50 protein-coding genes and 5 pseudogenes (1 of these 55 cut by a window edge) are annotated in these 56,699 nt (G+C 69.9%); 40 read left to right on the top strand and 15 right to left on the bottom strand.

What is annotated here, in order from left to right; translation table 11 throughout:
• Positions 1-3 precede the first annotated feature (3 nt).
• Complete coding sequence (locus tag DY157_RS05450) at positions 4-903, bottom strand: aldose-1-epimerase (protein WP_115727576.1); 900 nt, start codon at positions 901-903, stop codon at positions 4-6.
• Between the two features lie 140 nt (positions 904-1,043).
• Here DY157_RS05450 and DY157_RS05445 point away from each other — a divergent pair, with 140 nt between their 5' ends.
• From DY157_RS05445 to DY157_RS05415, 7 genes and pseudogenes are all read left to right on the top strand, one after another.
• A complete protein-coding gene (locus tag DY157_RS05445; RefSeq protein WP_115727575.1) occupies positions 1,044-2,390 on the top strand; it encodes a C1 family peptidase in 1,347 nt (448 codons plus the stop codon).
• 59 nt (positions 2,391-2,449) lie between these two features.
• The gene (gene add / locus DY157_RS05440) at positions 2,450-3,466 is read left to right on the top strand and encodes an adenosine deaminase (protein WP_115727574.1); all 1,017 of its coding nucleotides are present in this window, start codon (positions 2,450-2,452) and stop codon (positions 3,464-3,466) included.
• A 377-nt stretch (positions 3,467-3,843) separates the two neighbouring features.
• Positions 3,844-5,173, top strand: a pseudogene (locus DY157_RS05435) (IS256 family transposase).
• 93 nt (positions 5,174-5,266) lie between these two features.
• A pseudogene (locus DY157_RS05430) lies at positions 5,267-5,605 on the top strand (transposase); the annotation flags it as partial.
• Positions 5,602-6,096 carry a gamma-glutamyl-gamma-aminobutyrate hydrolase family protein gene (locus DY157_RS05425; protein ID WP_115727573.1) on the top strand — a complete coding sequence of 165 codons (495 nt, stop codon included), beginning with the start codon at positions 5,602-5,604 and terminating at the stop codon, positions 6,094-6,096. The pseudogene DY157_RS05430 and the gene DY157_RS05425, both read left to right, overlap by 4 nt.
• Positions 6,097-6,166: 70 nt before the next feature.
• Positions 6,167-6,781 (top strand): sugar O-acetyltransferase, encoded by a 615-nt coding sequence (locus DY157_RS05420; RefSeq protein WP_115727572.1) that lies wholly within the window; start codon positions 6,167-6,169, stop codon positions 6,779-6,781.
• Complete coding sequence (locus tag DY157_RS05415; RefSeq protein ID WP_235827074.1) at positions 6,781-7,383, top strand: peptide deformylase; 603 nt, start codon at positions 6,781-6,783, stop codon at positions 7,381-7,383. The genes DY157_RS05420 and DY157_RS05415 overlap by 1 nt, the downstream gene beginning before the upstream one ends.
• A gap of 140 nt (positions 7,384-7,523) precedes the next feature.
• Here the strand turns inward: DY157_RS05415 and DY157_RS05410 are convergent, their stop codons facing one another.
• The 4 genes from DY157_RS05410 to grcA2 all read right to left on the bottom strand — a co-directional run bounded on the left by DY157_RS05410 (position 7,524) and on the right by grcA2 (position 10,663).
• Complete coding sequence (locus DY157_RS05410) at positions 7,524-7,709, bottom strand: hypothetical protein (RefSeq protein ID WP_160159459.1); 186 nt, start codon at positions 7,707-7,709, stop codon at positions 7,524-7,526.
• Positions 7,710-7,749: 40 nt separating this feature from the next.
• Positions 7,750-9,207: an NAD(P)/FAD-dependent oxidoreductase gene (locus DY157_RS05405; protein WP_115727569.1), complete on the bottom strand. Its 1,458-nt coding sequence runs from the start codon at positions 9,205-9,207 to the stop codon at positions 7,750-7,752.
• A 174-nt stretch (positions 9,208-9,381) separates the two neighbouring features.
• A complete protein-coding gene (gene pflA, locus DY157_RS05400) occupies positions 9,382-10,308 on the bottom strand; it encodes a pyruvate formate-lyase-activating protein (protein ID WP_115727568.1) in 927 nt (308 codons plus the stop codon).
• 103 nt (positions 10,309-10,411) lie between these two features.
• Positions 10,412-10,663, bottom strand: a complete 252-nt coding sequence (gene grcA2, locus DY157_RS05395) for an autonomous glycyl radical cofactor GrcA2 (protein ID WP_115727567.1) — start codon at positions 10,661-10,663, stop codon at positions 10,412-10,414.
• Positions 10,664-10,703: 40 nt separating this feature from the next.
• Here grcA2 and DY157_RS05390 point away from each other — a divergent pair.
• Positions 10,704-11,000 (top strand): annotated as a pseudogene (locus DY157_RS05390) (glycine radical domain-containing protein); the annotation flags it as partial.
• 41 nt (positions 11,001-11,041) lie between these two features.
• On the opposite strand, the gene pflB reads toward DY157_RS05390, so the two are convergent.
• On the bottom strand, positions 11,042-13,165 hold the full coding sequence (pflB, locus tag DY157_RS05385) for a formate C-acetyltransferase (RefSeq protein ID WP_115727566.1): 2,124 nt from the start codon (positions 13,163-13,165) through the stop codon (positions 11,042-11,044).
• 338 nt (positions 13,166-13,503) lie between these two features.
• Here pflB and DY157_RS05380 point away from each other — a divergent pair, with 338 nt between their 5' ends.
• The 25 genes and pseudogenes from DY157_RS05380 to DY157_RS05255 all read left to right on the top strand — a co-directional run bounded on the left by DY157_RS05380 (position 13,504) and on the right by DY157_RS05255 (position 37,410).
• A complete protein-coding gene (locus DY157_RS05380; protein ID WP_115727565.1) occupies positions 13,504-14,811 on the top strand; it encodes a homoserine dehydrogenase in 1,308 nt (435 codons plus the stop codon).
• Positions 14,812-14,813: 2 nt separating this feature from the next.
• Complete coding sequence (gene thrB / locus DY157_RS05375; protein WP_115727946.1) at positions 14,814-15,776, top strand: homoserine kinase; 963 nt, start codon at positions 14,814-14,816, stop codon at positions 15,774-15,776.
• A gap of 842 nt (positions 15,777-16,618) precedes the next feature.
• A pseudogene (gene rho, locus DY157_RS05365) lies at positions 16,619-17,953 on the top strand (transcription termination factor Rho); the annotation flags it as partial.
• A gap of 422 nt (positions 17,954-18,375) precedes the next feature.
• Positions 18,376-18,597 (top strand): 50S ribosomal protein L31, encoded by a 222-nt coding sequence (gene rpmE / locus DY157_RS05360; protein WP_115727564.1) that lies wholly within the window; start codon positions 18,376-18,378, stop codon positions 18,595-18,597.
• 93 nt (positions 18,598-18,690) lie between these two features.
• On the top strand, positions 18,691-19,794 hold the full coding sequence (prfA, locus tag DY157_RS05355) for a peptide chain release factor 1 (RefSeq protein ID WP_115727563.1): 1,104 nt from the start codon (positions 18,691-18,693) through the stop codon (positions 19,792-19,794).
• The gene (locus DY157_RS05350; protein WP_115727562.1) at positions 19,791-20,672 is read left to right on the top strand and encodes a N5-glutamine methyltransferase family protein; all 882 of its coding nucleotides are present in this window, start codon (positions 19,791-19,793) and stop codon (positions 20,670-20,672) included. Before prfA ends, DY157_RS05350 begins: the two co-directional genes overlap by 4 nt.
• Positions 20,669-21,310: an L-threonylcarbamoyladenylate synthase gene (locus tag DY157_RS05345; RefSeq protein WP_115727561.1), complete on the top strand. Its 642-nt coding sequence runs from the start codon at positions 20,669-20,671 to the stop codon at positions 21,308-21,310. Before DY157_RS05350 ends, DY157_RS05345 begins: the two co-directional genes overlap by 4 nt.
• Before the next feature lie 30 nt (positions 21,311-21,340).
• Positions 21,341-22,462 carry a glycosyltransferase family 4 protein gene (locus tag DY157_RS05340; RefSeq protein ID WP_115727560.1) on the top strand — a complete coding sequence of 374 codons (1,122 nt, stop codon included), beginning with the start codon at positions 21,341-21,343 and terminating at the stop codon, positions 22,460-22,462.
• Between the two features lie 28 nt (positions 22,463-22,490).
• Complete coding sequence (locus DY157_RS05335; RefSeq protein WP_160159458.1) at positions 22,491-22,889, top strand: hypothetical protein; 399 nt, start codon at positions 22,491-22,493, stop codon at positions 22,887-22,889.
• Positions 22,890-23,009: 120 nt separating this feature from the next.
• Positions 23,010-23,891 (top strand): F0F1 ATP synthase subunit A, encoded by an 882-nt coding sequence (gene atpB / locus DY157_RS05330; protein WP_115727558.1) that lies wholly within the window; start codon positions 23,010-23,012, stop codon positions 23,889-23,891.
• A 52-nt stretch (positions 23,892-23,943) separates the two neighbouring features.
• Positions 23,944-24,147 (top strand): ATP synthase F0 subunit C, encoded by a 204-nt coding sequence (atpE, locus tag DY157_RS05325; RefSeq protein ID WP_115727557.1) that lies wholly within the window; start codon positions 23,944-23,946, stop codon positions 24,145-24,147.
• Between the two features lie 5 nt (positions 24,148-24,152).
• Complete coding sequence (gene atpF / locus DY157_RS05320) at positions 24,153-24,716, top strand: F0F1 ATP synthase subunit B (RefSeq protein WP_115727944.1); 564 nt, start codon at positions 24,153-24,155, stop codon at positions 24,714-24,716.
• Positions 24,713-25,531, top strand: coding sequence for a F0F1 ATP synthase subunit delta (locus DY157_RS05315; protein WP_115727556.1), 819 nt, complete (start codon positions 24,713-24,715; stop codon positions 25,529-25,531). Before atpF ends, DY157_RS05315 begins: the two co-directional genes overlap by 4 nt.
• Before the next feature lie 45 nt (positions 25,532-25,576).
• The gene (gene atpA, locus DY157_RS05310) at positions 25,577-27,211 is read left to right on the top strand and encodes a F0F1 ATP synthase subunit alpha (protein WP_115727555.1); all 1,635 of its coding nucleotides are present in this window, start codon (positions 25,577-25,579) and stop codon (positions 27,209-27,211) included.
• Positions 27,212-27,214: 3 nt separating this feature from the next.
• Positions 27,215-28,144, top strand: coding sequence for a F0F1 ATP synthase subunit gamma (locus tag DY157_RS05305; protein WP_115727554.1), 930 nt, complete (start codon positions 27,215-27,217; stop codon positions 28,142-28,144).
• Between the two features lie 23 nt (positions 28,145-28,167).
• Positions 28,168-29,616 carry a F0F1 ATP synthase subunit beta gene (atpD, locus tag DY157_RS05300; protein ID WP_115727553.1) on the top strand — a complete coding sequence of 483 codons (1,449 nt, stop codon included), beginning with the start codon at positions 28,168-28,170 and terminating at the stop codon, positions 29,614-29,616.
• Positions 29,616-29,879 carry a F0F1 ATP synthase subunit epsilon gene (locus tag DY157_RS05295; RefSeq protein WP_115727552.1) on the top strand — a complete coding sequence of 88 codons (264 nt, stop codon included), beginning with the start codon at positions 29,616-29,618 and terminating at the stop codon, positions 29,877-29,879. The genes atpD and DY157_RS05295 overlap by 1 nt, the downstream gene beginning before the upstream one ends.
• A gap of 66 nt (positions 29,880-29,945) precedes the next feature.
• Positions 29,946-30,356, top strand: coding sequence for a DUF2550 family protein (locus DY157_RS05290; protein ID WP_115727943.1), 411 nt, complete (start codon positions 29,946-29,948; stop codon positions 30,354-30,356).
• Positions 30,357-30,377: 21 nt separating this feature from the next.
• Positions 30,378-31,076: an endonuclease NucS gene (gene nucS, locus DY157_RS05285; protein ID WP_115727551.1), complete on the top strand. Its 699-nt coding sequence runs from the start codon at positions 30,378-30,380 to the stop codon at positions 31,074-31,076.
• The gene (locus DY157_RS05280) at positions 31,076-32,299 is read left to right on the top strand and encodes a DNA glycosylase AlkZ-like family protein (protein WP_115727550.1); all 1,224 of its coding nucleotides are present in this window, start codon (positions 31,076-31,078) and stop codon (positions 32,297-32,299) included. Before nucS ends, DY157_RS05280 begins: the two co-directional genes overlap by 1 nt.
• An 89-nt stretch (positions 32,300-32,388) precedes the next feature.
• On the top strand, positions 32,389-33,600 hold the full coding sequence (locus DY157_RS05275; RefSeq protein WP_115727549.1) for an N-acetylglucosamine-6-phosphate deacetylase: 1,212 nt from the start codon (positions 32,389-32,391) through the stop codon (positions 33,598-33,600).
• 53 nt (positions 33,601-33,653) lie between these two features.
• On the top strand, positions 33,654-33,896 hold the full coding sequence (locus DY157_RS05270) for a hypothetical protein (RefSeq protein WP_115727548.1): 243 nt from the start codon (positions 33,654-33,656) through the stop codon (positions 33,894-33,896).
• A 148-nt stretch (positions 33,897-34,044) separates the two neighbouring features.
• Positions 34,045-35,493 (top strand): hypothetical protein, encoded by a 1,449-nt coding sequence (locus DY157_RS05265; RefSeq protein ID WP_115727547.1) that lies wholly within the window; start codon positions 34,045-34,047, stop codon positions 35,491-35,493.
• A complete protein-coding gene (locus DY157_RS05260) occupies positions 35,490-36,494 on the top strand; it encodes a hypothetical protein (protein ID WP_115727546.1) in 1,005 nt (334 codons plus the stop codon). Before DY157_RS05265 ends, DY157_RS05260 begins: the two co-directional genes overlap by 4 nt.
• A 49-nt stretch (positions 36,495-36,543) precedes the next feature.
• Positions 36,544-37,410, top strand: a complete 867-nt coding sequence (locus DY157_RS05255) for a tetratricopeptide repeat protein (RefSeq protein ID WP_115727942.1) — start codon at positions 36,544-36,546, stop codon at positions 37,408-37,410.
• Positions 37,411-37,452: 42 nt separating this feature from the next.
• Here the strand turns inward: DY157_RS05255 and DY157_RS05250 are convergent, their stop codons facing one another.
• The 3 genes and pseudogenes from DY157_RS05250 to DY157_RS05240 all read right to left on the bottom strand — a co-directional run bounded on the left by DY157_RS05250 (position 37,453) and on the right by DY157_RS05240 (position 41,657).
• A complete protein-coding gene (locus DY157_RS05250) occupies positions 37,453-38,823 on the bottom strand; it encodes a phosphotransferase (RefSeq protein WP_407923463.1) in 1,371 nt (456 codons plus the stop codon).
• 65 nt (positions 38,824-38,888) lie between these two features.
• Positions 38,889-40,603, bottom strand: a pseudogene (gene treS / locus DY157_RS05245) (maltose alpha-D-glucosyltransferase).
• Between the two features lie 55 nt (positions 40,604-40,658).
• Entirely contained in the window at positions 40,659-41,657 is a 999-nt protein-coding gene (locus DY157_RS05240; protein ID WP_160159457.1) for a LacI family DNA-binding transcriptional regulator, read from the bottom strand.
• Positions 41,658-41,843: 186 nt separating this feature from the next.
• On the opposite strand from DY157_RS05240, the gene DY157_RS11355 reads away from it, so the two are divergent.
• Entirely contained in the window at positions 41,844-42,035 is a 192-nt protein-coding gene (locus DY157_RS11355; RefSeq protein WP_218938049.1) for a hypothetical protein, read from the top strand.
• 38 nt (positions 42,036-42,073) lie between these two features.
• On the opposite strand, the gene DY157_RS11350 is transcribed toward DY157_RS11355, so the two are convergent.
• The gene (locus tag DY157_RS11350) at positions 42,074-42,211 is read right to left on the bottom strand and encodes a hypothetical protein (RefSeq protein WP_160159455.1); all 138 of its coding nucleotides are present in this window, start codon (positions 42,209-42,211) and stop codon (positions 42,074-42,076) included.
• 110 nt (positions 42,212-42,321) lie between these two features.
• Here DY157_RS11350 and DY157_RS05235 point away from each other — a divergent pair, with 110 nt between their 5' ends.
• From DY157_RS05235 to DY157_RS05225, 3 genes are all read left to right on the top strand, one after another.
• A complete protein-coding gene (locus tag DY157_RS05235; protein ID WP_115727543.1) occupies positions 42,322-42,780 on the top strand; it encodes a hypothetical protein in 459 nt (152 codons plus the stop codon).
• 63 nt (positions 42,781-42,843) lie between these two features.
• Positions 42,844-44,694, top strand: a complete 1,851-nt coding sequence (locus DY157_RS05230; RefSeq protein WP_115727542.1) for an ABC transporter permease — start codon at positions 42,844-42,846, stop codon at positions 44,692-44,694.
• Positions 44,691-45,686: an alpha/beta hydrolase gene (locus tag DY157_RS05225; protein ID WP_115727541.1), complete on the top strand. Its 996-nt coding sequence runs from the start codon at positions 44,691-44,693 to the stop codon at positions 45,684-45,686. Before DY157_RS05230 ends, DY157_RS05225 begins: the two co-directional genes overlap by 4 nt.
• Before the next feature lie 139 nt (positions 45,687-45,825).
• On the opposite strand, the gene glgB is transcribed toward DY157_RS05225, so the two are convergent.
• From glgB to glgX, 5 genes are all read right to left on the bottom strand, one after another.
• On the bottom strand, positions 45,826-48,021 hold the full coding sequence (glgB, locus tag DY157_RS05220; protein WP_115727540.1) for a 1,4-alpha-glucan branching protein GlgB: 2,196 nt from the start codon (positions 48,019-48,021) through the stop codon (positions 45,826-45,828).
• Between the two features lie 94 nt (positions 48,022-48,115).
• Complete coding sequence (locus tag DY157_RS05215) at positions 48,116-50,164, bottom strand: alpha-1,4-glucan--maltose-1-phosphate maltosyltransferase (RefSeq protein WP_115727539.1); 2,049 nt, start codon at positions 50,162-50,164, stop codon at positions 48,116-48,118.
• A gap of 80 nt (positions 50,165-50,244) precedes the next feature.
• Positions 50,245-50,988 carry a VIT1/CCC1 transporter family protein gene (locus DY157_RS05210; protein WP_115727538.1) on the bottom strand — a complete coding sequence of 248 codons (744 nt, stop codon included), beginning with the start codon at positions 50,986-50,988 and terminating at the stop codon, positions 50,245-50,247.
• 128 nt (positions 50,989-51,116) lie between these two features.
• The gene (gene trpS / locus DY157_RS05205) at positions 51,117-52,217 is read right to left on the bottom strand and encodes a tryptophan--tRNA ligase (protein WP_115727537.1); all 1,101 of its coding nucleotides are present in this window, start codon (positions 52,215-52,217) and stop codon (positions 51,117-51,119) included.
• A gap of 61 nt (positions 52,218-52,278) precedes the next feature.
• Positions 52,279-54,570 carry a glycogen debranching protein GlgX gene (gene glgX, locus DY157_RS05200; protein WP_115727536.1) on the bottom strand — a complete coding sequence of 764 codons (2,292 nt, stop codon included), beginning with the start codon at positions 54,568-54,570 and terminating at the stop codon, positions 52,279-52,281.
• Positions 54,571-54,760: 190 nt separating this feature from the next.
• On the opposite strand from glgX, the gene DY157_RS05195 reads away from it, so the two are divergent.
• The 3 genes in view from DY157_RS05195 to DY157_RS05185 are tightly spaced (at most 1 nt apart) and all read left to right on the top strand, a layout consistent with a single transcriptional unit that may run on beyond the window.
• Complete coding sequence (locus DY157_RS05195; protein ID WP_115727535.1) at positions 54,761-55,552, top strand: electron transfer flavoprotein subunit beta/FixA family protein; 792 nt, start codon at positions 54,761-54,763, stop codon at positions 55,550-55,552.
• A 1-nt stretch (position 55,553) separates the two neighbouring features.
• On the top strand, positions 55,554-56,540 hold the full coding sequence (locus DY157_RS05190) for an electron transfer flavoprotein subunit alpha/FixB family protein (RefSeq protein ID WP_115727534.1): 987 nt from the start codon (positions 55,554-55,556) through the stop codon (positions 56,538-56,540).
• A protein-coding gene (locus tag DY157_RS05185; protein ID WP_115727533.1) for a cysteine desulfurase family protein crosses the window boundary here: on the top strand, positions 56,537-56,699 show its 5' portion. It continues 1,127 nt past the right edge of the window; the window shows 163 of its 1,290 coding nt (coding positions 1-163); the start codon lies at positions 56,537-56,539; the stop codon falls past the right edge of the window. Before DY157_RS05190 ends, DY157_RS05185 begins: the two co-directional genes overlap by 4 nt.

The raw sequence follows: 56,699 nt of genomic DNA, 5'->3' as shown, positions 1-56,699 counted from the left end.
GAATCAGTCGATCGACGCGGCGATCGTGAAGGTGAGCGTGTGCGACTCGCCGGGCGCGAGGACGACGACGTCCGTGCCCGAGTTGAAGGCGTTCGGCGGGCAGGTCATCGGCTCGACGGCGACGCCGATCCGGTCGAGCGAATCGGCCGTGTAGACCTGGACCCAGCGGGCGTCGGAGGCGATGCCGACCCTCAGGCCCGACTCGGGGTCGCGGATCGATACCGTCCACTCGCCCTCGGGAAGATCGGTGTAGGCGTGGTCGATCTGCTGTCCGGCGAGAGCGTGCGCCTCGCGGTAGTCGCGATCGAGCTCGGCGGCGGGACGCAGGGCGACCGGAGCGAGATTCTCGTCCACATCGACGATCGAGGCCGCGGGGACGGAGAGCTCGTAGGCGTCGTTGCGCGCCCGACCGATCGTGAGGTAGGGGTGCGAGGAGACGCCGTAGGGGGCGGGCTCGGCGCCGACGTTCTTCGCGTGGAGCGTCACCGACAGGCCGCGGGTCTGGTCGAGCGCGTAGGTCACCCACGCCTCGAGCGCCCACGGGTACCCGTACCGCGGGGCGATGAAGGCGCCGAGGGTCGCGGAGTCGGAATCGGCGTGGACGACGTCCCAATCGACCCAGGTCATGAGCCCGTGGAGCGCCGCTCCCGTCGACGACTCGTTGACGGGGACCTCGTAGGTCGTCCCCTCCCAGGTGTAGACGCCGTCGGCGATGCGGTTCGGCCAGGGCATGAGGGTCTTTCCAAGGTAGCCCTCGGGGAGCTCGTCGACGGAGTGGGGGAGGACGATGTCGCGACCGGCGTACGCGAGACCGGCGAGCCCGGCGCCGACGGTGACGATCCTCGCCTCGTAGTCGCCCGACCTCAGGACGATCTCGGTTCCCGATGCGCTGCGCGTGGCCATGATGCCTCCTCGACGACGAATGATCCGCCCCTCATCCTACGGCCGAACGCCCACGTCGAGGCCCCATCGGGGCCGCGAGTACCATCGGAGCGGGCGCCCCGGCGCGGGGCGCGACCCGAGACGAAAGGAAATGATCGCCCATGACCGACTTCTCGAAGGATTCCGTCCTCGATCCCGCGCGGCTCGCGGAGCTTCGGAGCCTCGCCGACGACGCGGCCGCGCGCGTCGCCCGCAACGCCGCGACGAGCGCCGGCATCGACGCCGCCGCACTCGACCGCGCGAAGGTCGTCGCCACTCCGCTCGTCGTCTCCCACCGCCTCGACGACTGGAAGGCGACCGCTCAGAAGAAGTCCGGCCGCTGCTGGCTCTTCTCCTCCCTCAACCTCCTCCGCTCGACGACGCGCAAGGTCCTCGGGGTGAAGGACTTCGAGTTCTCCCAGAACTTCGTCCTCTTCTACGACAAGCTCGAGCGGGCGAACTGGTTCCTCACCGACGTCGTCGCGACCGCCTCCGAGCCCCTCGACGGCCGCCTCGTCCAGTTCCTCCTCGCGGACGTCCTCGGCGACGGCGGCCAGTGGGACATGGCGGTCTCCCTCTACGCCAAGCACGGCCTCGTCCCCAAGGAGGCGATGCCGGAGACCGAGGCCTCCTCGAACACCCACCGGATGAACACGCGCCTCCAGGTCCTCCTGCGACGCTCCGCCCTCGAGCTGCGCGACCTCGTCGAGAAGGGCGCGTCGGCGGCGGAGATCGCCGCGAAGAAGGACGAGGTCGTGGCCGCCGTCCACCGGATCCTCGTCATCAGCCTCGGCGAGCCGCCCGCCTCCTTCGACTGGGAGTGGCGCGACGACGAGGGCGGCTTCCACCGCGGCGGCGCGCTCACCCCCCGCGAGTTCTACGACCGCTACGTCGGCGTCGACCTCGCCGACTACGTGTGCCTCGTCGACGATCCGCGCCCCGAGCACCCCAAGGGTGCGGCCCTCACGGTCGAGCACCTCGGCAACGTCGTCGGGGGCCGCGAGATCCGCTACGTCAACGCCGAGAGGGAGACGATCAAGAAGCTCGCGTCCGCTTCGATCGCCGCCGGCGAGCCCGTGTGGTTCGGCGCCGACGTCCTCCAGCAGTCCGATCGCGACTCGGGCCTGCTCGTCGAGGGGCTTCACGACTACTCGGGACTCTTCGGCGTCGACCTGTCGACGACGAAGGAGCAGCGCCTGCGCACCGGCGAGTCCGCGATGAACCACGCGATGCTCTTCACCGGCGTCGACCTCGCCGAGGACGGATCGACCCGCCGGTGGCGCGTCGAGAACTCCTGGGGCGAGGAGCCCGGCGACAAGGGCTTCTTCACGATGGACGACGCGTGGTTCGACGAGTACGTCTTCGAAGTCGTCGTCCGCGCCGACGCCCTCCCCGAGGAGCTGCGTCCCGCCCTCACGGCGGATCCGATCCGCCTGCCGGCCTGGGATCCGATGGGCACCCTCGCCTGAGCGGTCCATGAGAGGATCGGGGAACGGCGCAACGGCGCGCCGTTCCCCGAGGAGGACTCATGACCGTGCACCCCACCCGTCAGTTCGTCGAAGGACTTCCGAAGGCCGAGCTCCACGTGCACCTCGAGGGCACGCTCGAACCGGAGCTCAAGCTCGCGCTCGCCCGCAAGAACGGCGTCGACATCGGGCAGACGACGATTGAGGAGGTCCGGGCCGCCTACGAATACGACGACCTCACGTCGTTCCTCGCGGTCTACTATCCGGCGATGGAGGTGCTGCGCGACGCCTCCGACTTCGAGGCGCTCGCGAGCGCCTACCTCGAGCGGGCAGAGCGCGACGGCGTGCGGCGCGCCGAGTGCTTCTTCGACCCGCAGGCCCACACGAGCAGGGGAGTGCCGCTCGCCGAGGTCATCGAGGGACTGTCCGCCGCGGTCGAGAAGTTCCGCGCGCGCGGCATGTCCGTCGACCTCATCCTCTGCATCCTGCGCGATCATCCGCTCGAGTCGGGGCTCGCGACCCTCGAGGAGGCGCTCGCCTTCCGCGACCGGTTCATCGGCGTCGGACTCGACTCCGACGAGCGGGGGAACCCGCCCGAGAAGTTCGCTCGCGTCTTCGAGCTCGCGCGCCGAAACGGCCTGCGCCTCACCATGCACTGCGACCCCGATCAGCCCGACTCGATCGATCACATCCGCACGTGCCTCACGGAGCTCGGCACCGACCGCCTCGACCACGCCGTCAACATCGTCGAGGACCCCGCCCTCGTCGACCTCGTCGTCGAGCGCGGCATCGGGCTCACGTGCTGCCCGCTCTCCAACCTCCTCATCAGCCCGTCGATGAAGGAGGAAGAGATCGTCTCCCTCATGCGCGCGGGCGCCCGCGCGACGATCAACTCCGACGACCCCGCCTACTTCGGGGGCTACGTCGCCGACAACTACCTCGCGCTCGCCGAACGCGCCGGTCTCGACGAGTCCGACCTCGGACGCTTCGCCCGCAACTCGCTCGAGGCGAGCTGGGCGCCCGACGACGTGAAGGCGGCCCTTCTCGCCGAACTCGACGACTACCTCGCCGGGAGCTGATCGGGCGTTCGGCCGAGGACGAAGAAGGGCGGGGCGGGTGAGCACCCGCCCCCTCCCGTTACCTTGTTGGTGGTCGCTGGCGGGGAAGTGTTGGCGGCTGGGCCAGCGGTGGTCGGCATGATGTCTTGCCCCTGTCTACTCAATGATCCGGGGGTGTTGTCACCGACCATCCGCGCGGCTGGTGGTGACCGCTGATCAGGGGAACGCCCCGAAGACGTGACTGTCGAGGTCTTTCGTAACGTGGGTGCGGGGCGACCAGCTCAAGGGACGCTGGCCGTCCACCCCTACGACAGACGGGATGACAGCATGGTCACCGACGACATCGACGGAGCCTGTTCAATGGTTTGTGTAAGCCCTCCTTTGGAAGGACTGTTGCATTGAGTGTTGATTCTGGTTTGTCGGGCCGTGTGGTCGCGAGTGAGTTGGTGTCGTCGGGGGCTTTGGACGAGGTGTTCGCCAAGGTTGATTCGGGCGAGATCGAGCTGACGGGTTCTGATGGCCTGCTTCCCGCATTGTTGAAAGAAGCTCTTGAGCGGGGGTTGCGCGCCGAGCTGACCGACCACTTGGGCTACGAGAAGGGCGAGCCTGCGCCGGTAGCGCGCGGCAACGCCCGAAACGGCACCTCGACCAGGGTGATCGACTCGCAGGTCGGCAGCTTTGAGATCGAGGTCCCCCGCGACCGTGCCGGCACGTTCACGCCTCGCCTGGTGCGCAAGGGCCAGCGGCGCATGGACGGCCTGGACGGCATGATTATCAGCTTGTACGCCGGTGGGATGACGGTGCGCGAGATCCGCCACCACTTGGAGTCCACGCTGGGGGTGGAGCTGTCGGCCGGGACGATCAGCACGATTACCGACGCCGTGTGCGATGCCGTCCTGGAGTGGCAGCAGCGCCCCCTGGACGAGTTCTATCCGATCATCTACCTGGATGCGATCCGCGTGAAGATCCGCGACCAGGGGAGGGTGTCGAACCGGGCGGCCCACTTGGCGGTCGGGGTCGACATGGACGGCGTCAAGCACGTGCTGGGGATCTGGATCCAGTCCGAAGAGGGAGCTTCCTTCTGGGCGCACGTGTGCGCCGAGCTCGCCAACCGGGGAGTCAGGGACGTCCTGTTCGTGTGCTGCGACGGGCTGGCAGGCCTTCCTGAGGCGGTGGAGGCGACCTGGCCCGACTCGATGGTCCAGACCTGCGTCGTCCACCTGATCCGCTCCTCGATGAGGTTCGTCGCCTACCAGGATCGCAAGGAAGGTCGCCGCCGCCCTCAAACCCGTCTACACCGCGGTCAACGAGGACGCCGCCTTGGACGCCCTCGCCGAGTTCGCCGCCGGATGGGCGGACAAGTACCCTGACGCCCTGAGCACCTGGCAGCGCGCCTGGGAACGGTTCACGCCCTTCCTCGCCTTCCCGCCCATGCTCCGGCGCGTCTTGTACACGACCAACGCCATCGAATCCTTGAACTACCAGCTGCGCAAAGTCATCAAGAACCGGGGCCACTTCCCCTCCGACGCGGCGGCCGTGAAGCTGCTGTGGCTGGCGATCTGCAACATCGAAGACCGCAGAGCCGCCGAACGCGCCACAACCCCCACCAGCAAACCCTCCCGGCGCGCGACCAACCGGCTCGTCGAAGGCCGCCTCACCACCAACTGGAAACAAGCCCTCGCCCAACTCGCCGCCGCCTACCCCGACCGCATCACCCCCTACCTCTAACCCCCACTTACACAAAACAATTGACAAGCTCCATCGACGTGTTCATCGGCATCGACGTGGGCAAGTCCGACCACTGGGCGACCGCCTTGACCCGAGACCCTCGGGCGCACCTTCGAAACCGGAGCCCACCTGGCCTCCTACGCAGGCCTCACACCAGTCACCCGCAGATCAGGATCCTCCATCCGAGGCGAATACGTTTCCCACGCAGGCAACAAACGACTCAAACGAGCAATGTTCCTGTCCGCCTTCGCATCCCTACGCTCAGACCCCACCTCAAGGGCCTACTACGACCGCAAGATCACCCAAGGCAAACGCCACAACCAAGCCCTCATCGCCCTCGCCCACCGACGCATCCTCACACTCCACGCCATGATCCGAGACGGAGCCCTCTACAACCCCAACCCGACAACACACCTGCCAACAGCCGCTTGACACACCACATAGGGGCACGTTACGCGGCCCGCACCTCCACCCCGCTCCTCGGCATCTGCCGCGGCATGCAGATCCTCTCCGTCGCCTTCGGCGGCACCCTCGAGCAGCACATCGACTCCGGCGCCCACACGAACCCCGGGATCCTCGCCGACCATCGCTTCGTCCGCCACGCCGTCTCCGTCGACCCCTTCTCCCGTCTCGCCTCCGCCCTCGGCGACGAGGTCGTCCGGCCCGTCTCGTCCGCCCACCACCAGCGGATCGACCGCGTCGGCGAGGGCCTGCGCATCGTCGCCCGCGCCGCCGACTCGACGATCGAGGCGATCGAGGGGGAGAGCGCCCCCGTCCTCGGCGTCCAGTGGCACCCGGAGGACCCCTCCGCCGACATCGAGCCGCTGCGCCGACTCCTCGCCGCCCTCGAGCCCGGCTCCGTCGATCGCTCCGCCCCGGTCCTTTCCGCGCAGTCCGCTCGCCGCCACGCCCTCGTCGCCTGACCCGCACGGGCTCGGGCAGCCCGCGCGAGGCCGCCGACGCCCCACGACGCCCCTCGACTAGGCTCGGGGCATGACGCACGACCCCTACGCCCCCGATGGGCGGACGAACCGGCAGCGGATGCTCGACGGCGACTTCTACATCGCCGACGACCCCGAACTCGCGAGGATCACGAGCCGCGCCCAGCGCCTCACCGACCTCCACGCGCGCGCCTTCGCGACCGACCCCGACATCGCGACGATGATCCTGCGCGAGTGCCTCGGCGCACTCGGCGAGGGTGCGGAGATCCGCCCGCGCCTCACCGTCGACTACGGGGAGAACATCTTCGTCGGTGATCGGACCTTCATCAACTTCGGGCTCGTCGCCCTCGACGTCGCGCGGATCAGCATCGGCGCCGACTGCCAGATCGGCCCGAACGTTCAGCTCCTCACCCCGATCCACCCCGTCGAGCCGGGCCCGCGCCGCGACCGCTGGGAGTCGGCGAAGCCGATCCGCATCGGCGACAACGTGTGGCTCGGCGGCGGGGTCGTCGTCTGCCCGGGCGTGACGATCGGCTCGGACAGCGTCATCGGCGCCGGCGCCGTGGTGACGAAGGACGTCCCGCCCCGCTCCGTCGCCGTCGGCAACCCCGCCAGGGTGGTCCGTCGCATCGACGAGGACGGGGCCGCGCGCCCGAAGGGGGAGTGATGATCCGCCCGATCGTCGTGACGGGCGAGCCCGTCCTCCATCGGCCCGCCGCCCCGGTCGAGCGCTTCGACGACCCGCTCGCCGAGCTTGTCGCCGACATGACCGAGACGATGATCGCGGCCCCCGGCGTCGGGCTCGCCGCGCCCCAGATCGGCGTCGACGCCGCCGTCTTCGTCTGGCGCTACGCCGGCCTGGCGCCCTTCGACCTCGAATACGGGGAGGCGCTCGGCGTCGCAGTGCCCGCGCCGTCCGAGGGCGCCGTCGTCAATCCGCGGCTCGCGCTCGACCACTCGGACGAATCGGTCTTGCCCGCGCGCCTCGACCTCGAGTGCGAGCACGAGGGGTGCCTCTCCTTCCCCGGGTACCAGTACCCGCTGCGCAGGGCGCCCCGGGCCGTCCTCGAAGGGCTCACCCCCTCGGGCGAGCCGCTGCGCGTCGAGGCGTCGGGCTGGCTCGCGCGGATCTTCCAGCACGAGTTCGGGCACCTGCAGGGGCGCCTCTACGTCGACCTCCTCGACGAGCCATGGGCGACCGAGGCGGCGCTGGCGAAGCGCGCCGCCGGATGGGGGCGGCCCGGGATCTCCTGGACGCCCGAGGGCTGAGGCGGGACGCCCGCATCCCCTCGAGGGCGCAACGTGATGCTTTCGGCGCGCGAAGGTGATGCTCTCGGCGGGAGGAGAGCATGCGTGAACGCGCGGGAGGGACGGCCGCGTCGGCCGCCCCTCCCGTCCTCGGATTCGTCCTACTTCGCGAGCTTCTCGCGAATGACGATGTCCATGATCCGCAGGTTCATCACCACGAACTTGCCGAACTGGTAGACCTTGTTCCTCCGGTGGCGCAGGGTCGCCGTCGTCGGGAGCGGCGCCCTCGCGATCCGCTCCTGCTGCTCGGGGTCGAGCTCCTCGACGGTGGGTCGCATGTCGCTCATCATTCCTCCTTCGAAGTCGTCGTCTTTGACCCGCCGAGCGTTACTCGGGGATGAAGGTCCAGCCGGGCCGGGCCTTCGCCTTGTAGATGAACAGGTAGTGGAGCATGAGCTTGATCCAGTGCCCGAAGAGGCCGATCTCGCCCCTCGTGTGGTACGGGTGGCGTCCGGTGAGCGGGAACTTCTTCTCATCCGGGACGATCGGGTACATGATCATCGCGGCGGCCGAGCCGTTCATGAGGCTCGCGCCCGTCGAGGCGACGCAGGAGGCGCCCATGTGCGCCATCGAGGCCTCCTTCGCCGGCTTGTCGCGGCCCTTGATGCGGTCGACGATCGTCTCGGCGACCGCGCGGCCGATCGTGCCCGAGGGCTGACCGGTGCGCGGCGGCGCAGGCGCGATCGGCGTGCCGTTCGGGTTCTTCCGCGGCTTGGAGATCGGGTGCGGGGGAGCGAAGGCGATGCCCGCGGCGAAGAGGTTCGGGTAGGTCGGGTTCTGGTAGGTCTTCGGCCAGTCCTCCGCCGACCAGTCCTCGTACGAGGTCTTCGAGTAGTCCGCGTCGACCTTCATGAAGCCGCTCGGGGCGAACACCGTCGAGGTGATGTCCGACCCGTCCCGCGCGTACGCCTTGAGGGGCTGGCCGGAGAAGGGCGGGAGGAGCATCGCGAAGTCGAAGTCGAGGACGTGCTCGGCGCCGTCGAGCGTCTCGTAGACGATCCGGCCCTCCTCGACGCGGGTGACCGCGGCCCCGGAAATGGCCTTGACGCCGCGCTCGCGGAAGAGGGACTCCGTCCACAGCTGCGAGGTCGTCATGTAGCCGTTCTGCTTGAAGCGCATACCGCCGACGCCGAAGTCGCCGAGCTCGGCCTCGTTCGTCAGGTAGACGACCTCGCAGAGGTCGCGGACCCCGGCCTCGCGGAGCTCGAACTCGACGTTGAAGGTGTACTCGAAGGCCGCCCCCTGGCACGTGCAGGTGCCGTTGCCGGTGCCGACGACGAGGCGCTGGCGCTTGCCCGCCTTCGCGGCCTCGACGATCTTGAGGAACTCCTTCGCCGTCTGGTCCGCGTGCGCGGCCGTGCAGACGGAGAGCGAGTGACCGCCGTCGGGGCCGAGGCCCGGGGTCGCCTCGAACTTCAGCTTCGGACCGGTCGCGTTGATGAGATAGTCGTAGGGGAGGAGGTCGGTCCGACCGGCGTCGCCCGGCCCCGTGTACTCGACCTCGACGAGCGGGGTCGGATCATCGCCGCGCCCCTCCGGGTAGAGGGCGGTCGCCTTCGCCTGATGGAAGATGATGCCCTTCTTTTCGTAGATGGGGGCGAGCGGGAAGAGGACCTCCGACTTGTCCATCCGGCCGGTGCCGACCCAGATGTTGGACGGGATCCAGTTCCATTGCGAGTTCGGGCTCACGACGACGACGTCGTGGTCGCGCGAGAGCATCCGGCGAAGATGGAGGGCCGCTGTGTGCCCGGAGACGCCGGCGCCGAGTACGACGACACGTGCCATATTGAGTTGCACCTCGGTTCATGGGATCGCGCGCCGACTCTGTTGCCGACGCTGCCCCCACTATACCGGGGAAGTGTGAAGAAATGGGACGAACGGCCCATGCTGGCCTGATCGAGGGTGGTAAAAGTCCGCCCCCCGGCGCCGGAGCCGGGGGGCGAGCGCCCAGCAGCGTCCTCAGTGGACCTCGAAGCCGAGCGAGCGGAAGTAGTCGCGGACCTCGTCGGTCGCCTCGGGCGTCGGCGGCTTCGTCTCCTCGAGCGCGTAGTCGAGCCCGAGGCTGCGCCACTTGTCGCGCCCCATCTGGTGGAAGGGGAGGACTTCGACGCGGTCGACGACGTTCTTCCACTTCGAGATGATCGCGCCGATCGCCTCGATGTTCTCGCGAGAGTCCGTGAGGCCCGGGACGAGGACGAAGCGGATCCACACCCGCGTCGTTCCACGGGCGGCGAGTCGGTCGCCGAAGTCGATCGTCGGCTGAAGGTCGCCGGTCGTCACCCGGTGGTAGAGGTCGGGGAGTCCCGCCTTGACGTCGAGGAGGACGAGGTCGAGGTCGTCGAGCATCGCGTCGTCGCAATTGGCGCCGAGGAACCCGGAGGTGTCGAGGCACGTGTGGACGCCCATCTCCTTCGCGCCGCGCAGGATTCGGCGGACGAACTCGGGCTGCATCATCGCCTCGCCGCCCGAGAGCGTGAGGCCGCCCCCGGTCGTCCGGAAGATCCTCCGGTAGCGCTTGACGCGCGAGAGGATCTCCGAGGCCTCGACGGGCGCCCCGTCCTTCATGAGGAAGGTGTCGGGGTTGTGGCAGTACAGGCACCGCAGGCCGCAGCCGTTGAGGAAGACCGTGAGGCGGGTTCCCGGGCCGTCGACGGCGGTGACGAGTTCCCACGAGTGGACCGAGCCGAGGAGTCCCTCGTGCATCCGGGTGAGGCGCTCGTGGCGCTCGACGTCGGTGAGTTCGATGAGGCCGGCGATCCCCTGACCGGAGGCGCGCCCCTGCGGGGCGGCGAAGTCCTGATCGCGCGGCGCTGCGGCGCCGGCGGGCAGGTCGGTCGGGACGATGCTCGAGCCGTCGCCGAGTGGGGCGTCGATGGTCGTGGTCATGGGGTCCTCATCGGTCGAAGGTGGGGGAGAGGAGAACGGCGGGGCGCAGGGCCGTGCCCTGCGCCCCGCCGCGGGTTCGGCGCGTCGTCGCGCCGCCTGAGACTCAGGCCGAGTGGTGGAAGGTGCGCGAGAGGACGTCGAGCTGCTGCTCGCGCGTGAGCTTGACGAAGTTCACGGCGTAGCCGGAGACGCGGACGGTGAGGTTCGGGTACTTCTCCGGGTGCTCGATGGCGTCCTCGAGGGTGGAGCGGTCGAGGACGTTGATGTTCGCGTGGTAGAGGCCGTCGGTCTCGCCGCGCTCCTCGCGGGCCGCCTTCATGTCGGCGAGGCGCTCTTCGTAGGTCTTGGTGGCCATGTCGATTTCTCCTTCGTGGGGGTTGTGTCGGGGTGGGGCNGTCGTCTACGGCAAGGCGACCGGCGCCTTCCCGTCGGGCCACAAGGCCGGCACTCCCTTCGCGCCGGGCGCCAACCCGGAGAACGGCATCGACACGCACGGCATGGTCGCCTCGATGCTCTCGGTCGGCAAGCTCGACTACAACGACGCCCTCGACGGCATCTCGCTGACGAACACGATCACCCCGTCCGGCCTCGGCCGCACGAAGGACGAGCAGATCACCAACCTCGTCGGCATCCTCGACGCGGGCTTCGTCCCCGACGACTCCTGCGCCGTCGACGCGACGCTCGGACACTGACCGCACCGGGTGGGCGGGCCACCCCCGCCCACCCGGTGCGGTCAGTGTCCGAGCGTCGCGTCGACGGCGCAGGAGTCGTCGGGGACGAAGCCCGCGTCGAGGATGCCGACGAGGTTGGTGATCTGCTCGTCCTTCGTGCGGCCGAGGCCGGACGGGGTGATCGTGTTCGTCAGCGAGATGCCGTCGAGGGCGTCGTTGTAGTCGAGCTTGCCGACCGAGAGCATCGAGGCGACCATGCCGTGCGTGTCGATGCCGTTCTCCGGGTTGGCGCCCGGCGCGAAGGGAGTGCCGGCCTTGTGGCCCGACGGGAAGGCGCCGGTCGCCTTGCCGTAGACGACGTTCGAGGTGATCGTGAGGACCGACTGGGTCGGGATCGCGTCGCGGTACATGGGGATCTGGCGGATCTTGTCCATCACCGTGTGGACGACGGTCGCCGCGATGTCGTCGGCGCGGTCGTCGTCGTTCCCGTAGGTCGGGAACTCGCCCTCGGTGACGTAGTCGACGACGAGGCCGGTCTCGTCGCGGACCGGCGTCACCTTCGCGTACTTGATCGCGGCGAGCGAGTCGGCGACGATCGAGAGACCCGCGATGCCGCAACCCATGGTCCGGATGATCTCCGAATCGTGGAGCGCCATCTCGACGGCCTCGTACGCGTAGCGGTCGTGGCAGTAGTGGATGATGTTGAGGGCCTCGACGTAGGTGTCGACGACCCAGTCGAGCATCTCCTCGTACTTGCCCCAGACCTCGTCGAAGTCGAGCGGGCCGTCGCCCTCGATGGGGGCGTAGCCGGTGACGACCTGCTTGCCGCTCATCTCGTCGCGTCCGCCGTTGATCGCGTAGAGCAGGGCCTTCGCGGCGTTGACGCGGGCGCCGAAGAACTGCATCTGCTTGCCGACGCGCATCGGGGAGACGCAGCAGGCGATGGCGGCGTCGTCGCCCCAGTGTTCGCGGATCTGGCCGTCGGACTCGTACTGGATCGACGAGGTCTCGATGGAGATGGCGGCGCAGAACTCCTTGTAGCCGGTGGGGAGGTTCTCGTCCCAGAAGATCGTGATGTTCGGCTCCGGCGCGGGGCCGAGGTTGCGGAGCGTCTGGAGGAGGCGGAAGGAGGTCTTCGTCACGAGGGTGCGGCCGTCGTCGCCGAAGCCGGCGTCCGACCAGGTCGCCCAGTAGGGGTCGCCGGAGAAGATCTGGTCGTAGTCGATCGTGCGGAGGAACCGCGTGATGCGGAGCTTGATGACGAGGGCGTCGATGATCTCCTGCGCGTCCGTCTCGGTGATGCGGCCGGCCTTGAGATCGCGCTCGAAGTAGCAGTCGAAGAAGGCGGAGAGGCGGCCGATCGACATCGCGGCGCCGTCCTGGGACTTCACGGAGGCGAGGTAGCCGAAGTACGTCCACTGGACGGCCTCCTGTGCGGTGGTCGCCGGGCCGGAGATGTCGAAGCCGTAGTCGGCCGCCATCTTCTTCAGCTTCTTGAGGGCCTTGATCTGCTCGGAGTGCTCCTCGCGGTAGCGGGCCCAGTGCTCGGAGAAGGGCTGATCGGCGTAGCGGTCCTTGTCGATCTGCTTCCACTCGATGAGCTTGTCGACGCCGTAGAGGGCGACGCGGCGGTAGTCGCCGATGATGCGGCCGCGGCCGTAGGCGTCCGGGAGGCCGGTGATGATGTGGGACGAGCGGGCGGCGCGGATGCGCGGCGTGTAAATGTCGAAGACCGCGTCATTGTGGGTCTTGCGGTACTGGGTGAAAATCTTCTTGACCTCGGGGTCGACCTCCTTGCCGGCCTCCTTGATCGCGGTCTCGACCATGCGCCAGCCGCCGTTCGGCATCATCGCGCGCTTGAGCGGGGAGTCGGTCTGGAGGCCGACGACGACGTCGTCATCGGAGGAGATGTAGCCGGGCTTGAAGGCGTCGATGTCGGCGGGGGTGTGCGTGTCGACGTCGAGGATGCGGACCTGGCGCTCCTTCGAGAGGAACTCCTTCTCGAGGGTGTCCCAGACGCGGAGAGTCTTCTCGGTGGGGCCCGCGAGGAAGGCGGCGTCGCCCTCGTACGGGGTGTAGTTGCGCTGGATGAAGTCTCGGACGTCGATCTCCTCGGTCCAGGCGCCGGTCGTGAAACCGGTCCAGGCCTCGGGGGCGGGGACGGGAGCGGTCTGCTCTGTCGTCATCTTTCCTCTTCTCGAATGACCACCGCGCCGCAGGGTTGTCGGGCGCGGCTGTTGAATTTTCTCCAACTCATGCCGTGTGGGCACCTGCACCCATTGTGACCCCGCCGGTCGCGCCCGTCATCGGGCGGAGACGATCGGGCCTATGCGTGTTCTCACACCCCGCCCGCAGTCCTGCGAACAGGACTTTCGATCCAGGACCGAGGTCCCAGACGGATCGATCGTCGGGAGTCTGGTCGGACACGTGCGGGCGTGGACCGCGCGGACGGAGGGCCGGGACGCCGCCTATGCTGCGAGTGATCGGCGCCTCGCGCATCGCTTCCATTCCTCAAGGAGTCCCCGTGACCGCACCGCTTCCCGAACTGCGCGTCGGAGTTCTCGGCGCCGGAACCGTCGGTTCGCAGGTCATCCGCATCCTGCGCGAGCAGGCCGAGGACTTCGCGGCCCGCTCCGGCGCCCTCATGCGCGTCGCCGCGGTCCTCGTCCGCGACGTCGACGCGCCCCGCGACGCCGAGATCGACCGCTCCCTCCTCACGACCGACCCGGGCGAGGCGATCGACGGGATGGATCTCGTCGTCGAGCTCATCGGCGGCATCGAGCCGGCGCGGACCTTCGTCCTGCGGGCCCTCGAGGCGGGCGCGAGCGTCGTCACGGGCAACAAGGCCCTCCTCGCCGCCCACGGCCCCGAGCTCTACGCCGCCGCGGCGGCCTCGGGCGCGGACCTCTACTACGAGGCCGCCGTCGCTGGCGCGGTCCCCGTCGTGTACGGTCTGCGCGAGTCGCTCGCGGGCGACCGGATCACGAAGGTCATGGGCATCGTCAACGGGACGACGAACTTCATCCTCGACGCGATGGCCTCGCGCGGCCTCACCTACGCCGACGCGCTCGCGCAGGCCCAGGAGCTCGGGTACGCCGAGGCCGATCCCACGGCCGACGTCGAGGGCCTCGACGCCGCGGCGAAGTGCGCGATCCTCGCCTCGCTCGCCTTCCACACGCGCGTCGGCATCGATGACGTCGAGGTCGAGGGCATCACCCGCATCACCGCGGAGGACATGGCCGAGGCCGCCTTCTTCGGCCGCGCGATCAAGCTCCTCGCGATCGCCGAGCGCAGGATCGGCGAGGACGGCGCCGAGGGCGTCGCGATGCGCGTCCACCCCGCCCTCGTCTCCCTCGACAATCCGCTCGCGAGCGTCGACGGCGCGTATAACGCGATCGTCGTCGAGGGCGAGAACGCCGGGCGCCTGATGTTCTACGGGCTCGGCGCGGGCGGCGCCCCGACCGCCTCGGCAGTCCTCTCCGACCTCGTCGCCGCCGCCCACCACCGCGCCTACGGCGGCCACGCCCCCCGCGAGTCGGTCTACGCGCACCTCCCGATCCTCGATCCGGGGACGGCGCGTACCCGCTACCAGATCCGTATGCAGGTCGAGGACCGTCTCGGCGTCCTCTCCGACGTCGCCGGGATCTTCGCCCGCCACGGGGTCTCCATCCAGTCGGTTCATCAGCGCGACGACAAGGAGCCGGGCGCTTGCGTCGTCGTCGCGACGACCCACCTTGCCCGCGAGGCCGACCTGCGCGCCGTCGCCCGGGCTCTCGCCCAGTCCGACGCCGTGCGCGAGGTGACGAGCGCGATCCGCGTCGAGGGGGAGTGACCGTGCGCCTCCACGACGACTTCGTCGCCGTCTCCGTTCCGGCGACGAGCGCGAACCTCGGCCCCGGATTCGACTCCATGGGCCTCGCGCTCGACCTCTGGGACGAAGTCTCCGTCCACGCGACCGCCGGCGCGACCTCGGTCGTCGTCGAGGGCGAGGGCGCCGGTCGCGTCGGAACGGGGGAGGACAACCTCGTCGTCAAGGCCCTGCGCCTCGCCCTCGACCGCGTCGGCGCGCCGCAGGTCGGCATCCGGATGCACTGCCTCAATCGGATCCCCCAATCGCGGGGCCTGGGGTCCTCGGCCTCGGCGATCGTCGCCGGGATCGTGCTCGCCCGCGCCCTCATCGGCGAGGACGACGTCCTCGGCCCCGCCGACGTCCTGGCGATCGGCACCGAGATGGAGGGCCACCCCGACAACATCGCGCCGGCCGTCCTCGGCGGCGCGACGGTCGCATGGACCGAGGAGGGGACTCCCGGCGCGGTGCGCCTCGACCCGCCGAACGGGATTTCGCCCGTCGCCTTCATCCCCGACTTCGAGCTCTCCACCTCGGCCGCCCGCTCGGCGCTGCCCGAGACGGTTCCGCACGTCGACGCCCGGTACAACCTCTCGCGCTCGGCCCTCCTCGCGGCGCTCCTCTCCGGAGCCCACGGGGCGGTCGGGACCGCCTCCTTCCACGACCTCCTCATGGAGGCGACGCGCGATCGGCTTCACCAGGAGCAGCGGCGCTCCTCCATGGAGCCCTCGCTCGCCCTCGTCGACTGGCTGCGCGCCGGGGGGATGGCGGCCGTCGTCTCCGGGGCGGGCCCGACCGTCCTCTCGCTCGAGCAGGTCCCCGCATCCGTCCGCCACGGCGCCGAGGGCGCGGGCTGGCGGGTCCTCACCCTCCCCGTGGCCACCGAGGGCGCGCGCATCACCCGCGGGCGTCTCTCCCGGTCGCGGCGGCCGGACTCGGCGGGGGAGTAGGCGACGAGGGCGCCCGCCCTGTGATCTTCTCCGCAGAACGCCCCGTTCCCCCGAGATCTCGCGGAAACGGGGCGGTCGTGTCTATACTCGGCGCCAGTGGTCGATCGACCCCGCCGGTTCACGGCATCCCCCGCGCGATGCGAACGCCTTATCGTCGCGCGTCGCCTCCCAGAACGCGATTCGGGAGGATTCATCTCGCCCCCTCGTGGGCACGCACATCCAGTGAGGATCATTCGTGAGCAACGAACAAGGCGCCCAGACCTCCGCTCCGGAGCTCAAGGGCATGAAGCTGGCCGAACTCCAGGCCCTCGCTTCCACCAGGGGCCTCAAGGGCACGTCGAAGATGCGCAAGTCGGAACTCGTCGAGGCGCTGTCCGCCTCCGCCCTGTCTCTTTATACACATCTCCGAGCCCACGAGACTAAGGCGAATCTCGTATGCCGTCTTCTGCTTGAAAAAAAAAAAAAAAAAAAAAAAGAAAAAAAAAAAAAAAAAAAAAAAAAAATAAAATTTTAATGAATGTGATGATTTCATTAATGAAGTTAAATGCATTATTGAAATAAGTTATATGCATACACTAACCCACAACAATAATCTGCAGCACACTTGATGCTTATTATCTACTAGAAACTATTTATAATCCACTTGTNCCCCGATCATCTCCCCCCCCGAGCGCGCCGAGGCGCCCGCCCGCGCCGAGGCCGAGGCCCCGCGCAAGTCGCGCCGCCGCCGCGCCGTCGTCGCCGAGTCGGCCGAGCCGGTCGCCATCGAACTCCCGGCGCCCGTCGGCCGTGAGGAGGCTCCCGCCCCCAAGGCGGCCGAGGCCGCGCCCAAGCAGCTCGACGCGATCGAGCTTCCCGAGGGCGACGACTCGGAGGACCGCGGTCGCGGACGCCGCGATCGCTCCAACCGCCGTCGCGGACGCGACCGCAACCGCGACGACCGTCAGGATCGCCAGGATCGCGGAAATCGGAACGGCAACCGCCGCGACCGGGGCCGCGACGACCGCATGGACCGCGAGAACGAGGAGCCGCTGCGCGGCGACGAGCAGCTCGCGCCCATCGCCGGCATCCTCGACGTCCAGGACAACCACGCGTTCGTCCGCACCTCCGGCTACCTTCCCGGTCCGAACGACGTCTACGTCACCCTCGGCAACGTCCGGCGGTGGGGCCTGCGCGCCGGCGACGCCGTCGCGGGCGCCGTCCGCCAGCCCCGCGAGGGCGAGCGCCAGCGCCAGAAGTACAACGCCCTCGTCCGCGTCGACTCCGTCAACGGCATGACCGTCGAGGACGCCCAGGCGCGCCGCGAGTTCGGGAAGCTCACCCCGCTCTACCCGACCGATCAGCTCCGCATGGAGACCTCCGCGAAGGCCTTCACCCCGCGCGTCATCGACCTCGTCGCCCCGATCGGCAAGGGCCAGCGCGGCCTCATCGTCTCCCCGCCCAAGGCCGGCAAGACGATGGTGATCCAGCAGATCGCCAAGGCCATCGAGATCAACAATCCCGAGGTCCACCTCATGGTCGTTCTCGTCGACGAGCGCCCCGAAGAGGTCACCGACATGCGGTCGATCGTCAAGGGCGAGGTCATCGCCTCGACCTTCGACCGGCCGGCCTCCGACCACACGATCGTCGCCGAGCTCGCGATCGAGCGCGCGAAGCGCCTCGTCGAGCTCGGGCAGGACGTCGTCGTGCTCCTCGACTCCCTCACCCGCCTCTCGCGCGCCTACAACCTCGCGGCCCCCGCGTCCGGGCGCATCCTCTCCGGCGGCGTCGACGCCTCCGCGCTCTACCCGCCGAAGAAGTTCTTCGGCGCCGCGCGCAACCTCAAGGAGGGCGGCTCGCTCACGATCATCGCGTCGGCGCTCGTCGAGACCGGCTCGAAGATGGACGAGGTGATCTTTGAGGAGTTCAAGGGCACCGGCAACATGGAGCTGCGCCTCTCGCGCCAACTCGCCGACCGCCGGATCTTCCCCGCGATCGACGTCAACGCGTCGGGCACGCGCCGCGAGGAGATGCTCTTCAACCCCGAAGAGCTCAAGATCATGTGGAAGCTCCGCCGCGTCCTCGGCACCCTCGACCAGCAGTCGGGCCTCGAGCTCATCCTCGACAAGCTCAAGGAGACGCAGTCGAACGCCGAGTTCCTCATGCTCGTCGCGAAGACGACGCCGAGCGCGGACTGAGGCGCCGACTCGCTCTCGGAGCCACGGGGAGGCGGGCCCGTCCGCTCGCCTCGGCTCAGCCGAGGCTCGAAGCCCGGCCAGGCCCTGCCCGCCTCCCTGTGGCTCCTCCACGTCCGACAGGACGGGTGGAACTGACTGCGGGCCCGCCCCCCCGAGGCTCCTCCACATCCTGCGGGACGGGGGAACTGACTGACGGCCCCGCCTCCCCGGCGGCTCGGCGCGTGAGGGCGATCTTCCTCACGTCGGGCTCCCGGAGCCTTCCGCGAGGTGGGCGCCCGGCGGCCGTCGTGGCAGAATGGGCCAATCGGCTTTCGGTTCACCGGTCCGCCGCCGCTCATTCGTGAGGCGGGAGGACGCCCCTCGTCGGATACGAGGGGGTCTGCGGATCCGGACCCGGGGCACCAACGAACCCAGGAGTCACCATGAAGAAGGACATCCACCCGAACTACGTGGATACCGTCGTCACCTGCACGTGCGGCAACACGTTCCACACCCGCTCGACCCTCGCCTCCGGCGAGATGCGCGTCGACGTGTGCTCGGCCTGCCACCCGTTCTACACGGGCAAGCAGAAGATCCTCGACACGGGCGGCCGCGTCGCCAAGTTCGAGGCCCGCTACGGCAAGCGCGTCCGCCCCTCCAAGTGAGTCGGACCCCGCTGAAGTAAGCGGCCCTTCGCGGCGCCGACGACCCCGGTCGTCGGCGCCGAATCGCATCCGGATGTTCGAGGAAAGGCAGACATGGCCCCCGAATCGGCCGACGACGAGCTCGTCGCGCTCGCACCGCTGCTCGAGGAGTACGCGAAGGTCGAAACCGCGATGTCCGATCCGGCGACCCTGTCCGATCCCGCGAGGATGCGGCGGGTCGGACGGCGATTCGCCGAGCTCGGACGGGTGAAGGCCGCCGCCGACCGTCTGGCGGGCGCCCGCGACGATCTCGAGGCGGCCCGCGAGCTCGCCGAGGAGGATCCGTCCTTCGCCGAGGAGATCCCCGGCCTGGAGGCCGAGGCCGCGGCCGCGCACGACGACCTCCTGAAGATCCTCGCGCCGCGCGATCCGGAGGACGCCCTCGATGCGATCCTCGAGATCAAGGCGGGGGAGGGCGGCGAGGAGTCCGCGCTCTTCGCCTCCGACCTCGCGCGCATGTACGCCCGCTACGCGGAGTCGAAGGGGTGGAGCGTCTCCGAGCTCTCGTCGACCCCGACCGAGCTCGGCGGCTTCAAGGACGTCACGCTCGCGGTCCGCGCGAAGGGGAGCCCGACCCCGGAGGAGGGCGTATGGGCCCACCTCAAGTACGAGGGCGGAGTGCACCGCGTCCAGAGGGTCCCGGTCACCGAGTCGCAGGGCCGCATCCACACCTCCGCCGCTGGCGTCTTCGTCATGCCGGAGATCGGCGACGACGAGGAGATCGTCATCGATCCCGACGATCTGCGCATCGACGTCTACCGCTCCTCGGGCCCGGGCGGTCAGTCGGTGAACACGACGGATTCGGCCGTGAGGATCACGCACCTGCCCTCCGGCATCGTCGTCTCGATGCAGAACGAGAAGTCGCAGCTCCAGAACAAGGAGGCCGCCCTGCGCGTCCTCGCCTCCCGACTCGCGGCCGAGGCGCGCGCGAAGCGCGAGGCCGAGGCCTCCGCCCAGCGACTCTCCCAGGTCCGCACGGTCGACCGCTCGGAGCGCATCCGCACGTACAACTTCCCCGAGAACCGGATCGCCGACCATCGGACCGGCTACAAGGCCCACAACCTCGATCGCGTCCTCGCCGGCGAGCTCGGGCCCGTCATCGACTCCCTGCGCGAGGCCGATGAGGCCGAGCGCCTCGCCCGGGCCGCGGCCCAGTGACCGCGCCCCTTCCCGATCGGGTCTCGGCCCTCCTCGCGGCCGCCCGCGCCGCGCTCGTCGGCCTCGAGGCCTCGAATCCCGCCCAGGAGGCGCGAGAGCTCCTCGAGTGGGCGGCCGGGACCGATTCCGTCTGGGCGGTCGCGGATCCCGTCGCCCCGTCGATCGCCGCCCGCGTCCTCGACGCCGCGGGCAGAAGGGCGCGCGGCGTCCCCCTCCAGCACCTCACGGGGCGCATGCACTTCCGCGGCCTCGTCCTCGCCTCGCGCCCCGGCGTCTTCGTCTGCCGTCCGGAGACCGAGGTCGTCGCCGGCTTCGCGATCGACGAGGGCACGCGGGCGATGAAGGAGCGGGGGAGCGCCGTCCTCGTCGATCTGTGCACAGGATCGGGCGCCATCGCCGCCGCTCTTGCCCGCGAGGTCCCGGGTGCGACCGTGGCAGCCGTCGAGCTCGATCCGACGGCCCTGGCCCTCGCCGGGGAGAATCTCGCCCGCCTCGCGCCGGGAGTCCGCCTCGAAGCGGGGGACGCGACGTCGCCGACGACGCTCGCCGACCTCGACGGATCGGTCGACGTCGTCTGCTCGAACCCGCCCTACGTCTCGGCCCTCGAGGCGCCGACCCAGGTCGAGGCCGGACTCGACCCCGACCTCGCCCTCTACGGAGGAGGGGATGACGGGACGGAGGCGCCGCGGCGCGTCATCGCGCGGGCCTCGCGCCTTCTGCGCCCCGGCGGCCTCCTCGTCCTCGAGCACTCGCCGAGCCAGTCGGAACTCCTGCGCGCCGCCGCGCGCGACGCGGGCTTCGAGACCGCCGAGACGCGCGCCGACCTCGCCGGACGTGAGCGGTGCCTTCTCGCGCGGCGTGCGACAATGCCCGAGTGACACCCCGCATCCTCTCCTGCAGCCCCTCGTGGATCGACGCGGACCTCGACGAGGCCGTCGCGCACGTCGCCGACGGAGGGCTCGTCGTCCTCCCGACCGACACCGTCTACGGGATCGGGGCGACCGCCCACGACCCGGCGGCCGTCGCCCGCGTCCTCGCCGCGAAGGGGAGGGGGCGCCAGATGCCGCCCCCGGTCCTCGTCGCCGACGAGGAGGCGATCGACCTCCTCGCCGTCGAGGTCCCGGACGCCGCGCGCCGGCTCGCCGCCTCGCACTGGCCGGGCGGTCTCACGCTCATCCTCCGGGCGCGCCCCGACCTCGGATGGGACCTCGGGGAGACCGGCGGCACGATCGCGCTGCGCATGCCCGACCACCCGCGGGTTCTCGAACTCCTCGAGCGGACCGGGCCGATGGCCGTGACGAGCGCGAACCTCACGGGCGAGCCCCCCGCGACCCGCCTCGAGGAGGCGGTCGCCTCCTTCGGCGACTCCGTCCTCTACGTCGACGGCGGGCCAACGCCCGGCTCGACGCCCTCGACGATCCTCGACCTCGCCCACGGGGAGCCGCGGGCGGTCCGGCTCGGCACACTATCCTTGGAGGAGCTCGCAGCCGCCGGCGTCGACATCCGGCCGGCCTGACGCCGAATCGTAAGGGGACGACACCGCTTCATGAAGGTCTACCTCCTCCTCATGCTCGTCGCGATGGGCGTCACCGTACTGATGACGCCCGTCGTGCGCGCCGCGTGCCTGCGATGGGGGATCGTGCCGAAGCTGCGGAGCCGCGACGTCCAGAAGACGCCGATCCCGAGGCTCGGCGGCCTCGCGATGACCGTCGGGCTCGTCGTCGCCCTCCTCGTGGCCTCCCGCATCCCCTACATGGCGCCGCTCTACACGACGTCCGTCCCCTGGGCCGTCATGGGGGCCGCCGTGGCGATGAGCCTCCTCGGACTCGTCGACGACGTCATCGAGCTCGACTGGATGACGAAGCTCTCCGGCCAGGTCCTCATCGCCGGCGCCATGGCGTTCGCCGGCGTCCAGCTCGTGTCCTTCCCGATCTTCGGCGTGACGATCGGCTCCTCTCGCCTCTCCCTCCTCGTCACCGTCTTCCTCGTCGTCGGGATCATCAACGCGGTGAACTTCATCGACGGCCTCGACGGGCTCGCCGCCGGGATGATCGCGATCGGCGCCGGCGCGTTCTTCGTCTACTCCTACCTCCTCTCGAGGATCATGGGCGCGGCCTCGTACGCGACGACCGCCTCCCTCATCGTCATCGCCCTCGTCGGCGTGTGCGCGGGGTTCCTCTGGTTCAACTTCCACCCCTCGTCGATCATGATGGGCGGCGGCGCGGAGACGCTCGGCCTCGTCCTCGCGGCGGCCGGCATCATCGTCACCGGGCAGATCGATCCGGCCGTCCTCGGCCGTCAGCAGATCCTCGTCGGCGTCCTCCCGATCGTCCTGCCGCTCTCGGTGATCTTCATGCCGGTCCTCAATCTCCTCCTCGCCTCGGCCAGGCGCATGCGGCAGGGGAGGAGCCCGTTCAAAGCGGACCGCTCCTCCCACCTCCACGATCGCCTTCTCGCCCGCGGTCACTCCCACCGCGGGGTCGTCGCGATCCTCTGGCTGTGGACCGCGATCGTCTGCGTGCCTGCGGTGGGCCTCCTCGTCTTCGACTGGCGGCGCATCCTCGTCTTCGCCCTCCCCGCGGTTCTCGTCGCCGTCGTCGTCACGGCCTCGCAGTTCCCCGCGGCCCGCCATCTTCCCCGATCCGGGAAGGAGGATCCGCATGCCTGACGACGCGACCACGAAGCCTTCCAGACCCTTGGACGAAGCGATCGCACGACTCGGACGCGCGGTCGCGGCGATCGGCGCTCTCGCCGTCGTCGCGACGATCCTGCTCGGCCTCGCCTCTCATGCGGGCGCGCCTTCCATCCTCATCGGAATCGGCGCGATCGTCCTCCTGCTCGCGTGCCAGTGGGCCTGCGTGAGGGGAGCATCGCGTTCAGACGCCAACAGCCTCGCCTGGATCGTGGCGTCATACCCGCTGCGAATCCTCGTGATTCTCCTCTCCCTATACCTACCGAGGCAGTTCGGATTCGATGTGCGAGTGCCCGCGATCGCCGCGATGTCCGTCCTCGTCGCGGCGATGATCGCCGAGGTCAGCATCCTCGCGCGGACGCGCGTCCCCAATGTTGATGGACCCGCGGCCGGGCCGCGCTGACCATACGTGCCGATCGCGCTCGGTTGGAGTGAACGAGGGACCTCCTCCTGCTAGCATGAGGAAGTCGCCTACGGGCGCCTCCTCTCGCCCTTCATCGCAGATCCGACCCAGGAGGACACGCTGTCCACGTCATCGACTCCGTCCGTTCGACGACGGAGCGGCTCGAAGCCCCTCTGGTTCTGGGTCCTCCTCGTCGTCCTGCTCATCGTCATTGCAGCAACGGCCGTACCCGCGTTGACGCAGCACCCGCATCAGCCGGGCCTTGCTGATTTCTTCCCCTCGGCCATCTTCGGTGAGGGATCGATTCTCGAGTTCAACCGTCTGACGCTTGCGCGCGTCGTCATGGGCCTACTCGTCTCTGGTGCCCTGCTCGCGGTCGCCTACCGGCCGAAGCTCGTCCCCGGCAGGGGCCAGATGGCCGTCGAAGTGATCGCAGAGTTCATCCGTTCGAACATCGCGCTCGAGATGCTCGGAACGAAGAACGGGCGGAAATTCTCCGGCTTCATCGGGTTCGCATTCTTTGGAGTTCTCGCGATGAACCTCGCCGGTATCATCCCCGGCCTGAACATCGCCGCCTCATCGGTCGTCGCGGTTCCGATGGTCTTCGCCGTCATCACCTATGTCACGTACATCGGCGCAGGCATCGAGGCGCAGGGCGTCGGCCACTTCTTCGCCGCGCAGTTGCTTCCTCCAGGACTGCCCAAGCCGATGTACCTCCTCATCACGCCGATCGAGTTCCTCTCCAACTTCATCGTTCGCCCCGTGACGCTCACAGTCCGACTCCTCGCGAACATGATGTCGGGCCACCTGCTCCTCGGCATGACCTATTTCGGAACCGCCACCTTGCTCCATGCTCTGAGCGCGATCTCCTCGGTGTCGATCCTCACCGGCGCAGCGATGCTCCTCATGACCGGTTTCGAGGTCTTCGTCGCCTTTCTCCAGGCGTACATTTTCACAATCCTCACCGCCGTGTACATCAAGTTGTCCATCGAGAGTCACTGACTCACCCCAGATCCGAAGCGCGCCCGCGCTCCAGAAGAAAAGGAAATCCGACATGATCTCGCTCGCCTACATCGGCTACGGCCTCGCCACCCTCGGCCCCGGTCTCGGCATCGGCCTTCTGGTCGGCAAGACCCAGGAGGCGACGGCTCGTCAGCCCGAGGTCGCCGGCCGTCTCTTCACCAACATGATCATCGGCGCCGGTATGGTCGAGGCTCTCGGTCTCATCGGCTTCATCCTCCCGCTCATCGTCAAGTGACCGCGATGCGCCAGGTTTTCCCTGTGAGCGAGGAGGTCGGTGGTCTCTCCGTCATCCTTCCGCCGCTCTACGAGATCTTCTGGTCCGCGGTCGTCCTCCTCCTCGTTCTGCTGTTCGTCGGCTTCATCGCCCTCCCTCGCCTCTACGCGACGATGGACGCGCGGACCGAGAAGATCGCTGAGGGCCTTCGGGCCGCCGACAAGGCGAAGGAGGACCAGGCGAGCGCCGCGCGCGAACGCGCCGAGGCCCTTCAGGCTGCGAACGCGGAGGCGCACGCGATCCGCGAGCGCGCCTCCGAGGAGGCCAAGGGCATCGTGGCGTCGGCGCGGGCCGAGGCTCAGGCCGAGGCCGCGCGGATCCTCGACGGCGCGCAGCGCCAGATCCTCGCCGAGAAGCAGGCGGCCGAGATCTCGCTCCGCTCCGACGTGGGGCTCCTCGCGACCGAGCTCGCCGAGAAGATCGTCGGCGAGCACCTCGCCGACACCGCCCTCACGAGCCGCGTCGTCGATCGCTTCCTCGACGACCTCGAGGCGGACAACGTCCGAGCGAGTGAGGCCGGCGCCCGATGACCGCAAGCGGAGCCCTCGACGCCGTCGCCTACTCGACCGAGCTCGCCGACGCCCTCGCCCGACCGGGCGCGGACGCGATGCGGGTCGGCGAGGACTTCTTCGCTCTCTCCGACCTCGTGAAGACCGACGCGCGCCTCCGTCGCGCGCTCACCGATCCCTCGAGGAGCGCCGAGGACAAGGCGGGACTCGTTCGCGAGCTCTTCGGGGCGAAGATGTGCGCCCCCGCCCTCGGCGTCGTCGAGACGATGGTCGGCGGCCACTGGTCGAAGTCCGGGGCCCTCCACGATGCCGCGGAGGTTCTCGGCATCCTCGCCGTCCTCACCGACGCGAAGCGCGCCGGCGTCCTCGACTCCGTCAACGACGAGCTCTTCGAGGTGAGGCGATTCCTCGCCGCCAACCGGGAGCTCCGTCTCCGTCTCTCCGACACCGCGACCGGCACGCCCCACGAGCGCGCGAACCTCGCGAGCGCCCTCTTCGGGCCGCATCTGTCGGTCTGGACGATGCGGCTCGTTCGTCGGGCCGTCGGGCGATCGCGTCACGGGCGACTCCTCGTCAACCTCCGGCGCTTCGCCGAGTGGGCCGCGACGATGCAGAACCGGCTCCTCGTCACGGTCGAGACCGCCGCGGACATGTCCGCCGAGCAGTCCGCCCGACTGCGGAGCCTCCTCGAGGCCCGATTCGGCGAGGAGATCTCGCTCTCGACGTCCGTCGAAGCCGACGTCGTCGGCGGCTTCCGCCTGCGTGCCGGGACGACCGCCATCGACGCCTCGCTCGCCACGCGCATCGCCGACATGAAGCGCGCCCTCGCGGGCTGACCCCGCACCACCATCCACACGCAGACGCAGACAGAAGGAAGACTCATGGCCGACCTGTCAATCAGTCCCGAGGAGATCCGCGGCGCCCTGGACTCCTTCATGGAGTCCTACCGCCCCTCCGAAGTGGCCACCGAGGAAGTGGGCCACGTGACGGAGACCGCCGACGGCATCGCGCACGTCGAGGGGCTCCCGGGGACGATGGCGAACGAACTCCTCCGCTTCGCCGACGGCACCCTCGGCCTCGCGATGAACCTCGACCAGCGCGAGATCGGCGCCGTCGTCCTCGGCGACTTCGGCGGTATCGAGGAGGGCCAGGTCGTCCACCGCACGGGCGAGGTCCTCTCCGTCCCCGTCGGCGACGGGTACCTCGGCCGCACGGTCGACCCGCTCGGGCGCCCGATCGACGGCCTCGGAGAGATCACCGACATCGAGGGCCGCCGCGCCCTCGAACTCCAGGCCCCCGGCGTCATGATGCGCAAGTCGGTCCACGAGCCCCTCGAGACCGGCCTCAAGGCGATCGACTCGATGATCCCGATCGGCCGCGGTCAGCGCCAGCTCATCATCGGCGACCGCAAGACCGGAAAGACGGCCATCGCCCTCGACACGATCCTCAACCAGCGCGAGAACTGGAAGAGCGGCGACCCGAAGAAGCAGGTCCGCTGCATCTACGTCGCGATCGGTCAGAAGGGCTCGACGATCGCCTCGGTCCGTTCGACCCTCGAGGACGCGGGCGCGATGGAGTACACGACGATCGTCGCCTCCCCGGCGTCCGATCCGGCCGGCTACAAGTACATGGCCCCCTACACGGGCTCGGCGATCGGCCAGCACTGGATGTACGAGGGCAAGCACGTCCTCATCGTCTTCGACGACCTCTCGAAGCAGGCCGAGGCCTACCGAGCAGTCTCCCTCCTCCTCCGCCGCCCGCCGGGGCGCGAGGCCTACCCGGGCGACGTCTTCTACCTTCACTCCCGCCTCCTCGAGCGCTGCGCCAAGCTCTCCGACGAGCTCGGCGGCGGGTCGATGACCGGTCTGCCGATCATCGAGACCAAGGCGAACGACGTCTCCGCGTACATTCCGACGAACGTCATCTCGATCACCGACGGGCAGATCTTCCTCCAGTCCGACCTGTTCAACTCGAACCAGCGCCCGGCCGTCGACGTCGGCATCTCGGTCTCGAGGGTCGGCGGCGATGCCCAGGTGAAGGCGATGAAGAAGGTCGCCGGCACGCTCAAGCTCACGCTCGCGCAGTACCGGTCGATGGCGGCGTTCGCGATGTTCGCCTCCGACCTCGACGCCGCGACGCGCGCCCAGCTCACCCGCGGCCAGCGCCTCATGGAGCTCCTCAAGCAGCCCCAGTCGAGCCCGTACACGACCGCCGAGCAGGTCGCGTCGATCTGGACCGGCACGCACGGCTACCTCGACGACCTCGAGGTCGACGACGTCCTGCCCTTCGAGCGCTCGCTCCTCGACCACCTCAAGGCGAACTCGACCGCGCTCGACGCGATCGCGTCGACGGGGCTCCTTGAGGCCGACACCGAGGCCGAGCTCAAGAGCCAGGTCGAGGCGTTCCACGAGCAGTGGATCTCCGCCGGTCGCGGCGCCGATCTCGACGAGGGCGAGGTCCGCGCCGAGCGGACCCGCGAGGAGATCACCCGCGGGCGCGCGCCCGAGAGGGCCTGATCCATGGGCGGACAGCAGAGGATCTACAAGCAGCGGATCGCCTCGACGCAGACGCTCGCGAAGGTCTTCCGCGCGATGGAGATGATCGCGGCGTCGAGGATCGGAGCCGCGCGCCGCGCGGCGGCCGGCCTCGGCCCCTACGAGAAGGCCCTCACGCAGGCGGTCGCCGCGGTCGCGGTTCACACGGACCTCGACCACCCGCTCACGCGGGAGCGGTTCGACACGCCGCGCGTGGCCGTCCTCGTCATCGCGTCGGATCGCGGCATGGCGGGAGCCTACGCGGCGACCATCCTCCGCGAGTCGGAGCGGCTCATCGCGCGTCTCAAGGAGGAGGGCAAGAGGCCCGTCCTCTACACCTTCGGGCGACGCGCGCGGTCGTACTTCCGCTTCCGCGGCGTCGAGATCGAGAAGTCGTGGGAGGGCGAGTCCGATAACCCGACCCTCGAGACGACGCGGGCGATCGCGTCCGAACTCCTCGCGCGCTTCATGGATTCGAGCCGTGTGTCCGGAGTCTCGGAGGTCCACCTCGTCTACACGCGCTTCGTTTCCGTGATGAGCCAGATCCCCGAGGTCCGCCAGATGCTCCCGCTCACGGTCGTCGACGCCCCCGAGGGCGACGTCGAGCGCAAGAGGGAGCGCGGCTTCGCCGACGATCCGTCGGCGACATTCCCGGAGTACGAGTTCATCCCCTCGCCGGAGGCCGCGCTCGACGCGCTCCTCCCGCTCTACGTCGAGAGCCGCATCCACAACGTGCTCCTCCAGTCGGCCGCCTCCGAGCTGGCCTCGCGCCAGCGCGCGATGCACACGGCGACCGACAACGCCGAGGAGCTCATCACCAAGTACACGCGCCTGGCCAATTCGGCCCGTCAGGCGGATATCACCCAGGAGATCTCGGAGATCGTGGGCGGGGCCGACGCACTGGTCGCGGGCTGAGCCCCAGGACACGGAGAAGGAACATGAGCCAGGAAGAAGCAGTCGCGCAGGGTCGCGTCGCCAGGGTCGTCGGCCCGGTCGTCGACGTCGAGTTCCCGCCGGACTCGATCCCCCCGCTGTACAACGCCCTCAAGGTCGAGGTCGACCTCGCCGGTCAGGGCGAGGGCGAGTCCGTCTTCACGATGACGCTCGAGGTCGCCCAGCACCTCGGCGACAACCTCGTGCGGACGATCGCGCTCAAGCCGACGGACGGCCTCGTTCGCGGCGCCGCGGTCACCGACACCGGCGCGCCGATCTCGGTGCCCGTCGGCGACGTCACGAAGGGTCACGTCTTCAACGTGACGGGCGAGCCCCTCAATCTCGCCGAGGGCGAGACGCTCGAGATCACCGAGCGCTGGCCGATTCACCGCCAGCCCCCGGCCTTCGACCAGCTCGAGGCCCGCACGAAGATGTTCGAGACCGGCATCAAGGTCATCGACCTCCTCACCCCGTACGTCCAGGGCGGAAAGATCGGCCTCTTCGGCGGTGCGGGCGTCGGCAAGACGGTCCTCATTCAGGAGATGATCCAGCGAGTCGCGCTCAACCACGGCGGCGTGTCCGTGTTCGCCGGCGTCGGCGAGCGCACCCGCGAGGGCAACGACCTCATCCGCGAGATGGGGGAGGCGGGCGTCTTCGACAAGACGGCGCTCGTGTTCGGCCAGATGGACGAGCCGCCGGGGACGCGTCTGCGCATCGCGCTCACGGGCCTCACGATGGCGGAGTACTTCCGCGACGTCCAGCACCAGGACGTCCTCCTCTTCATCGACAACATCTTCCGCTTCACGCAGGCGGGTTCCGAGGTCTCCACGCTCCTCGGCCGTATGCCGTCGGCGGTCGGCTACCAGCCGAACCTCGCCGATGAGATGGGCCAGCTCCAGGAGCGGATCACTTCGGCGGGCGGCCACTCGATCACCTCCCTCCAGGCGATCTACGTGCCCGCGGACGACTACACGGACCCGGCGCCGGCGACGACCTTCGCGCACCTCGACGCAACGACCGAGCTCTCCCGAGAGATCGCGTCGAAGGGCATCTACCCGGCCGTCGACCCGCTCGCGTCGACCTCGCGCATCCTCGACCCCGTCCTCGTCGGTCGGGAGCACTACGACACCGCGACGCACGTCAAGGCGATCCTCCAGAAGAACAAGGAGCTCCAGGACATCATCGCGATCCTCGGCGTCGACGAGCTCTCGGAGGAGGACAAGGTCACCGTCTCGCGCGCTCGCCGCATCGAGCAGTTCCTCTCCCAGAACATGTACATGGCGGAGAAGTTCACCGGCGTCCCCGGCTCGACCGTCCCGCTGTCGGAGACGATCGAGGCCTTCAAGCGGATCGCCGAGGGCTACTACGACAAGACCCCCGAGCAGGCCTTCTACAACGCGGGCGGCATCGAGGACGTCGAGCGCAACTGGCACGAGCTGGAGAAGGACGCCTGATGGCCGACCGCGTCCTCCAGGTGGAAGTCGTCGCCCACGAGGGACGGCTCTGGCACGGCACGGGCACTTCGGTCCAGATCCCCGTCGTCGACGGCCAGCTCGGCATCCTCCCGGGGCGTCAGCCCCTGCTCGCGATGCTCAAGGCCGGGACGGTATCGGTGACGACGAAGGACGGCGTCGAGACCTTCACGATCGAGGGCGGATTCGCGTCCGTCGACTCCGATTTCGTGACCGTCGTCGCTGACCACGGTACTGTGTCCTGAAGAAGGAGCCCCCGCCCGGAGCATCCGGGCGGGGGCTCCCTCCATTCATCCGATCGGAGGCTCATGATGGGCGAGTTCCTCCACATCGCCCTGTGGCTGGCGATCGCCGTTGCGGCGATCGCCGTCTCGCTGTGGGCCTACATCAACGTCCGCGCCCGTCGCCTCGACGGGCAGCTCGGTGCATTCCGCTGTTGGTCGCGCCCCGATACCCAGTCGGGCTGGACGTCCGGGATCGGCCTGTACGGCGTCGAGACGCTCACGTGGTACCGCCTCGTCGCCTTCTCGAACAAGCCCGTCTACACGCTCTCGCGCCGCGGCCTCGAGATCTCCGCTCCCGTCCAGCACTCCGCTGATGGGAGCGTCGTCGAAGTGCGGCTGCGTTCGGGCGACAAGCGCTACGAGATCGCGATCGCCTCTCAGACGTACAACGCCCTCGTCTCCTGGGTCGAGTCGGGGCCGCCCCGCGTCCGCGCCTGAGGCGCTGCTAGGCTCGCCCCCGTGCGAGTCCTCATAGCCACGTGCACCGTCGATTACTCCGGTCGCCTCTCCGCCCATCTCGATCCCGCGAAGCGCGTCATCATGCTCAAGGGCGATGGGTCGGTCCTCATCCACTCCGACGGCGGGTCCTACAAGCCGCTCAACTGGATGAACGCGCCGTGCACGGTGACGACCGAGATCCCCGAGGAGGGGGAGGAGGCCGACGGCGTCACCGAGGTGTGGACCGTTCAGGCCGAGAAGACCGACGACCGTCTCGTCATCCGCATCCATGAGATCGTGTCCGACGTCGTCGAAGATCTCGGCGTCGATCCGGGTCTCGTGAAGGACGGCGTCGAGACCCACCTCCAGGCGCTCCTCGCCGAGCAGGTGCCCCAGATCCTCGGGGACGGCTGGGCGTTGGTCCGTCGCGAGTACCCGACCCCCGTCGGCCCGGTGGATCTCATGGTCCGTGATCCTCAGGGGGCGAGCGTCGCGATCGAGGTGAAGCGCCGCGGCGGCATCGACGGCGTCGAGCAGCTCACCCGCTATCTCTCGCTCCTCTCGCGCGACCCGCTTCTGCCCGAGCTCTCGGGCATCTTCGCCGCCCAGGAGATCTCCAAGCAGGCGCGCACGCTCGCCGAGGACCGGGGGATCCGCTGCCTCGTCCTCGACTACGACGCGATGCGCGGGTTCGACGACCCCGAGTCGAGGCTCTTCTAGTGCCCGTCGCACCGCTGCCCACGCGCCTCAGCCTTCTGCGGATCGTCTCGCAGGGGCTCGTCGAGTCGACGCGCGCGGCCAAGGTCGAGGAGGCGGCGGCCGGCCTCTTCGCCCTCCAAGGCCAGCAGGTCTCGGCGATCCCGCACGCCCTCGTCGCGCGGACGCACGGCGCCACGATGACCGAGGTCGCGGCCGCCTTCGCCGCGGCGCGACTCGTCCGCTCATGGCCGATGCGGGGCACAGTCCACGTGACGACGGCGGCCGACCACCACTGGCTGCGGGCCGCGCTCGCCCACACGTACGACCGCTGGGTCGCGTCGACGCGCGAGCTCGGAATCGACGACGCCGTCCGGGATGCCGCAGTCGACGTCGCGCGCGCGGAGATCGCTTCGCGCGGTCCGCTCACGAGGGCGGAGCTCCTCACCGCATGGGAGGGGGCCGGGCTCGTTGCCCCGGTCGAGGTCGACTACGGCGCCCACCCGATGAGCGAGTCCTTCGCGAGGTCGTGGTGGAGGCGGCACATGATCCTCCTCCTCCACCTCGAGGGACGTCTCGTCCAGGGACCCATGGGGGCGAACGAGCACCTCGTCGTCGACGCCTCCTCCTTGCCCTCCGCCGATGAGGGCCCGGTCGGCGCTGGAGTCGCGAAGGGCGGGCCGCGCCATCGAGAGGCGCTCGCCGAGATCGCCCGGCGCTACGCCCTGGGTCACGGCCCCGTCTCCGCGCACGACCTCGCCCGGTGGACCGGATTGGCGGTCGGCCAGTCGCATCGGGCGCTCGAGGACGCCGTCGAGGCGTCGCGCACGGGCACCGGCCCCGACCTCGTCCGCATCCGCGTCGAGCGCGGGGCGAAGGGGGAGTGGGAGCGCGGCGCGGCGGCCCCGAGGACCGCGAGTCCGGACGTCCTCTACATGCGGGCCGACGCCGAGGACCTCCTCGCCGAGTCGGAGAAGGAGGCGGCCGCGACGCGGTTCCTCGGAGCCTTCGACGAGCTCCACGTCGGGTACAAGGACAGGACGTGCCTCGTCGACGAGGCGGGGGAGACGCTGATCTGCCCCGCGAAGAACGGGATGTTCCGTCCGATCGTCGTCGAGAAGGGGCGCCTCGTCGCGGTGCGCCCCGTCAAGGAGGGGCTGATCTACGCGGGCGCTCGCGAGCCCTCGGCCGCCCTGCGTCGTCGCGTCGAGAAGTCGGTCGACTCCGTCCTCGCCCGCCTCTCCTGACTTCCGATCGCCCCGCCCGACTTCCGGTCCTCCGGGTCCGACCCCGGTCCCCTGGAGCGCGTGGGGCGGCGTGGCAAGATGGACGGGTGATGACCTCCTTCTCCCTGCGCGGCCGAATCGTCCTCTCCTCCGATGTCCTCGCCGACGGCGTCCTCGTCGTCGAGGACGGCGTGATCGAGAGGATCGTCGACGCGTCGGCGCCGAAGGACGATGACGAGCGCGCGCTTCTGGAGCGGGTCCCCGCGTCGAGCGCGACGCTCCTTCCCGGCCTCGTCGACGTCCATTGCCACGGGGGAGGAGGCGTCTCCTTCCCCAACGCGACGAGCGCCTCCGAGGCGATGACGGCGGTTGAGGAGCATCGGCGCCACGGGACGACGACGATCGTCGCCTCCCTCGTCACCGCTGATGCGGAGGTCCTGAGGGCCCGCGCGGCGCTCCTCGCCGACCTCGCCGACGCCGACGAGATCGCGGGCGTCCACTTCGAGGGTCCCTTCATCTCGCACGCGCGCTGCGGCGCTCAGGACCCGCGCTACATCATCGATCCGGATCCGGCGCTCACCCGCGAGCTCCTCGCGATCTGCCGGGGGAGCGCGGTGACGATGACGCTCGCGCCCGAGAAGTCCGGCTCGTACGGTCCCGGCTCGGTCGCGCAGGCGCTCATCGACGGCGGCGCCCTCCCGTCCTGGGGGCACACGGATTCCGGGGCCGAGCCCGCTCGCGCCGCCCTCGAGTACTCGCGCCGCGCCCTCGACGAAGCGACCGCGAGACGCTCGGCGAGGGCGACGATCACCCATCTCTTCAACGGGATGCGACCGCTCCACCACCGCGATACCGGTCCGATCGGGGAGTTCCTCTCCGACGCCGCGCGCGGCGGTGCGATCGCCGAGCTCATCTGCGACGGCGTCCACGTCGCCCCCGCGCTCGTCCGCGACGTCGTCGAGATCCTCGGTCCGGACTCGTGCGTCCTCGTCACCGACGCGATGGAGGCGGCGGGAATGCCCGATGGCGAGTACGAGCTCGGCCCCCAGAGAGTGCGGGTGGAGGAGGGGCACGCCTACGTCGCGGGCACGCGCACGCTCGCGGGCGGCACGGCGCACCTCCTCGACTGCGTGCGCGTCGCGGTCCTCGAGGGCCGGATCCCGCTCGTCGACGCCGTCGCGATGGCCTCGGTTCGCGGCGCCGAGATCCTCGGCCGGTCCGACATCGGCCGCCTCGCCCCCGGAGTGCGGGCGGACGTCGTCGAGGTCGACGCCGAGCTGCGACCGCGGCGCGTGTGGCGCGCGGGGGAGCTCGTCCGATGAGGGGGCGCCGCTCGACGAAGCGGCCGTGGTCCGGTCCGCACCGCGACCTCGACATGGGCGCGCTCTCCTCGCTTGCGCGCACGGAGCCGGGACCCGATGGGAGCCCGTACCAGGTCCGCCGCCTGCGGACCGCGGCGAAGGAGTACACGTGCCCCGGCTGCCTGAGGCCGGTCCGCGTCGGAACCCCACACGTCGTCGCCTGGCCCGAGGAGTCGGCCTACGGTCTTCCGCAGGGACTCGAGGCGAGGCGGCACTGGCACTCGGAGTGCTGGAGGAGGGGGCTGCGGCCCCTCTGAGCGAGATCCTCATCGTTCCCGCGTCCACGATTGGGGGCGCGGGCTCCATGTCGTTCATCACGAGGGGCCCGATCGAAGTGCCGCGGGCGGGCGCATCCTCGTATCGTTGTACAGATAGCGTCTTCCGGACTTCCTAGGAGTGAATCGAGTGGAGCGGATCAAGCAGTACACCGCCGCCGTCGCGGCGGCGGTGCTCGCCCTCATCTTCCTCATCGTCGGCGTCCTCGCGATCACGGTTCTCAAGCCCGCGCAGGAGCTCGCCTCCTCCGCCGTGCCCGGGAACACGATCGTCATGACTCGCGACGGCGTCCTCCCGCTCATCGCTCAGGACGTCGTCGTCACCGCGACCTCGAAGTCCGGCCAGAAGGTCGCGCTCGGCGTCGGCACTCCCGGCGACGTCGTCGGCTGGATCGGCGACGACCCGTACTCGGAGGTCGTCGGCCTCACCTCGGACCGCTCGGTCCTCAAGGTCGAGGAGCACGGCGGCGCTGGCTCCCAGTCGGGCGCCCAGTCGGCGTCGACCGCTCAGTCGTCCGATGCGGCGCAGTCGGACGGCGCGCAGTCGGGGGACTCGAACCCCGCGGCGGCCGCCCTCGTCGACGCCGTCTCCTCCTCCGACATGTGGCTCCAGGTCGCGACCTCCGACAAGACCGCTTCCCTCGATCTCACGAAGGTGCCGACCGGACGATCCGTCCTCGCCGTGTCGGCGGGCGGGGCGGGCGATCTCCAGCTCACCCTCACCTGGGCGACGCAGCGGGTCAACACCCTCGCGATCGTCGCCTTCCTCTTCGCCGCCGTCGCCGCGATCGTCGCGGGCGTCCTCGCGCTGTCGCGCCGTCAGCTCCTGCGCCATCGTGCCGAGCGCGCGAAGCGCATCGCCGAGCGCGCGGGCGCCGACGTCACGGACACGCAGACGATCGACACGCGGCTCATCGCCGAGATGGTCGACGCCGAGGCCGCGAAGTCGACCGGGGAGACGCCCGCGATCGACGAGGACGGGGCCGTGGCTCTCGAGACGACGACCGAGGGGACTCCGTCCGACGACGGGGCCGCTGATCCGTCCGAGGAGGCCGAGACCTCGCCCGAGGCGATGGAGGACGCCGACGACGTGGACGGGGCCGAGACGACCGGGGACACGATCTCCGAGGAGAACGAGGATGAGAGCCTCGAGGGCGAGGATGCGGCGGACGAATCGGCCGCGGCCGACGACGCCGAGACCTCTGGGGCCGATGGGGCCGGGACGCAGGAGCCGCGCGCGCAGGGGCGCCACGGCGCGTCGACCGGCTCCCTCGACGAGGACCCGCCGGAGAAGGTCCCCACCGACACCGGCATCATCGATCTTTCGGCGATCCGCCCAGGCGTCGCCCTGCCGTCGCGCCGTGCACTGCGCGAGGCGCGCGAGAAGGGCGAGGAGAAGCTCGTCGTCGACGGACGCGAATTCGACACCGGCCTCATCCCCGTCGTTTCCGCCCCCGAATCCGCGGATGCGGACACGGCGGGCGCCGAGGACGCGCCGACGGCGGGCCGCGCCGCGACGAGCGCCTGGACCTCGCTCATGGCCGGGTGGCTGAAGAAGGACGGGAAGGACCAGTCGTGAACCGACGCATCGGATGGGCGGCCCTCGCCCTCGCCTCCGCCCTCGCCCTCGGATCCTGCTCGGCGGGCGACCTCGTCGCCTCGACCTCCTCGCAGTCGGGGACGCAGAGCCCCAACCTCGACTCCGAGCGCGTGACCGAGGTCCTCGCCTCCGTCCAGGACGCGGTGAACAAGGCCGACGAGGCGAAGGACGCGACGCTCCTCGAAGGGCGCGTCTCGGAAGGCGCGGCGCGCGTGCGCGCCGCCCAGTACGCCTACTCGACGGCCTCGGGCGACACGGTGCCCGCGATCGACCTCACCGAGCAGAACGTCGCGGTGACGAACTCGCAGGAGTGGCCGCGCGCGATCCTCAACATCCGCCAGGCGTCGGCCTCCGATCTCCCGGTCGTCGAGATCCTCGTCCAGGACGACGCGCGCTCGACCTACTCGCTCGTCGCGTGGTGCCGGATGCTCGGCGGAACCTCGGTGACGATCCCCTCGATCGACGAGGGCTCCGCCTACGTGTCGAACGACTCGGCGGGCTTCACGATGACGCCCGCCGAGGCCCTCTCGGCCTACGTCGACATGCTGAACGCGGGTCAGGCGTCGAATGAGAAGTTCGCGACGGACGAATTCACCGCGAACTATCTCGACACGGCGAAGACGCTCGCCTCGAGCCTCCAGGCGGCGGGCAGCGTCACGGCGAACGCCCAGGTCGCCGACTACCCGATCTCCGGAGTCGTCCTTCAGGACGGCTCGGCCCTCGTCGCGGCGAACTTCACGTACACGCTCACCTACGCGCGCACGGTCGCCGGGTCGACGATGCGCCTCGGCGGGCAGACGGCGACGATGAACGCCGGCGACGAGGACGTCGTCAAGGGGACGGCGACCGCCACCTACGTCGCGACGGTCCTCATCGACATCCCCTCGGCCGCCCAGGGCGGCGTCGCGAGGATCGTCGGCGCGGACCGCGTCATCGAGTCGGTGACGACGGACGAGTCGTCGAATCCCGACAACCAGTGACTTCAGGGGAATGGAAGAAGGCTCGCTCGTGGAGAACGCACCCGAACAGATGAATCCGGCCGACTCGCACGGAGCCGTCGACCTCACGGCCCGGCCCGCGTCCGCCGACGCGCGGGAGACGGACGCGCAGGAGGCGGGCGTCCGCATCGACGCTCCGCTCATCGTCGCCGTCACGGAGGAGAACTTCCAGGACGCGATGGCGACCTCGCAGACCGTCCCGGTCGTCATCGCGATGTGGTCGGGCCGTTCCCTCGAGTCGAAGCCAGCGCTCGCGACCCTCGAGGAACTCGCGCGCGAGTACGCGGGCCGCTTCCAGCTCGCGACCGTCGACATCGACGCCGCCCCCCAGATCGCCCAGGCGTTCCAGATCCAGGGCGTTCCCTCGGTCGTCGCGCTCATCGGCGGGCGCCCCCTCCCGCTCTTCCAGGGCAGCGCCGCGAAGGATCAGCTCCGTCCGATCCTCGACCAGGTGCTCGAGGCGAGCGCCCAGATGGGCGTCAGCGGCCGCATCGCGGTGTCCGCCGAGCAGACCGCCGCCCCGACCCCTCCCGAGCACGAAGCGCCGCTCGCCGCCGAAGAGGCGGGCGATCTCGAGGCGGCGATCTCCGGGTGGGAGCGCGTCATCGAGCTCAACCCGCGCGACTCGACCGCGAAGGCCCATCTGTCGCGCGTGCGCCTCAAGTCCCGTTCCGCCGGCGCCGACGACTCCGACCCCGCGGCCCGAGCCGATCTTCTCTTCGAACAGGGCGACCAGGCGGGCGCCTTCGATCTGCTCCTCGGACTCATCGAGAACGCCGGAGAGCAGGAGGCGAAGGACGCCGCGAGGCTGCGCCTCCTCGACCTCTTCCGGGTCGCGGGCAATACGCCCGAGGTCATGCGCGCGCGGACGCGCCTGGCGACGCTCGTCCTCGTCTGAATCGACGACTCCGGCGATCCGGTCGGACAGGAGGGGGGCGCGTCAGGAGAGGAGCGCCTCGATCGCGCGCAGGGGGATCGAGATCCAGGCCGGACGATTGCGCGCCTCGTAGACGGCCTCGTAGAGGGCCTTGTCGAGCTCGAGCGCCGCGACGAGGACGCGCTCGCGCTCGGCGTCCTCGGCTCCGACTCCCGGTCGCTCGGCGGCGTATCCGCCGAGGAACGCGGCGCGCATGTCGGCGAGCCACGTCGAGTCGTTCGCGCGCCCGACGGCGGCGGCGTAGTCGAAGGAGCGGAGTATGCCCGCGACGTCGCGCATCGGCTGATCGGGCATCGAGCGCTCGGCGAGAGGGCGCAGGGGCTCGCCTTCGAAATCGAGGACGAACCAGCGCTCCACCGCGCCGTCCGGAGCGTCCTTCTCGCGCAGGACCTGGCCGAGGTGGTAGTCGCCGTGGATCCGGCAGGCCGGTTCGAGCGCGTCGAGGCCCTCGAGCCTCGAGAGGATCTCCTCGACCTTCTCGCGCATGTCGGGCATGCGCTCCTCGAGGAAGGCGACCTCGTCCATCGCCCACTGGGCGCGCCGCCTCAGTGAGTCGGCGAGCTCGGCGGGGGCGACGGGTTCGGCCGTGCCGAGTGCCGCGGCCATGTGCGCGTGCATCTGCGCGGTCGTCGCGCCGAGATCGCGCGCGAGGTCGACGGCGCGGCTGCGCACCTCGCCGGTGGGCCCGTCATCGGTGGACGCGAGATCACAGAAGAGTTCGAAGCCGTCGTCCGCCTTCGGGATGAACGTGCAGGCGACCGCGGAGTCCGAGACGAGTTCGGCGCCGGTCGCGGGATCCGACCACGACAGCGTCGACCAGGCGACGGGCCGGCGGACGCGGTCCCACCCGTCGGAGGCGAGGGCGGCCGACACCTCGACGTCGGGGTTGCGCCCGGGGGCGAGGACCCGGAAGAGCTTGACGACGAGGTCGGGGAGCGTCGCCCCCTCGGGCGCGCGCATGACGACGTTCGTGTTCGACTGCTCGCCGGTCATCACCGTGCCGGTCCCCGCCCGCTGTGCGATCGCCTCCGCGCCGCCGTCGCCGAGGACGGTGCCCGCCTCGGCGGCCGCTCGTGCCCACGCCCTCCAGAAGTCGGGGTGATGCGGTCCGTCGACGAGGGCGAGGCCGGGGGCGGACTCGAGGAGGAGGCCGTGCGCCCCCTCGGACTCGCCCTCGACGACGAAGGAGTCGAGGGCGTCGGCCTCGTCGAGGACGAGGGGGACGTGGATGAGGACCGGGTCCGCGCCGGCGCGCGGGGCCGCGATGAGGAGGTCCCGGACGTTCGGTGCGAGGACGCGGTCGACGGCGATCGCGAGATCGGCGGCGGCGGGGGCCGCGTCGCCCTTGAGGGGGAACCAGCGGCGCGCCTCCATCCACGGGTGGAGCGCCTCGAGGAGGTCGCGATCCGAGGGCCAGGGGGCGGGATTATCGGCGGGCGTCACGACGCTGTCTCCTTCGCGCGATGGGCGGTTCCGGGCACAAGAGCGTACCACTCGTACCCCCTCGGACCGAGGCGAATCGGGGCCGCGCCGGTCGAATCGAGGGCGACGGCCGGTCCGTTTCCGACCAGCGGAGTCGCCGCCCCGTCCTCGTACCCGGGCAGGGGGAGCGCGACCTCGACCTCGTCGGTCGAGAGGTTCGCGAGGCAGAGGACGGTCGAGTCCGCGTCGGAGCGGAGGTGGACGAGAACGCGGGGGTCGGAGTCGAGGATCTCGAACTCCCCGGTGCCGAGGACGGGGTGCGCGCGACGGACGGCGAGGATGCGTCGGACGAAGCGCAGGAGCGAGTCGGGGTCGTCGATCTGGGAGGCGACGGTCCGCGCGGCGTAGGGCAGTGACTCGATGAGGGGAGCGTGAGCGCCGAGGGATCGGCGGCGGTCGAGAATCCGGCGTTCGCGCTCGAGTCCCATTGCATGGGCGTGCGGACGGCGTCGCGGTCCTCGAGCCAGATGTTCTCGCCCATCCCGATCTCGTCGCCGTAGTAGAGGCAGGGGGAGCCGGGCAGGGAGAGGAGGAGCGCGTGGGCGAGCTCGATCTCGTCGCGGGAGTTGCCGAGGAGCGGGGCGAGGCGTCGGCGGATCCCGACGTTCGCGCGCATCCGGTCCTCGGGCGCGTACCAGCCGTACATGAGGGCGCGCTCCTCGTCGTCGACCATCTCGAGGGTGAGCTCGTCGTGATTGCGGAGGAAGGTGCCCCACTGGCCGTGCGCGGGGATCTGCGGCGTGCGCGCGAGGACGTCGCGGATCGAGGCGGGCGTGCCCTCGCGCAGTGAGCGGTAGATCCTCGGCATGACGGGGAAGTGGAGGCACATCGTGCAATCGGGCCGCTCGGGCGTGCCGAAGTACTCGACGACCTCCTCGGGCATCTGGTTCGCTTCGGCGATGGTGATGATGCCCTGGTACTCGCGGTCGAGCGCCTCGCGGATGCGGGCGACGATGTCGTGCGTGCCGGGGAGGTTCTCGCAGTTCGTCCCCTCGCGCTCGATGAGGTAGGGGATCGCGTCGAGGCGGAACCCGTCGACGCTCTTGTCCGCCCAGAAGCGCAGGACGTCGAGGACCGCCTCGACAACGGCGGGCTCGTCGTAGTTGAGGTCGGGCTGATGGGAGAAGAAGCGGTGCCAGAAGTACTGGCCGCGCGCCTCGTCGAAAGTCCAGTTCGAGGTTTCCGTGTCGACGAAGATGATCCGCGTGTCCGCGTACCCCTCATCGGAATCGGCCCACACGTAGAAGTCCCCGTAGGGGCCCTCGGGATCCTCGCGCGAGGCGCGGAACCACGGGTGGGCGTCGGAGGTGTGGTTGATGACGAGGTCGATGACGACGCGGATACCGCGCGCGTGCGCCTCGGCGACGACGCGCTCGAAGTCCTCGACCGTTCCGTAGCGGGGGTCGACTCCCGCGTAGTCGGCGATGTCGTAGCCGCCGTCGCGCAGGGGCGAGGGGTAGAAGGGCGGGATCCAGATCGCGTCGACGCCGAGCCAGGCGAGGTAGTCGAGCCTCGAGGCGAGCCCGGTGAAGTCGCCGAAGCCGTCGCCGTTCGAGTCCGCGTAGGAGCGCAGGAGGACCTCGTAGAAGACCGCCGTGCGGAACCACTCGGGGTCGGGGACGAGGCCGGGGCGGGGCGCCGGCCTCGTCCCCGACCCCGCGTGGGTCCGCAGNCGGGGGGAGGGAGGGGGTCCCGGGGATCATCTCAGGGGCCTTTCGCTGGTCGGTTCAGGCCGTGCGTCGCTGCACGAGCTTGACGGGCATGGTGAGGGAGGGGACGAGGGCGTCGGGGTCCTCGAAGCGGGAGAGAAGGGAGCGGACCGCCCATTCGCCGGTCGCTCTCAGGGGCTGGTGGATCGTCGTCAGTTCGATGAGCTCGGCGATCGGGCCGTCGTCGTACCCGATGACGGCGAGCTCGTCCGGGACCGCGATCCCGAGGTTCGTGGCGGCGGCGAGGCAGGTGGCGGCGATCCGATCGGTCGCGGCGAAGACGCCGTCGAAGCGACCCCCGGAGAGGAACTCCTCGATCTCGTGGAGCGACTCCTCGAAGTCCTTCCCGACGATGAGGACGCTTTCGTCGGGGAGTTCCGCCCCGTTGATCGCGAGCGCCTTCGTGAAGCCGCGCTGGCGCTTGAGCGACGCGGAGTCGAAGTCCTCGCGCGACTGGGCCATGCCGACGTAGGCGAGGCGCTCGCGGCCGTTCTCGACGAGGTGGCGCCCGGCGATGACGCCTCCGATCTCGTCGTCGATCGAGAGGGAGGGGAGCCCTTCGTGAGTGGTGTCGACGAGGACGGTGGGAATGCGGTCGCGGAGGGACTCGGCGACGCGGTCGGAGAACTTCACGCCCATGATGATGAGGGCGTCGACCGAGTCGAGCGCCGGGAGGGTCTCGAGGATGGAGTTCGACTCCTCGTCGGAGATGACGTCGAAGACCGTGACGTCGATCCCGTGGGCCGTGCATTCGCGGAGGATGCCGTTGAGGCGTTCGGAGAAGGAGAGGTGCGTGGAGAAGGGGGCGATCGCGCCGATCGAGCGGAGCGCCTTCGTCGCGCGTCGGGAGGCGTCCGAGCGGGGGCGGAAGCCGGTCGTCTGGATCGCGTCGAGGACGCGCTGACGCGTCGCCTCGGCGACCTTGTGCGGGGTGTTGAGGGTCTTCGAGACGGTGGAGATCGAGACCTTCGCCTGTTCGGCGACGTCGTAGATCGTCGGTCGGACTCCGCTGCCCATGCGACCTCCGTCGGTGTGAGGGGCTCCGGGCCCCGTCGCCCGGTTCTGCGTTCGGCGCCAGCGTAGCGAAGGAAAGTGCTTTCCGAGAGCTGTTATCGAATCGTTTCCCGCTGCGGTCGAGAACCGCAGCGCTTGCTCCGACACTTTCAACAAGTGCTTTTCGCAATACACTTTCATTGCTCTTCAATGATGAAGGAATCGACGATGAAGAAGTCCACCCTGCTCCTCCCCGCGGCCGGCGTCGCCGCGGCCCTCGTGCTCTCCGCCTGCGCGTCGGGAACCTCCGACAAGGCCATGTCCGGCTCCGACTCCGGCTCCACCCCGTGGTGCGTCGCCCTCGAGTCCGGCTCGGCCTCCGGCTGGCCGGCCACCGACTGAATCGAGGAGCTCTTCCTCACCGGCGCCGGCGGCGACGCCTACGAGAAGTGGACCCGCGGCGAGCTCGAGTGGACCTTGCCCGAGATGAAGGCCGCGTGGGAGGCCTTCGGCGCCGTCGCGGCCGACCCGAAGATGGTGAACGGCGGCCCGACCGCCGTCATCTCGACCGACTTCACGAAGGGCCTCCTCCCGCTGTGGGCGGACCCGGCGTCTCGGCGGCCGCCCTCAAGATGGGCGTCAGCGCCTCCTCCCGCTGTGGGCGGACCCGGCCCAGTGCAACCTCGCGATGCAGGCCGACTGGCTGACGAACACCGTCCTCTCGCAGGTGCCCGGCACCGAGGTCGGCAAGAACTTCGACTTCTTCATCGCCCCGCCGGTGAAGGCCGAGAACAAGGGCCTCCTCGAGATCTCCGGCAACATCCTCGGCGCCTTCAAGGACACGCCCGAGGTCCGCGCCTTCCTCGAGTACATGGCCTCCACCGAATCCCAGGACCTCGTCGCCCACACGGGCCAGTGGCTCCCGACGAACTCGATGGTCTCCGATACCGCCTTCAAGACCGAGGACCGCCTCGCTCAGGCGAACCTCATCAAGGAGTCGACGGGTGCCTACTTCGACGCCTCCGACATGCTGCCAGCGGCCGAGAACGAGGCCTTCTGGGCCGCGACCCTCGACTACGTCTCCGATCCCACGAAGCTCGACTCGATCCTCGCCCACCTCGACGAGGTCCGCGTCGCCAACCACTGATCGACCCACCGGCCGGGGCCCGCGACAGCGGGCCCCGGCCCCGTCCTCGGAAGGGGTCGACGGATGTCGCCTCTGCTCACGGCGCTCGTCGCCGGCGTTTCGATCCCCATCGGGATCCTCCTCTACCTCGTCCTCGGCGAGGCGCTCCTCAAGCGGGCGGGCACCGTCGTCGGACGGCGCGTCCGCGTCGGCCTCTGGCTCGCGCCCGCCCTCGTCCTCATGGTCCTCACGCTCGTCTACCCGATGATCTCGACGATCGTCCTCTCCCTCAAGGACGCCCGCGGCGAGCGCTTCGTCGGTCTGAAGAACTACATCGACGTGCTGACGCGCCCCGAGACCCTCATCGCCGTGCGGAACAACATCTTGTGGATCCTCGTCTACACGGTCTTCGTCACGGCGATCGGCCTCGCGGTCGCGACCCTCGCGGATCGCGTCGGATACGAGAAGCTCGTCCGGACGATCGTCGTCCTCCCGACCGCGATCTCCTTCGTCGGCGCCGGAGTCATCTGGTCCTTCATGTACGCCTACGACCCGCCGGGCCTCCCGCAGACGGGCACGATCAACGCGCTCCTCACCGCCGTGTTCCCGAAGGTCGATCCCGTCGCCTGGCTCGCCGATAAGACGACCGTCAACGGCGCGCTCGTCTTCATCGGCGTGTGGATGAGCGTCGGCCTCGCCTCGGTCATCCTCTCCGCGGCGGTGAAGGCGGTGCCCGTCGACACGATCGAGGCCGCGCGCATCGACGGCGCGAGCGAATCGCGGATCTTCCGCTCGGTGATCCTCCCGCAGATTGCGCCCTCCGTCGTCGTCGTCATGACGATGATGGCGGTCAACGCCCTCAAGATCTTCGACATCATCTACGTCCTGACGAACGGGAACTACGACTCCGAGGTGCTCGCGACGATGATGTACATCCGAGATGTTCTCCTCTCGGAACTACGGCTCCGCGAGCGCGATCGCGGTCGTCCTCCTCCTCACGCTCGTCCCCGTCCTCATCATGAACGTCAAGTCCTTCCGGGAGCAGTCCGCATGGGCTCGCTCGCCGCGCCGCCGCGCACGCACCACCGTCTGAGCGCCTCCGGCCTCGCCGGGCTCTTCTTCAAGCACGCCGCGCTCATCGTCATCATGGTGATCTGGATCGTCCCGATCCTCGCCCTCCTCGTCTCGTCCTTCCGCTCCTACCTCGACATCTCGTCCTCGGGGTGGTGGACGGCGATCCTTCCGCCCTACCGCTTCACCCTGGAGAACTACTCGACGGTCCTCGAACGGTCGAACATGGCGCAGGCGTTCATCAACTCGATCCTCATCACCGTGCCCATCACGCTCATCGTCCTCGTCATCGCCTCTCTCGCCGGCTTCGTCTTCGCCCGCTGGCGATTCAAGGGCCGGCAGATCGTCTTCGTCGTGATCCTCGCGCTCCTCTCGATCCCGCTCCAGATGACCCTCGTTCCCGTCCTCAAACTCTTCTCGGCGTGGGGCATCGTCGGCACCTTCCCCGCGGTGTGGATCGCCCACTCGGGCTACGGCCTCCCCTTCGCGATCTACCTCATGCGGAACTTCTTCGCCGGCATCCCCGAGGAGATCTTCGAGTCCGCGTCGATCGACGGCGCCTCCGACCTCCAGTCGTTCTGGCGGATCGGCGTGCCGCTCGCGACGCCCGCGCTCGCGGCGGTCGGCGTCTTCCAGTTCATGTGGGTGTGGAACGACCTCCTTATCTCCTTGATCTTCCTCGGCGGCGCGCCGAAGGTCGCGCCCCTCACGGTCGCCGTGTCCTCGCTTCTCAACTCGAGAGGCGAGGGCTGGGAGGTCCTCACGGCCGCGGCCTTCATCCTCATGGCCGTTCCGATCGTCGTGTTCTTCGCGCTCCAGCGTTACTTCGTCCGCGGTCTCACCGCGGGCGCGGTGAAGTCGTGAGGCTCGCCCTCAATGCGGCGACCGCCGCATGGGCCGGAGCGTCCGCGGCTCCGGGGCAGGCGGCGGGCTCGGGAGTCGCGTCGAGGGCGGACGAGGCCGAGGCCGCGCGCCTCGATCCGGCCGCGCCGATCGGGCCGCAGCGTGTGGCGGTGCGTGCGCTCATCGACGCCTCCTTCGCCCGCATCGACCCGGGACTCCCGGAGGGCGTGAGCGTCGAGGAGACGGCGCTCGCCTCGGGCGCTCCGGTCCTCGTCTGCCGACCGGTCGACGCCGAGGCGGGAGCTCCGGTGCTCCTCTACGTCCACGGCGGCGGCTTCTGGCAGGGGAGCGCCTTCGACCCCCTCGATCGGGTCCTCGTTGCTCAGCGCGTCGCTGACCTCGGGTGCGTCGCCGTCGGCGTCGACTACCGCCTCGCGCCCGAGGCGGTCTTCCCCGCCGCCCTCGACGACGTGGCCGAGGCCGTCCAGTGGATCGGCGCTCGGGCCGACGAGCTCGGCGTCGACCCGTCGCGGATCGTCGTCAACGGGGTGTCCGCAGGAGCGTCGATCGCCCTGTCGGCCGTGATGCGCGCCGCGGCGGCCGGCGAGTCCCTCTGCGCGGGGCTCCTCCTCGAGGTCCCGATCGGCGACATGCGCGAGGGCGGGATGCTCCTCGACGAGTACGCGGAGATCAACGGACTCGAGGACCTCGACGCCATGGAGCGCATGTACGCGGGGCCGACGCCGCTCGACGATCCGCTCCTCTCGCCGGTCCTCGCGCCTTCCTTCGAGGGGCTGCCGCCCGTGCGGATCCTCACCGCCGAGTACGACCCTCTGCGCGCCGGGGGAGAGGAGCTCGCCCGGCGCATGCGCGTCGCCGGTGTCGGCGTCGCCGCGACCCGCCACCTCGGGGCCCTTCACGGCTCCTCGGGGCTCGTCGGCACCGAACCGGTGTCGCGCGCCTGGCACGAGGGCGCGTGCGCGGCCCTCGCGAGCCTCATGCGCGGACGCTGAAACGGCAGCGGCCGGACGCCTCGACTCGCTCGGGCCCAAGGCGGGGCGAGAGGAATGGGAGGGGCTCCCCGCGACCGCGGGGAGCCCCTCCCATTCGTTCGGATGATCCGATCGTCGGCCCGAGCCGAGCCCGAAAGGCTCAGCCCTCCTGCGACTTCGGCGCGAGCCAAAGCGCGCCGAGGGGCGGGATTCGGAGCTCGACCGAGTAGGGGCGGCCGTTCCACGGGATCGGCTCGGCGATCACGCCGCCGGGGTTCGTCACGCCGGAGCCGCCGAAGTCCTCGGCGTCCGTGTTGAGGATCTCCGTCCACTCGCCGCCGAAGGGGAGGCCGACGCGGTAGCCCTCGTGCGGGTTGCCGGCGAAGTTCGCGGCGCAGACGACGACCGGCTGCTCGGCGCCCGAGCGCTGACCCTTCCTCAGGTAGGTGATGAGGTTGTGATCCCCGTCGGAGGCGTCGATCCACTCGAAGCCGGTGTAGTCGTCGTCCCAGAAGGCCGAATGGGACGCGTAGAGGCGGTTGAGTTCGGCGACGAGGCGCTGGACGCCCGCGTGGCCCTCGAAGTCCGTCAGCCACCAGTCGAGCGAGTAGGACTCGTTCCACTCCTGGCGCTGGGCGATCTCCTGGCCCATGAAGACGAGCTGCTTGCCCGGGTGCGACCACTGGTAGGCGAAGAGGGCGCGCAGACCGGCGAAGCGCTGCCAGTCGTCGCCCGGCATCTTCTCCACGAGGGTCCGCTTGCCGTGAACGACCTCGTCGTGGGAGAGCGGGAGGATGTAGTTCTCCGAGAAGGCGTAGACGAGCGAGAAGGTGAGCTCGCCGTGATGCCAGCGCCGGTTGACCGGGTCCTCGGCGAGGTAGCGGAGGGTGTCGTTCATCCACCCCATGTTCCACTTCATGCCGAAGCCGAGGCCGCCGCCGCTCGTCGGGGCGGTGACGCCCGGCCACGCCGTCGACTCCTCGGCGATCATCACGATGCCCGGATGACGGCGGTACGCGGTCGCGTTCGCCTCCTGGATGAACTCGATCGCCTCGAGGTTCTCGCGCCCGCCGTACTGGTTGGGCCTCCACTGGCCGTCCTTGCGCGAGTAGTCGAGGTAGAGCATCGAGGCCACCGCGTCGACGCGCAGGCCGTCGATGTGGAAGTCCTCGAGCCAGTAGAGGGCGTTCGCGACGAGGAAGTTGCGGACCTCACGGCGCCCGAAGTTGAAGACGTAGGTGCCCCAGTCGGGGTGCTCGCCGCGCAGCGGGTCCGGATCCTCGTAGAGGGGCGTGCCGTCGAAGCGCGCGAGCGCCCACTCGTCCTTCGGGAAGTGGGCGGGCACCCAGTCGAGGATGACGCCGATGCCGGCCTTGTGGAGTTCGTCGACGAGGTAGCGGAAGTCGTCGGGCGTGCCGAAGCGCGAGGTCGGGGCGTAGTAGGAGGTCACCTGGTAGCCCCAGGAGCCGCCGAAGGGGTGCTCGGCGAGCGGCATGAATTCGACGTGGGTGAAGCCCATCTCCTTGACGTAGGGGACGAGTTCGTCGGCGAGGCCCCGGTAGCCGAGGCCCTGCTTCCACGAGCCGGCGTGGACCTCGTAGATCGACATCGGGCCGGTGTGGACGGAGTGCTGGGAGCGGTTCGCCATCCACTCCTCGTCCGTCCACTCGTGGAAGTAGTCGGTGACGACGGAGGCGGTGGCCGGGGGGATCTCGGTCGCGCGGGCGAGAGGATCGGCCTTCTGGAACCAGTCGCCGCCGGGGCCCTGGATCTCGTACTTGTACCGGGCGCCGACCTTCACGCCGGGGATGAAGATCTCCCAGACTCCGGACGAGCCGAGGGAGCGCATCGCGGTCGCGGTGCCGTCCCAGAAGTTGAAGTCGCCGACGACGCGGACGGCCCGGGCGTTGGGCGCCCAGACGGCGAAGGCGACGCCGTCGACGTCCCCCATCTCGCCGGTGTAGTGCTTGACGTGCGCGCCCAGCACCTTCCACAGCTGCTCGTGACGCCCCTCGGAGATGAGGTAGGTGTCCATCTCGCCGAGGGTTGGCAGGTAGTGGTACGGGTCGTCGAGGACGGTGATCTGGTCGCCGTAGGTGACCCTCACCCGGTAGTCCGGGATTTCGGTGAGCGGGAGGACCGCGACCCACACTCCCGCGTGCTCGTGGACCGCCGGATACGAGGCCGAGGCCGTGACGACGTCGACCGCGTCGGCGAGGTGGTGGACGGTGCGGATCGTCACCGAGTTCTCGCCGAGGTGGGCGCCGAGGACGGCGTGCGGAGTGTAGTGGGTGCCGTTGCCGATCGCGTCGAGGACGCCGGGGTCGACGGGGATGGGGGTCATGTCTGTTTCCATGGGCTGATTGTCCCACGTCAGGACGTCCGATGTGAGCCGCGCGACACGACTGTTGCGCGTTCGGAATCCGTGGCGGGGCGCTCCTTCCTGTCGTTCAGCGGCCGGTGGTCCAGGGCTCGAGATCGGAGACGGGCTCGACCGAGAAGACGTGCCCGAGGCGGGTGACGGGGGAGAGGTCGACCCAGTTGCTCGACCCCCACGTGTAGGCGGTGCCGTCGAGCTCGTCGACGACGCGGATGTGCCCGCCCGGCGTCTCGATCCCGAGGGCGGACAGGTCGATGTCGACGGTGCCGGACACGCCCTCGTGCGGGTTGAGCGACACGACGCAGATCACCGTGTCGGTCTCGCCCGATTCGGTGAAGCGGCCCGCCATCTGGCGCGAGAAGCAGAGGATCTCGGGGTGCGAGGTCGGGTGGATCGTGATTCGGTGGAGCTGTCGGAGCGCCGGGTGCTTGGCGCGCGCGGCGTTGAGGAGCCCGAGGAGGCGCGAGATGCCGATCTGATCGGCCGCCGCCCAGTCGCGGGGGCGGAACTCGTACTTCTCGTTGTCGTTCTGCTCCTCGAAGCCCGGGCGCTGGACGTTCTCGACGCACTCGTAGCCCGAGTAGATGCCCCAGGAGGGCGAGCCGAGGGCGGCGAGCATCGCGCGGATCGCGAAGATCGCGACGCCGCCGGTCGTCATCTGGGGCGTGAGGATGTCGTGGGTCGTCGGCCAGAAGGTCGGGCGCATGAGGTGCGCGGTCTGCGTGGAGACCTCCCGGAGGTAGTCCTCGATCTCCTCCTTGCCGGTCCTCCAGGCGAAGTACGTGTACGACTGGTCGAAGCCGACCGCTCCGAGGGTGCGCATCATCGCGGGGCGGGTGAAGGCCTCGGCGAGGAAGACGATCTCGGGATGGGCCGACTTGACGTCGGCGATGATCTCCTGCCAGAAGCGGACGGGCTTCGTGTGGGGATTGTCGACGCGGAAGATCGACACGCCGTGGGAGATCCACACCTCGAGGACGTCGCGGATCGCCGCGTAGATGCCGGCGTAGTCGTTGTCGAAGTTCAGGGGGTAGATGTCCTGGTACTTCTTCGGGGGGTTCTCCGCGTAGGCGATCGATCCGTCGGCGCGGGTCGTGAACCACTCGGGATGCTCCGAGACCCAGGGGTGGTCGGGGGAGCACTGGAGGGCGAAGTCGAGGGCGACCTCGAGGTCGAGCGAGCGCGCGCGCTCGACGAAGGCGTCGAAGTCGGAGAAATCGCCGAGATCGGGGTGGATCGCGCCGTGACCGCCCTCGGCGGAGCCGATGCCGTAGGGCGAGCCGGGGTCGCCGGGCTCGGCGACGAGGGTGTTGTTGCGGCCCTTGCGATTCGTCGTCCCGATGGGGTGGATCGGCGTGAGATAGACGACGTCGAATCCCATCTCCGCGATGCGGTCGAGGGACTCCGCGGCGGTGCGGAGCGTCCCCGAGACCCAGGTGCCGTCGGCGTTCTGGAAGGCGCCGGCCGACCTCGGGAAGATCTCGTACCAGGAGCCTGCGAGCGCGCGCGATCGGGCGACCGCGAGCGGGTAGGCGCGCGACGAGCCGATGAGGTCGCGCAGGGGGCGGGTGCGGAGGATCTGCCGGACGCGCGAGGAGACGCCGGCCGAGAGCCGCTGCTGCGGGGAGCGCGAGGAGTCGCGCAGGTGGGCGGCGGCGTCGGCGAGGACGACGGCGTCCTCCGCGGTCGCGGGCCCCTGGCCCGGATTGCCGAGGGCGCTGCCGCTGATCGCCCGCTCCATGAGACGGGCGCCCTCTTCGAGCATGAGCTCGACGTCGACGCCCGCGTCGATCTTGATCGTCGCGTCGTGGCGCCAGGTCGCGTACGGGTCCGACCACGAGTCGACGCGGAAGGGCCAGTCGCCGGGGCGGTCGGGCATCACCCACGCCTCGTAGCGGTCGAGGCCGGGCGCGATGTCGACCATCGGCGTCCGCGAGTGCTCGACGCCCTCCGGATCGATGAGGACGGCCTCGGCGGCGAAGGCGTCGTGGCCCTCGCGGAAGACCGTGGCGCGAATGGGGAGGGGCTCGTTCTCGGTCGCCTTCGCGGCGAGGCGGCCGTCCTCGACGACGGGGAAGAGCTCGGTGACGGGGATCCTGGGGAGAAGAGTGTCGCTCACGTCACCAGGGTACCCGGCGCGATGCGCGTCCGCCCCGCTCATGGAGGCCATGAGCGGGGCGGTTTCGGTTGACCGGGGGATCAGACGTTGACGCCGAAGAGATGACCGACGCCGTAGGTGAGGGCCATGGCGACCGCGCCGCCGATGAGGAGGCGAGCGACGGCCCGTCCGCGAGGGGCCTCGCCGAGGGTGGCCGACACCCAGCCCGTGAGGGCGAGGGCGACCAGGACAGCCGCGAAGGTCTCCGGGATGCGGATCGACGGGGGGAAGAGCAGCATCGTCGCGAGCGGGAGGAGCGAGCCGACGAGGAAGGCGACGAACGAGGAGAACGCGGCCGCCCACGGGTTCGTGAGGTCGTCGGGGTCGATGTTGTGCTCGGTCGTGAGGTGAGCGTCGAGGGCGTCGTACGCGGACAGCTCCTTCGCGACGCAGGCCGCAGTCTCCTCGGAGACGCCCCTGTCGACCCAGAGGTCGGCGAGGCGCCGCTCCTGACCGACGGGGTCGGAGTCGAGGAGGGCCTGCTGGGTGCGGACGAGCTGGCGCTCGGTGTCGCGCTGCGTGGAGACCGACACGTATTCGCCGACCGACATCGAGAGGGCGGCGGAGATGATGCCGGCGACGCCGGCGATCGCGATCGCCTTCGTGTTCGTCGGGTCGGCGGCGGCGACGCCGACGAGGAGGCCGGAGATCGAGACGATGCCGTCGTTCGCGCCGAGGACTCCGGCGCGCAGCCAGTTGAGGCGAGTCGCGATCGACTGCTTCTTCTCGGGCTCGGATCGAGGTGTGGCGCCGGCGGGGCCGGGGGTGCGCGTCAACATGCTCATCGCGCACACGGTAACCGCCTGACCAGGTGCTTTCCAGCAAGGATAAGCGCTCCTCGCGAAGGTGTGGAGAGCCTTGCCTCGGGGCTCGACGCCATGCGGGGAGCCCCGAGGACGGAGGGGTCAGGCGCTCAGTAGTTCATCCTCATCGCCCCGCGGACCTCGGCGAGGGTCGCGTCCGCCTGAGCGTTCGCCTTCTCATCGCCGGCGCGCAGAACCGACAGGAGGTAGTCCTCGTTCGCGATGAGGTCTGCGCGGCGCTCGCGCATCGGGGCGAGCATCGCGTTGAGCGATTCGGTGACGAGGGCCTTGAGGGCGCCCGCCCCCCTGTCGCCGATCGAGTCGGCGATGGCGACCGGATCGTCGCCGCTCGCGAGGGAGGCGAGCATGAGGAGGTTCGCGACCTCGGGACGGTTCTCAGGGTCGTAGGTGATCGTCCGCTCGGCGTCCGTCTTCGCCTTCTTGAGGATCTTCGCCGTCTCGTCGGCGCTCATGCCGAGCTCGATCGTGTTCCCGCGCGACTTCGACATCTTCGTGCCGTCGGTGCCGAGGAGGAGTGGGACCGCGGAGAGGAGCGCCTCCGGGCGGGGGAACACGGGCCGCTCGGGGTTCGCGCGCCCGTAGCGCTTGTCGAAGCGCTGAGCGATGAGCCGCGCCTGCTCGAGGTGGGGGAGCTGATCCTGACCGACCGGCACGAGGTTCGCCTTGCAGAAGAGGATGTCGGCGGCCTGGTGGACCGGGTAGGTGAGCATGAGACCGGACATCGCGCGTCCCTCGGTCGCCTCGAGCTCCGCCTTCACCGTCGGGTTGCGGTGGAGCTCGGACTCGGTGACGAGCGAGAGGAAGGGGAGGAGGAGCTGATTGAGCGCCGGGACGGCGGAGTGGTTGAAGATCACGGAGCGCTCGGGGTCGATGCCCGCGGCGAGGTAGTCGGCGATGAGGCCGAGAACGCGCTCGCGGATCGGGCCGACCCCGTCGCGGTCGGTGATCACCTGGTAGTCGGCGATGAGGACCCAGGTCTCGACGCCGCGGTCCTGAAGGAGGACGCGGTTGCGGAGCGTCCCGAAGTAGTGGCCGAGGTGGAGGTGGCCGGTCGGGCGGTCACCCGTGAGGATGCGGAAGCGCGACGGGTCCTCGTCGATCGCGCGGTCGATCTCGGCCGAGCGGGCCTTCGATCGCGCGAGGGACGCGTCGGAGGTGGAATTGGCGAGGGCGTCTTCACTGGAGGTCATGAGCCCGATCCTACCGTGGAGCGCGGATCGGCCCCGACGCGGGTTCAACGCCGACGCCGGGTCAGCGTCGAGGCTTCACCGGCACGTCGGTGAGGAGAACGCGCATCGAGATCGGGGCGAGCTCGATCTTCTGGCCGGCGGCGACCTGTTCGAGGTCGAGGCTCAGTCTCTCCGCATCGACGGACGCGGGGACGGCCTCGTCGATCGACCCCCACGCGGTGTCGACGGCGACGAGCCAATCGAGCCCGTGCCCCTCGGGGAGGAGGAACTCGCCGGTCTCGAGCGTGCCGTTGACGACGACGAGGGCGTCGCGGTCGCCCCAGCGGGCCCCGGAGCGGAGCATCTGGAAGACGCGGTTCTCGGCGAGGGACCATCCCTCGGTCGGCATCGGCTCGCCGGCCGACGTGTACCACGAGAGGTCGGGGATGTCGTCGCCGTGGAAGGGGGCGCCGGTCGCGAACACGTCGGGGCGGAGAACCGGATGGGCCTTCCGCAGGGCGATGAGCCATCGGACGAGGGCCATCTGGTCGCGCTGGGCGCTCGTCAGCTCCCAGTCGATCCAGGAGATCGGGGAGTCCTGGCAGTACGCGTTGTTGTTCCCGTACTGGGTGCGCGAGAACTCGTCGCCCCCGAGGAGCATCGGCGTGCCCGCGGAGATGAGGAGCGTCGTCAGGAGGTTGCGCTGCGTGCGGATCCGCCGGCGCGAGGTGAGCTCGGCCGGATCCTCCGCCTCCGGAGCCGTCTCCTCGACGGAGACGCGGCCGAGGGAGGAGACCCACCCCTCGATCCCGTGGTTCCACGAGCGATTGTCGTCCGAGCCGTCGCGATTGCCCTCGAGGTTCGCCCAATTGTGCTTCGCGTCGAAGGCCGTAAGATCGGCGAGCGTGAATCCGTCGTGCGCGGTGACGAAGTTGATCGAGGCGCGCGGGCCCCGGCCCCGGCCCGCATCGTGGTCATAGACGTCGCGCGAGCCGGCGAGCCGCGTCGCGAGATTGTTCGGACCGGCCGCCCCGCGTCCCTCGACGAGGGCGCGAACGTCGGAGAGCCAGAAGCCGCGCAGCGCTCCCCGGTAGTGGTCGTTCCACTCAGAGAAGGGGAGCGGGAAGTTCCCGGTCTGCCAGCCGCCCGGGCCGATGTCCCAGGGCTCGGCGATGAGCTTCGAGGTCCGCAGCTCGTTGTCCGTCGCCATCGCGACGAGGAGCGGGTGCATGGGGGAGAATCCCGTCGAGAACCGGCCGAGCGTCGCCGCGAGGTCGAAGCGGAAGCCGTCGACGCCCATCGTCGTCGCCCAGTAGCGCAGCGAGTCGAGGATCATCGCCATCGTCTTCGGCTCGTCGACGTTCATCGTGTTGCCGCAGCCCGTGTCGTCGATGTTCTGCGTGGGGCGCGAGGGCGTGTGGCGGTAGTAGAGATCGGAGTCGAGGCCGCGCCACGAGAGGGACGGGCCGCCGTCGCCGCCCTCGCACGTGTGGTTGTAGACGACGTCGAGGATCACCTCGATGCCCGCCTGGTGGAGGATCGACACCATGCCGCGGAACTCGTCGACGACGGCCTGCGCGCCGTTGCGCTGGGCGGCGTGGGTCGCGTAGCTCGGCTCCGGCGCGAAGAAGGAGAGCGTCGAGTAGCCCCAATAATTCGTCAGCCCGCGCTCGGCGAGGAACGCCTCCTCGCACTTCGCGTGGATCGGGAGGAGCTCGACGGAGGTGACGCCGAGGTCCTTGAGGTAGGCGACGCACGCGGGATGGGCGAGGCCGGCGTAGGTGCCCTGGAGTTCGGCGGGCACGCCCGGCATGTTCTTCGTGAATCCCTTGACGTGGATCTCGTAGAGGATCGTCCGGTCCCAGGGGACCCGGGGCTTCGGCGCGACGGCGAAGCGCGAGTCGACGACGACGGAGTGGGGGACGTGGCCGCGCGAGTCGAGCGGGGAGCGCTTGAAGGGGTACGAGGCCGGGTAGAGGTCCTCGTCGACCATGTGGGCGTAGACGGCGGGGCCCATGTCGACCGAGCCCTCGAGGCCGCGCCCGTAGGGGTCGAGGAGGAGCTTCGCCGGATTATGGAACAGGCCGGCGTCCGGGTCCCAGGCGCCGTGGACGCGGAACCCGTAGCGCGTGCCGACGCCGCGGCCGCGGATGTGCCCGTGCCAGATGCCCTCGTTCGTCGGGATCAGCGGGTAGCGGGTCTCCGAGCCGTCGCCGCCGATCGCGGAGAAGTCGACGCCCGTCGCGGCGCGCGCGACCACCGAGACGTCGAGGCCGTCGCCGCGGGGACGGGCCCCCAGACGACCCGGAACGGGATGGGGCCCATCGACTCCGACGACGGCGGAGTGGTGGCCTGCCGAATGATCGCGAGTCATCGTTCCCTCTCTCGTGCGCGGCCGCGTGGCGGTGCGGTGGACCCTCGTGGGTCGGCCCCGCACGCTACCCGAGTCCAGGTTAAGTTGCCAAGGCGGAGAAAACCGCCGAACGGCCCCCTCATATGTGGGAATCCCCATCACCGGGCGGCCCGCGAACGGCCCGCGAGCCCCGGTGTGGCACGCTAGGACCATGAGAATCATCGTGTGCGTGAAGCACGTCCCGGACATGCAGTCCGAGCGCCGTTTCGAGGACGGCCGACTCGTCCGCGGCGAGGACGACGTCCTCAACGAGCTCGACGAGAACGCCGTCGAGGCCGCCGTCCAGCTCGTCGAGGAGCACGGGGGCGAGGCCGTCGCCCTCACGATGGGACCCGAGGACGCTGAGGACGCCCTCATGCGCGCCCTCCAGATGGGCGCCGACCGCGGCGTCCTCCTGAGCGACGAGCGCCTCGCCGGCGCCGACGCCGGGCTCACCGCCCTCGTCCTCGCGGGCGCGATCGAGCGCCTGAACGCCGAGGAGCCCGTCGACCTCGTCGTCACCGGCATGGCGTCCCTCGACTCGATGACCTCGATGCTCCCCGCGGCGCTCGCGACGCGCCTCGCCTACCCGCTCCTCGGCCTCGCCCACGGGATCGAGGTCGACACGGACGCCCGCCGCGCGACGATCGAGCGCAACGCCGACGGCTACGACGACGTCCTCGCCGCGCCGCTCCCCGCGGTCGTCTCCGTCACCGACCAGATCAACGAGCCGCGCTATCCGGCGTTCGCCGCGATGAAGGCCGCGCGCAAGAAGCCGATGGACTCCTGGGACCTCGACGAGATCGCCGACACCCGCTCCGGAGCGCTCGCCGTCGACCGCGCGCCGGTCACCGAGGTCCTCGACTCCGCCGAAGTCGTCCGCGAGGGCGCCGGCACGATCATCCCCGACTCCGGCGACGCCGGCGCCCGCCTGGCCGCCTACCTCCTCGAAGTGGTGAAGTGACATGTCGACCCTCTCGACCCCGATCCTCGTCCTCGCCGACCACCAGGGCTCTGACGCCGAAGGATGGACCCTCTCGCCCGCGTCCGCCCAGGTCCTCACTCTCGCCCGCACTCTGACGAGCGCGGACGTCGTCGCCGTCTCCCTCACCTCGACCCCCGACCTCGGGGCGCTCGGCGCCCTCGGCGTCGCGAAGGTCCTCGTGCCCGGGCTCGACGACGCGGCCCCGCGGGTCAGCGCGCTCGTCGGCGACGCCGTCGCCGCGTGCCTGAGCACCGACGCCTTCGGCGCCCTCCTCCTCGCCTCCTCCTACCGGGGGCGCGAGGTCGCCGCGCGCATCTCCGCCCTCGTCGACTCCGGCGTCGTCGCCGACGCCGTCGCCCTCGAGGCCGACGGGGAGGCGCTCATCGCGACGACGACCGCGCTCGCGGGCTCCTGGTCGAACCGCCTGCGCGTGTCGGGCCCGACGCCGATCGCCGTGGTCCGTCCCGGCTCCGTCGACGTCGAGACCCTCGACGCCTCCGTCGCGCCCGCCGTCATCGAGGTCCCCGTCGCGATCAGCGCCGAGGCCGGCGCCGTCGAGGTCGTCTCCTCGACCGCCCAGTCGGGCGACGGCCGCGTCTCCCTGTCCGACGCGTCGACCGTCGTCGTCGCCGGACGCGGGACGAACGGCGACATGAGCGTCGTCGAGTCCCTCGCCGACGAGCTCGGCGCCGCGATCGGGGCGACCCGCGTCGTCTGCGACGAGGGCTGGGCCCCGCGCGCGATGCAGATCGGGCAGACCGGCGCGTCGATCTCCCCGAACGTCTACATCGGACTCGGCGTCTCCGGCGCGATCCACCACACCGTCGGCATGCAGTCGAGCGCCCACATCGTCGCCGTCTGCGACGATCCCGACGCCCCGATCTTCGAGATCGCGGACTTCGGCGTCGTCGGCGACCTCTTCGAGGTCGTCCCCCAGGCGCTCGAGGCGCTCCGCGCGGCGCGGTGACCCACTACCTCGACCACGCGGCGACCTCGCCGATCCTCCCGGCCGCACTCGACGCCTGGGTGCGCGCCCAGCGCGACCTCGGCGCCGAGCCCGGCAACCCGGCGGCCCTCCACTCGGGCGGTCGTCGCGCGAAGCGGATGCTCGAGGACGCGCGCGAGC

Source organism: Actinomyces culturomici, assembly GCF_900499005.1.
GTDB lineage: Bacteria > Actinomycetota > Actinomycetes > Actinomycetales > Actinomycetaceae > Pauljensenia > Pauljensenia culturomici.
The sequence above is the reverse complement of the archived record's forward strand: the minus strand, read 5'-3'. Positions and strand labels throughout refer to the sequence as shown.

Coding starts and splice junctions, on each gene's coding strand:
- prfA (WP_115727563.1), top strand. CDS start 18,691: ATGGCCCCCGAATCGGCCGACGACGAGCTCGTCGCGCTCGCACCGCTG.
- pflB (WP_115727566.1), bottom strand. CDS start 13,165: ATGACGACAGAGCAGACCGCTCCCGTCCCCGCCCCCGAGGCCTGGACC.
- DY157_RS05270 (WP_115727548.1), top strand. CDS start 33,654: ATGGGCGCGCTCTCCTCGCTTGCGCGCACGGAGCCGGGACCCGATGGG.
- atpE (WP_115727557.1), top strand. CDS start 23,944: ATGATCTCGCTCGCCTACATCGGCTACGGCCTCGCCACCCTCGGCCCC.
- DY157_RS05450 (WP_115727576.1), bottom strand. CDS start 903: ATGGCCACGCGCAGCGCATCGGGAACCGAGATCGTCCTGAGGTCGGGC.
- DY157_RS05190 (WP_115727534.1), top strand. CDS start 55,554: ATGTCGACCCTCTCGACCCCGATCCTCGTCCTCGCCGACCACCAGGGC.
- DY157_RS05240 (WP_160159457.1), bottom strand. CDS start 41,657: ATGGGCAGCGGAGTCCGACCGACGATCTACGACGTCGCCGAACAGGCG.
- DY157_RS05445 (WP_115727575.1), top strand. CDS start 1,044: ATGACCGACTTCTCGAAGGATTCCGTCCTCGATCCCGCGCGGCTCGCG.
- DY157_RS05235 (WP_115727543.1), top strand. CDS start 42,322: ATGCAGGCCGACTGGCTGACGAACACCGTCCTCTCGCAGGTGCCCGGC.
- DY157_RS05195 (WP_115727535.1), top strand. CDS start 54,761: ATGAGAATCATCGTGTGCGTGAAGCACGTCCCGGACATGCAGTCCGAG.
- DY157_RS05405 (WP_115727569.1), bottom strand. CDS start 9,207: ATGGCACGTGTCGTCGTACTCGGCGCCGGCGTCTCCGGGCACACAGCG.
- add (WP_115727574.1), top strand. CDS start 2,450: ATGACCGTGCACCCCACCCGTCAGTTCGTCGAAGGACTTCCGAAGGCC.
- DY157_RS05410 (WP_160159459.1), bottom strand. CDS start 7,709: ATGAGCGACATGCGACCCACCGTCGAGGAGCTCGACCCCGAGCAGCAG.
- DY157_RS05250 (WP_407923463.1), bottom strand. CDS start 38,823: ATGGAGGCGCGCCGCTGGTTCCCCCTCAAGGGCGACGCGGCCCCCGCC.
- atpD (WP_115727553.1), top strand. CDS start 28,168: ATGAGCCAGGAAGAAGCAGTCGCGCAGGGTCGCGTCGCCAGGGTCGTC.
- DY157_RS11355 (WP_218938049.1), top strand. CDS start 41,844: ATGATGAAGGAATCGACGATGAAGAAGTCCACCCTGCTCCTCCCCGCG.
- DY157_RS05275 (WP_115727549.1), top strand. CDS start 32,389: ATGACCTCCTTCTCCCTGCGCGGCCGAATCGTCCTCTCCTCCGATGTC.
- atpA (WP_115727555.1), top strand. CDS start 25,577: ATGGCCGACCTGTCAATCAGTCCCGAGGAGATCCGCGGCGCCCTGGAC.
- rpmE (WP_115727564.1), top strand. CDS start 18,376: ATGAAGAAGGACATCCACCCGAACTACGTGGATACCGTCGTCACCTGC.
- trpS (WP_115727537.1), bottom strand. CDS start 52,217: ATGACCTCCAGTGAAGACGCCCTCGCCAATTCCACCTCCGACGCGTCC.
- grcA2 (WP_115727567.1), bottom strand. CDS start 10,663: ATGGCCACCAAGACCTACGAAGAGCGCCTCGCCGACATGAAGGCGGCC.
- glgX (WP_115727536.1), bottom strand. CDS start 54,570: ATGACTCGCGATCATTCGGCAGGCCACCACTCCGCCGTCGTCGGAGTC.
- DY157_RS05255 (WP_115727942.1), top strand. CDS start 36,544: ATGAATCCGGCCGACTCGCACGGAGCCGTCGACCTCACGGCCCGGCCC.
- DY157_RS05210 (WP_115727538.1), bottom strand. CDS start 50,988: ATGAGCATGTTGACGCGCACCCCCGGCCCCGCCGGCGCCACACCTCGA.
- DY157_RS05230 (WP_115727542.1), top strand. CDS start 42,844: ATGTCGCCTCTGCTCACGGCGCTCGTCGCCGGCGTTTCGATCCCCATC.
- DY157_RS05415 (WP_235827074.1), top strand. CDS start 6,781: ATGATCCGCCCGATCGTCGTGACGGGCGAGCCCGTCCTCCATCGGCCC.
- DY157_RS05305 (WP_115727554.1), top strand. CDS start 27,215: ATGGGCGGACAGCAGAGGATCTACAAGCAGCGGATCGCCTCGACGCAG.
- pflA (WP_115727568.1), bottom strand. CDS start 10,308: ATGACCACGACCATCGACGCCCCACTCGGCGACGGCTCGAGCATCGTC.
- atpF (WP_115727944.1), top strand. CDS start 24,153: ATGCGCCAGGTTTTCCCTGTGAGCGAGGAGGTCGGTGGTCTCTCCGTC.
- DY157_RS05315 (WP_115727556.1), top strand. CDS start 24,713: ATGACCGCAAGCGGAGCCCTCGACGCCGTCGCCTACTCGACCGAGCTC.
- DY157_RS05340 (WP_115727560.1), top strand. CDS start 21,341: ATGAAGGTCTACCTCCTCCTCATGCTCGTCGCGATGGGCGTCACCGTA.
- DY157_RS05290 (WP_115727943.1), top strand. CDS start 29,946: ATGGGCGAGTTCCTCCACATCGCCCTGTGGCTGGCGATCGCCGTTGCG.
- glgB (WP_115727540.1), bottom strand. CDS start 48,021: ATGGAAACAGACATGACCCCCATCCCCGTCGACCCCGGCGTCCTCGAC.
- DY157_RS05295 (WP_115727552.1), top strand. CDS start 29,616: ATGGCCGACCGCGTCCTCCAGGTGGAAGTCGTCGCCCACGAGGGACGG.
- DY157_RS05420 (WP_115727572.1), top strand. CDS start 6,167: ATGACGCACGACCCCTACGCCCCCGATGGGCGGACGAACCGGCAGCGG.